Raw genomic sequence first — 57,671 nt, 5'->3', positions numbered from 1 at the left:
CGTCGATCCGGCCAATCTCCTCGCCGTCGGGCGCGTAGACGAAAACCTGTCCATTGGCGACATAGACGCGCCCCTGCGCATCGGTCGCCACCCCTTCCCCGCCACGGTTCGCAAAGAGCTTGAGATCGGTCAGCGTGCCCCCGGCCCCCACTAGCCCGCTATAGGAGCGGTTCTCTGATCCATTGGTGACGAACACCCTCTCCCCCGGGCGCGCCTGAACGAAGCCATAGGTGTCGAGCGCATCGGAAAAGCGCCGACCGCGATGGTCCGTTGGTCCTTGTGAGAAAACCCGCCATGCGGGAAGCGCGACGGACCCATCGGGCGAGACATATTGCTGCGTCTTGGGCTTGGCCATGTCGCGCGCGAACATCTCTTCCAGGGTGGTGAAACGATAAGTGGCGGGATCAATCTGATCGCGAAATTCGCCGTTGTTCCACCAATTGACGGGCATGGTGACAATCGCGTCCTTGCCCCGCGAGACAGGCGTCGGCGCGATGACGGTCATCTGCGTGTCTGGCGTGCCGGGCTTGAAGCTGTAGACTGTGCCATTTCGCCCTTGCGACGAGAGCACGAGCAGATTGCCGGATTTGTCGATCGTCAGATTGACTGGATCGAGCGCGGCGTCGCGGATGATCTCTAACCGCCCCGCGTCGGACCAGCGCCAGATGCGCTGGAACTGACGATCGATGAAGTAGAGCCTACCATCGGCATCGACCGCGCCGCCGCCGATGGAATGAAAGTCATCGGCCAGTTTCTCGACCGCAGCGCCAAAGCGGGACGGCTCGGCGGCAGCAGACGCACCCGTCACATCCAGCACGGCAAATTCGCGCTCCCGCACGTCGATGCCGTGGGTCACGTCCTGAATCGCGTTGGAATAGGGAAATTTGGTAACGCGCAGGAATGTGGCACAGCCATTTTCGTCACAGGTGCCAAGGCCGCTTTCGCCGTTCACATGCACATTGCGGAATCGGATGTCGCGCGCATTGTACAAGGTAACGGCCGCAGGCGCGGCCTTGCGCGTTCGGGTGACGCGATAGCCGTGAAAATTGGCGACAAGGATATTGTCGGAATCGCGAATTTCCAACGCGGTGGCGTCACCGCTTTCACCCCCCTCGCCTTCGGTCTGCGGGGCCAGCAATTCCCAGTTGGACACCCGATTCAGCGTGATTTCGCTGCGAACATGATGTTCGACAGACGCCTGGATGATGCGTCCGGGTGTTTTTGTATCGGAAATCAGGATGCCGGGATGCGCGAAGGTGCTGGGGCTCCAAATATTGGCGAAGGTGCCACCGCCACCCTGCGTCACCCACAGGCTGGCATATTGCCCGTCCCAGCGCCGCGCCGCGTCCGGGTCGCCCGTGGCGTTATTGTTGTAGGGATTGACGCGCGTGCCATCGAACAGGTTGGTGCCATGCCCGCCCTGGAATTTGACATCATTGACCATCGACTTCTCGCCGGCCTTCCACAGCAGGGCGGTCGCCCGCTGATTGGCGCCATTGCTGTTGATGCCGATGCCCTGGACGATGGCATCGCCGCCCTGCGCGCTTTCGATGACAGCCTTGGGCGCGCCAACGCCCTGGAACCCCGGCGATCCGTCCGGCAGGACGATCTGCGTCAGACTGGGGTGCAGGCCGACCAGCACCGTATTAGGGCGCAGGCGCAATGTATCACTGACGCGATAGAAGCCGGCGGGCAGGTAAACAACACGGTGCGTGTCGATCGCCCTTTGCAATGCGGCGGTGTCATCCGTCCGGTCGTCCCCCTTGGCGCCCAGTGCACTCACGCTGACCCAGTCCCTGACCGGGGGCAGCGTGCGGATCGCGGCGTCGGCCGCTTCTGGCAGGGCGGCGAGCGCTACCGCCTTCATGGCCGTTTCATAGCTGCCCATGCGCCCGGCGGCCGGCAGCGTCAGTCCGTAGGTGAAACTGTCGACCTTGTAGGTCGCACCGGACCCCTGTTGCGTTCGGCCGCTTTCGCGGAAACGGGCAAACACCGGCATGTTGGCAGCCACGACATTCTGGAAGCCGACCTGAGTGTAGACATTATTTTCGTTGGAAATGATGACCCCGGCCCTGGAGACATTTTCAAAGCGCATGTCCTGGCCCCACAGCCAATCGCCGTAGCCTTCGTCGATTTCAATGCCGACCGGCGTGTCGCGGATCGACACGTTCACCATGGTCAGTCCAGCCTCGTGCTCGCGAATGGCGGCATCGCGTTGGCCCTCAAAGCTTGAATCGACCAGGGCAAAAGGCCAGGCTGGAGAGGTCTTTTCCGCCAATATGCCATAGCGGCCGCCATAAAAATGCAGGTCTTCCGCTTCATTGGCGACATCATAGAGGCCGGCGAGGCCCGATCCGATGTGGAAATCGACATGGGAGACGAAACTATGCTGTGCCGAATGAAAACGGATCGCGGTGGCGGCTGGATTGCCGTCCAATATGCGAAAATCGATATTGGCGAGCGCTGAATAGAAAGTGCCGGGATTGGCGTCGGCGATATCCTTGTTGAACGGAACGCTGCCTGCCGGCGGAAACGCCGCTGGTGGCGTGCCCTTGTCGGTCTGGCGCTGGCTGCCGGTAAACATCAGCATATGGGCGACCCCACGCTGGAATCCTGGCGTATTCGCGCCAAGGAGGATGATCGGCCGTTGCGCGCCAATGCCGAAAATTCGCACGCCGGGATACAGGAATAATGTTTGGCTGATGCGATAGGTGCCGGCGGGCAGGAAAACGATACCGCCCCCGGCAGTCGCGGCTTGGTCGATCGCTTGCTGGATTGCGGCGCTGTCGTCGGTACGACCGTCGCCTACGCCCTTCACTGTGACGGCGCGGGGTTCATCCGGGGCCGTCATGTAAACGGATGGCGACGCCAGCGCCGGCTGCGCGCCCGCCAGGCACAACAGCATGGATGCGCAAGCTCCACTCAATCCGTATTTCATGCAACGCTCTCCACTGGGAAAAATATGTCCCGGCCGTGCAGGGCCGGGACAGGTGGGTGGGGACTGGGAATATCAGATCAGAAGTTGAAGCGCACACCCGCACGATAGATGCGGCCCAATGTGTCATAGATCGCCGGGTTGATGTCCAGACCGGTGTTGGTCTGCGGCGATGCGACGGGATCTTTATCGAACAGATTGTCGACCTTGCCGTAGATCGATACCTGATCGGTGATCTTGTAGGTCGCGCCCACGTCCATGTAGAAGGCGCCCTTCATCTTGTTATAGTTGATCGTCGGGTGGTTGCCGGTCGACACGGGGCAACTGGACTGACAGACGACATATTGGTTGCCAAAAGTGCCGTCGCTGAACCAGCGTTCCTGCACCGTCAGCGTCAGCTTGCCGGTGTCGTAGGTCTGGACGGCCAGCCATTTCCAATCCGGGGTGGCGCCATTATTGGCCCCGGCCTGATCGACTGGATCGACCCCGGCGATGCCCGCATCGACGATGAACTTGCGGATGTGGGTGCCCAGCGCGCGAACGGTGAAAGTGCCGGGCAGGCCGAACGGCTGTTGCCACTGGTAGCTTGCCTCTATGTCAAAGCCACTGGTCTTCCAGGAAGCCAGGTTGAACGGCTGGACGTTAACGAAATTCTGCTGCTGGTTCGCATTGTCGAGGCTGAATCCCCCGCAGAAGGCTTGATTGCCTTCAAAGCAGAATTGCACGATCTGCTGCGCGGAAAGGCTGGACACGACGCCGTTCAGCTTGATGTTGTAATAGTCGAAGGACAGGCTCAGGCCAGGCGCCCAGGACGGCCGGGCAAGGACGATGCCGACTTCGGTGTTGCGCGCAATCTCCGGCTTGAGGTTCGGATTGCCGATCGTGTTCTGGAAGGTCGATACGGCGACGTTGCGGAACGGGTCGTTGAAGTTGGGCAGCGTCGTCACGGTCGGCGCGGCAAACAGTTCCGACAGGTTCGGCGCCCGCACGTCGCGCGATGTGACGGCGCGCAGGCGAATGCCGTCCAGCGGCGTGTCCCATGTGCCGCCGACCTTCCACGCCCAGACCGTGCCGGACGTGCTGTAGTGGGTGCCGCGGCCCGCCGCATTCAGGTTCGCGCGGCCCGCCCCCTGGCTGTCGAACAGCGGGAGATTGATTTCCAGGAAGCCTTCATAAACTTCATATTTGCCGCGGCCATTTTTGTAATTGCCCGCCGCCCAGTTGCTGCCGAGTTCCGAATTGAGCAGCGGATCGGCCGGATAATTTTCATCATTAGGGCTGAGCGGCGACACGCCCGCCCCATAGGGATCGGCGTTGACGCGATAGAATTCGCGCCGATATTCAGCACCGAACGCGACTGCGAGCGGGCCTGCCCATAGCTCGACCGGTTCGCCCGAAAAGTTGGCGCTGACCACGTCCTGCGTCAATTTGGTGTGCTGGAACGGGCCATTTTCATGCGGCGCGACATAAGCCAGCGCTGACGCGGAAGGTGTGAAGTTGCCGAAGATGTTCATCGGCACACAGCCATTGGCGCGGGCGACCGGATCACGGCACACGACTGCGCCGTTCAGGTTAATGGCATCGGCCGCTGCGACATAGCGATTTTGCAGGACGATATCGCGGACGCGAATGTCGGAAATGGTGATACCATGTTCATAATAGGCGTCGTAATTCCAGTCAGTCCCGCCCAAACCGAACTGTCCCTTGAGGCCGCCGACGAAGCGATATTGTTTGCGGTCAGTATAGACCTGCGGATCGGGCAGTTGCGCGTTTGAAGAGCCGAAACCGAAGCTGGTGATGCCTGCTGCCGCGCACTGGTCGCGGACCGTCTGCGGCAGGAAGGCATTGTCGCACTGGACGGTCAGGTTGGCGCGGCCATAGCCGGGGCTTGGCTGGTTGTTGGTCTTCACCTGCGCGATATTGACCGTCAGATAGGCTTCATTGTTGTCGGCAAAGTCATAGCCGAGGCGCGTATAGCCGTTGATCCGCTCCAGCGATGACTTGAGCGATGCGCCAGAACCTGGCGCGCCCGAAAGGTCGCCGCCCTGACAGAAGCTGTTGCCCTGAAAACAATTGCTAACCCGACCGTTGCCGAGTGGCTGGCCATTCGATCCATATTGGAAATTATAGGGCGTGCCGTTGGCATCGAAGGCAATGCCCTGGAGCGGGCCATTGTTGATCAGGCCATAGCGAGCATATTGGTATGGCTGCGCATAGTCGCCATAGACATATTGTGGCAGGCCATTGTTGGTCTGCCCCGTATTGAACAGCGTCGTTGCGCGATACCAGTCGCGGCTGCCGGCAAGGTCGGTGCCGAAATCTCCTGCGTCCACGCCGCCTTCATGGTCATATTCGCCACTGACGACGAAATGCAGCCGTCCATCCATCGCCGATGTACCATAGGCCGCCTGGACCAGCGCGGTTTCATCGTCGCCATATTTGGTGATGCTGCCCAGGATGTTGCCCTTGAACCCTTCAAATCGGGTGTCGGTGATGAAGTTGACAACACCGCCAACCGCGTCCGACCCATAGGAAGCCGATGCGCCGCCCGTCACCACGTCCACGCGCTTGACAAGCAATTGCGGGAACATCGAAATGTCGGGAACGCCGGTCACGTTCGCGCCGACGACACGCTGCCCATCCAGCAGGGTGAGGGTGCGGATGGTCCCCAGTCCGCGAAGGGAGAAGGAGCTGAGGCCTTGCTGGCCGCTCGACGTGCTGAACGTACCGGTGGCGGCGCCCGTCGATCCCTGAAGCGACGGCAACTGTGCGATCGTGTTGAACACATTGGGCTGCGCGTTATTGGCGATCTGCTCCTCGCCGATCACGGTTGTAGGCGTGGGCGCGGTGAAGCCGCTCGTCGTGATACGCGATCCGGTGACTACGATATCCGCCGCTCTCTGCTCGGACGTGGTTTCAGCTTCGTCCTGGGGAGCGACGTCGGCGACGGCCTGTGCGTGCGCCAGGCTCGACAAAGCCATGAACGTTACCGCTACCAGACTTGCGCCCATGCGATGGCGACTGATGGACTTCCTCACCTTCCTTGATCCTTCCCTCTGTCAGCCGCCCTCCCAGGGTCGGCCTCGCCTTGTGCGGCGATTATCGGTGTTCCTATCGCAGCTGCGGTTCCAGGGCACTTACGACATAGGTCGTAGACGCCCCGAAAGCGCCTGATTTCATGGCTTTGCCGCGTACAGCGCGTGATGCGTCAGGATGAAAAGCGTTCGCTTGTCCGGGCCGCCGAACAGGATCTGAAGTGGACGATCGGGCACATCGATCCGACCCATCTGCGCGCCGTCGGGACCGTAGACAAAAATCTGTCCATTGGCGACAAAGATGCGCCCCTGTCCGTCCACCGCAACGCTTTCCCCGCCGCGATTGGCGAAGGGCTTGAGGTCCACAAGCGCCCCACCCTTTCCGATCGCCCCGCTATAGGTGACATTTTCGGATGCGTTCGTCACGAATATCCGCTCACCCATTTTCCCACTGACAAAGCCGTTCGCATTGAGCCCGTCGGACCAGCGCCAACCGGTGTGATCGATCGGCCCTTGCTGCCACACGCGAAAAGCCGGCAGCGCCAGGCTGCCGTCTGGGGACACATATTCCTGTGCCTTGGGCGTGCTGACGTCGCGCGCGAACATTTCGGCCAAAGTCGTGAACTCGTAGCTTTTGTGATCGAGCTGATCGCGAAATTCGCCATTATTCCACCAGTTGACTGGCAGCAGCGTGCGCTTCCGGGCGGCAGCCCGAACCGGGGTCGGCTGGATGAGCGTCAGCTGGTCGAGCGGCCCTTCGGGATCTATCGAATAGACTCCGGTCTTAGGACCGAGCGAAGAGAGCACGAGCAGGTGGTCCGATGCGTCCACCGCCAGATTGACCGGATCGAGCGCCTGGTCACGGACGATCTCCAGTCCCTTCGCCTCGCTCCAGCGGTGGATGCGCTGGAACCGCCGGTCGATGAAATAGAGCGCGCCCTTGGTGTCCACCGAGGCCCCGGAAATGGACCAGAAGCCATCTTCCAGCTTCTCGACCGGCGCCATGCTCGCAGTAGGTGTCGGAATCGTCCGGCCGGCCGCGCCGATGTCGAGCTTGGCGAACTCCCGCTCCCGCACGAACAATTTACGAGACACATCCTCGATTGCGTTGTCGAACGGATATTTGCTCGCACGCAGGAACGTTCCGCACCCTTCATCGTCGCAGGTCGCATAGCCGCTTTCGGCATTCACATGGACATTGCGGAAACGAATGTCGCTGGAGTTATACAGCTTCACCGCGCTCTGTTCAGGCGCATAGGTGCGGGTGACGCGATAGCCGTGATAATTGGCGAACAGCAGATTTTTCGAATTGCGGATGTCGAGCGAAACGGCATCCGGCCCATCGCCCACTTCCTGCTCGGTCTGGGGCGCCAGAAATTCCCAGTTCTGCACATTGTCGAGCACGAACTCATTGCGGGCATGATGTTCGACCGACATTTCATAGACATGACCGGGCGTGCTGGTATCGCTGATGTAGAAGCCGGCCTGGGCAAAGCTGTTGGGGCTCCAGACGTCTGCAAATGTTCCCCCGCCCCCATCCGTTACCCAGATGCTGGGATATTGCGCATCCAGCCGATGGTCTGTCACGGGGTCGCCGGTATGCACCGTCAATGATCCCAGCATCCTGCCATCGGCGGTGGGAGTGCCGCCCCCGCCCATGATCTTGACGTCCTCTACCAGGCTTTTTTCGCCCGACCGCCACAAAAGGGCCGACGCACGCGGATTGACCCGGCCCGTGAACAACCCCAGGCCCGACAGGATATTGTCCCCGCCCTTGCGGCTCTCCAGAATCGGCAGCACCGACCCCAGCCCGGCATGACGCGGATTTTCGTCGGGAATATAGAGTTGAGTGATGGCAGGGTGCAGGCCAATCAAAATACTGTCCGGCCGCAGCGTCAGCCTGTCCGTGACCTTGTAGAAGCCGGTCGGAAAATAAAGGATCGGATGGGCATTGATCGCCTTTTGTATAGCGGCGGTATCGTCCGCCTTGCCGTCGCCTACGATCCCCAACGTGCGGACATTGACCCAGTCCTGCATCGGCGGCAGGTCGCGAATGGCAGGCGCGCGCCGCGCCGGCAGGGCGGGCAACGCCTCGATCTCGGCATCGGTGCGATATTCGCCGACATGACCCAGATCCGGCACCATCAAGCCATAGGAAAAGGATGCGACCTTATAGGCATCGCCCTTGCCATCGACCGTGGGCCCGCTCTGGCGGAAGCGCGCGAAGACCGGGCTGTTCTTGGCCAGCGCATTTTCGAAACCGATCTGGGTGAAAACATTGTTTTCATTTGAGATGACCACGCCTGCTTGGCTGACATTTTCGAACCGGACATCCTTGCCCCACAGGCTATCACCATAGCCCCGGTCGATCTCGATCCCCACTGGCGTGTTGCGGATGGCGACATTGACCATGGTCAGGTCGACCTCATGCTCGCGGATCGCAGCGTCGCGCTGGCCATCAAAGGTCGAATCGATCAGGGTAAATTGCCAGGCAGGGGAGGTCTTTTCCGTCACGATGCCGTAGCGGCCGCCCTGGAAATGGACATTCTCTATGATGTTGCCGGCCTGATAGACGCCGGCAAATCCATCGCCCAGGCGAAATTCCATATGGCTGAGGAAGGCGTGCTGCGCCATGTGGAAGCGCACCCCGGCCGCCGCAGGATTACCCGCGCCAATCTCTATATCGACATTGCTCATCGCCGAATAGAAAGTGCCGGAATTGGCATCGCGCACGACCTTGTCGCGCGGAACGATGGTGGGCACCGGCACGGGCACGTCGCCGACGCGATATTGATCGCCGCCGCCAAACACGATCATCGTCGACACACCCTGTTGGAAACCGGGAGTTCTGGCCCCCAGCAGGATGACGGGCCGCGTCGGCCCCACGCCATAGATGCGCACGCCTGGCGGCACGATGAGCGTGCGGGTGATGCGATAGGTGCCCGAAGGCAGGAAGACCATGCCGTGGCCGGTCTTGTCACGCGCGCTGTCGAGCGCTTGCTGGATCGCGTCGCTGTCATCCGCCCGACCGTCGCCCTTGCCCGCGACGGTGACGGCGGTTGGCTCCTGGGGCGCGGTGGGAAAAACCGAAGGTTCGGCGGCATGTGTCGCGTTCACGCCTGCCATCGCGGTTGCGGTCAGCAGCGCCGCCATGATGTTGCGTCGGATCATCATCGCCTCTCCCAAATATCGTTGCATCCAGGGATAAGGGCTAAAGGAGCATGGCGGCTGGGGCACTTGCGACAAAGGTCGTAGTTTTCAGGGGTTGGCCCCCAATCCTATAGCATGGTCGACCATGGCGATGCCTGTGCAGGGGTTGTCGCACCGATTGCGAGGACCTGCTTTGCCGCCCCTATCCGCCTCTGACACCGCCCCGCATTTTGCCGTCATCGTCATGGGGGTCAGCGGTTGTGGTAAATCCACGCTTGGATCGCTGCTGGGAACGGCTCTCGACGCCCCCTTTCTGGAAGGGGATGATTTTCACGCGCCCGAAGCGGTAGCCAAGATGCGGGCGGGCCAGGCGCTGACCGACGATGATCGCTGGCCCTGGCTGGATCGCATTGGTGTGGCCGCCAATGCCGCTATTACCGATCGGGGCCGAACGGTAATAGCCTGTTCCGCGTTGCGCGCGGCTTACAGGGCTCGGCTGCGCGCCGCCATTGCAGCGCCAGTGCGGTTCATCCTGCTGGAAAATAGCCGCGAACGCCTGCTTGCGCGACTGGCGGCCAGGGCGGACCATTATATGCCGACTAGCCTGCTCGACAGCCAGCTGGCTACGCTGGAGCGCCCCGACGAGGACGAGGGCGCCATGATCCTGACGACGGATGCCGACCCGTGCGCCCTGCGCGATGCTGCGCTGCGCTGGCTGCGCTGAGTCGTCGCGGCGTCAGGGCATCAGCCTCCGGCGCCCCTCCCATAAATGCCAGCGCATCGCCAGCGCCGCACCCTCGGGGTCTTGCGCCCGGATGGCGGCGACGATCACTTCATGTTCGCGCAGCATTGTTTCGACGACTTCCGGGGGGCGGGACCGCGAAATGTCGACGCCCGCGCGCATGATCTTTTCCACATCGGGCCACAGCGCGTCGAACGCCTGAATGAAGGCGAGATTACCGGTCGCCGCCGCGATCCGCCGGTGCAGGTCCATGTCTTCGGCATGAGCCGGCTCACTGGACAGCAAAGCCTCGCGCAGCAACGCCATGCCTTCCTCCACATGCGCCATTTCCTGCGCGGTTCGGCGTGTTGCCGCCAGCCGGGCGGCCTCCGCCTCCAGCACAAAACGCACTTCATAACTGCCCAGCGTCGTGGACAATTCACTCATCGGCATGAAGGCCGCCAGCCGCTCGGAAGGCCGGCTCTTGACGAAGGACCCGGCGCCTCGCCGCGCCTCCGTGATGCCGTCTGACGCCAGCCGCACCAGCGCTTCGCGCACGATCGCGCGCGACACGCCAAAGGTTTCCGCGAGCTTCGCCTCCGATGGCAGCCGCGCGCCAACCTCCAGATTTTCCGACTTGATGATCTCGACGATGCCGGCATAGGCCTGATCGGATAACCGGATCTGGCTCATGACGTCGCTCGTCTCGCTGCGATGGCCATGGCGGCTTCGCTCCCTAAAATATGCTGCTCGCCAGCATTACCAGCAGCAGGCCGACCACCGCCACCACCGTTTCCATGATGGACCAGGTCTTGAACGTCCCTGCCATGTCGGTGCCGAGATAGCTTTTCACCAGCCAGAAGCCGGGATCGTTGACATGGCTGAAGAACAGCGATCCTGCGCCAATCGCCAGCACCATCCATTCGGGCTCCACGCCCGATGCGGCGACCAGCCCCTGCATCACGCCCGCCGTGGTGATCGTTGCCACCGTCGCCGATCCGGTCGCAAGGCGGATGCAGACCGATACGCCCCAGGCCAGCACCAGCGGCGAAATCGCGCCGCCGTCGGCCAATCTCACGAGAAGGTCGGACAGGCCGGCGGTAACCAGCACCTGCTTGAGCGCACCGCCCGCACCGATCGCCAAGATGATGCCGCCGGCCGGCGTCATGGCCTCGGTCCAGATCGCGCCCTGGATACGGCTTTCGGTGATGCGCCGGCCAAACAGCAAGGGCAAAGCGACGAGCGTGGCCACCAGCAACGCGACCACCGGGTCGCTGACCCAGGCAAGCCAGGCAAAATGAACCGCAACGGACGCTGGCATCAGCGCGACCGCCTGGCCCGCGGCGATCAGAACCACGGGCAGCAGCACGGCCGTCAGCGCCCGTCCCACCGATGGCGTGGGTACATCGGCGCGGACCGGGTCCAACAGCGGGGGGCTAAGTTTCACCCCCGGCGCGGTGAAGCGCGCCAATAATGGTCCCGCGATGATCGCGGTCGGAATGCCAACCATTAGGCCGTACAGAAGCGTCAGGCCCAGATTGGCGCCCAGGGCATTGACCGCCAGCAATGGCCCCGGATGCGGAGGCACCAGTGCGTGGACAACGGACAGGCCCGACAGGGCGGGGAGCATCAGGCGCAGCTTAGCCGTATCGCCATTCTGTCCCGCTGGCAGTGCCGCCGCAGCCGACGCGACGATCGGCAGCAACAACACCAGGCCCGTCTCGAAAAACAGCGGCAGGCCGATGACGATGGCCGTGAGAAGGCTCGCCCAGGGCGCCCCGCGCGCGCCTGACAGCCGCAATGCCGCACGGGCAAGGCCGCCCGCCCCGTCGGACAATTGCAACATTGCTCCCAGCCCCAGGCCAAGCGCGACCACCAGTCCGGTGCCGCCAAGGATGGCGCCCGCGCCCTTTTCGACCGCCTTGGCCGTTTCCTCCATCGGAAGTCCTGCCAGAAGGCCCACGGTAAATGCGCCGCAGAGCAATCCCACGAAGGGATGCAACCGCCCGCGTATAATCAGGATGATGGACAGTGCAATGCCGACGATGGCGGCAGCGATCAGGCGATAATCGGCGGGGGTCATGGGCGGCACTCCCTCAGGTCGTGAAAGCCGCGATCAAGCCGACGCAACGCTATCGTCATCCTCTCCCCCCATGTTGTCGCTATCCTGAGACTCGCTGCAAATCTGGAACTTGCCTCTGAATCTGTTAGACAGGTTTAGTCCATTTCAAGCCGATATCCAGACAAAATATGGTAATATGCAATATTTATGCTTGAACCTGTATGACTAGTCCTCATAAGATACCGCTAACGAGTCCTATTCAGAAGCTCATTGAAAATTTCCGGATCGGAACAGGGAGAGGGAAGATGCACGTCGCCTCGAATCCGCACGGCTATCGCGTTCAGGACAAGGGGCCGCCTGCGCCCGCGGCCCTGGCTCCGCCACGGCTCACCCCAACCCAGATGAAGGTCATGCGCTGTGTCTATTCCGGCCTGCTCAACAAGCAGATCGCCTATGAATTGGGCATGGCCGAAGCGACGGTAAAGGTGCATATGACCGCCCTCATGCGCAAGCTCAACGTGCGTAACCGCACCCAGGTAGCGATTGTCGCCAGTTCGCTCGCCTGGCTGCCGGACGCATCAGAACGGCCCGCTGACCACGTCTCGGACTGAACGCGAAGGCCACTATTCGCTGCTCGAAAGGGGCACGCGCGACGCCAGGGGAGGATGGGTTATGGACGGATCGCGACGGTCGATACTGAAAACTGTCGGCGCAGGGCTCGCGCTCTCCGGCCTTGGCGCCACGCGCGTCCGCGCAGCGCAGCGACCGATCGGCTATGCCATTGTCGGGCTTGGTTCTTATGCGACACGGCAGATCATGCCCAATTTTGCCGGCTGCGACCATGCCCGACTTGTGGCGCTGGTCAGCGGCACGCCCGAAAAATTGCAACGCTATGGCGAGCAATATAATATCCCTGCGACGCACCGTTACAGCTACGCCGACTATGATCGCATCCGGAACAATCCAGACATCGACGTGGTCTATGTCGTGCTGCCCAACAGTATGCACGCCGAATATAGCATCCGTGCGGCGCAGGCCGGAAAGCATGTCATGTGCGAAAAGCCCATGGCCATGTCGGTCGCCGAATGTCAGGCGATGATCGGCGCCAGCCGCAAGGCGGGCAAGCTGTTGATGATCGGATATCGGTCACGGTTCGAGCCCTATAACCGTTTGGCTATTGATCTGGCGCGGCGCGGTCATGTGGGGCCGACGCGCATCATCACTTCCGAACATGGGTTCCCGATAAAGCCTAATCAGTGGCGGCTCGATCGGCCCTTGTCGGGTGGCGGATCGCTCATGGACATCGGCATATATAGTCTCAACGCGACGCGATATCTGAGCGGCGAAGAGCCGGTTTCGGTCAGCGCGATCGAGGCGACTGATCGATCCGATCCGCGTTTTCGCACCGTGGAAGACAGGATCAGTTTTCTGCTGCGCTTCCCTTCGGGGATCGAGGCGACCTGCGTGTCCAGCTACAGTTCGGCGCATAATGCCTATCGCGTGATTGGTACCCAGGGCTGGATCGATATGGAACCGGCGACCCCTTATGAAGGCCATGCCATGCGTATCAGGAAGGACGGCGTGGTCAGCCCGCGCGTGCTGCCAGCACCGTCTAAAAATCAGTTCGCCGGCCAGCTTGATCATCTTGCGGATTGCATCATGAACGGAACGACCCCGATCGTGCCGGGTGAGGAAGGCCTGGCCGACCTGCGCGTCATCGAAGCCATCTATCGCTCGGCCGCAGAGGGGCGCACCATCGCCATGACTGCATGATAGGCCGTCGGACATTCGTCACGGCTCTGGCGATGCTGCCACTGGCGCATACGCTGGCACGCGCGGCGGACGATGCCACAACGCCCGGAATCGACCGGTTGGATCCCGCACTGGATCGCATCCTCGCGCCGGACGCGCGGGTCGACATCATTGCACGGGGCTATCGCTGGGCTGAAGGCCCGGCCTGGGTCTCTCAGGGCAACTATCTGCTGTTCAACGATCCGCCCTCCAATATACTATATCGTTGGACCAGGGCGCAGGGCGTGACGCCCTTTCTATCCCCGTCAGGTTTGCAGACATCCGTACCGGAAGGAATAAGGGAACCGGGTCTCAACGGCATTGCGATCACGGCTAGCGGCATGCTGGTGGGCGCGGACAGCGGTACGCGCGCAATCGTTCAGATCGACCTGCGCACCCGGCAGCGCAGGATTTTGGCGGATCGTTATGAGGGGAAGCGGTTCAACAGCCCCAACGACCTGTGCGTCGCGCCGTCCGGGGCGATCTATTTCACGGATCCGCCCTATGGATTGGCGCAGGCGGATGATTCGCCGTTGCGCGAACTGGATTTATGCGGGCTTTACCGACTTGATCCGGACGGCAGTGTCACTTTGCTCGATCGCAGCCATCGGCGTCCCAATGGCGTCGGCCTTTCGCCTGACGGAACCACCCTTTATCTCGCATTGTCCGATGAAAAGCGCCCTGTGCTGCTGGCCTATCCGCTCGACGCAAAAGGACAGACAGGCACGCCTCGCCTGTTCCTGGATATGCATGCCGAGCTTGCCACCGGCGATCCGGGACTGCCCGACGGCATGGACGTTGGGCCCCACGGCCATGTCTTTGCCACCGGCCCGGGCGGCGTGCATGTTTGCGCGCCTGATGGCCAGCGGCTTGGCATCATCCGCACTGGCAAGGCAATCGCCAATTGCTGCATCGGGGAAATGGGCCGGACGCTATTCCTCACCTCCTCCGACATGCTGGCGATGGTGCCTTTGCGCACAAGCTGAACGGGTTCGACTGCATTCACGCCCAAGGCTCGACAGCTGGTACTGATAGCGCTATCAGTTCTACAATTCGGCGGCTTTCCATACGGGGGCACGGCAAGCAGGGGAGAGAATGTCAATGCGCCATCGCAGGAAAGCCATGTTCGGAGCGCTGTTGCTGGGGGTTTCGAGCGCACTCAATGCCGCCCCTGCCCGGTTCGATATGTTTCGCTACAGCGGACAGGCGGATGAACGCGTTGCACCGCAGGCCGGGGAATTCCGCAATCCCATCCTGGCCGGCTATTATCCTGATCCCTCGGTAACCCGCGTTGGCGATGACTATTATCTCGTCAACAGTTCTTTCGCGCATTTTCCCGGCCTTCCGGTTTTCAGGTCGAAAGACCTTGTGCACTGGACCCAGATCGCCAACGCGATCGCCCGCCCCGGTCAGCTCGATTTTACCGGCCGGCGCATTTCGCAGGCCGTCTTCGCGCCTGACATCAGCTGGCATGACGGCCGTTTCTACATCGTCAACACCTGCGTTGAATGCGGCGGCAACTTCGTCATCACCGCTGACGATCCTGCCGGGCCATGGTCAGATCCTGTCTGGCTCCCCTTCGAAGGCATTGACCCATCCATTTATTGGGAGGGGGATAAGGCCTATATCGTCAATAATCGCGCGCCCGACGAACCACCTCGCTATGACGGGCATCGCGCCATCTGGATTCAGGAATATGACTGGCGCGCGGGCAAAATGGTGGGCGAGAGCGCCCAGTTGATCAACGGTGGGGTCGATATCAGCAAGAAGCCGGTGTGGATCGAAGGCCCGCATATTTTCCGCAAGGATGGCTATTATTATCTGACCGCAGCGGAAGGCGGCACCAGCGTCAATCATTCGCAGGTCGTCTTGCGCGCCAAGTCGCTGCGCGGGCCTTATGTGCCATATGAGGGCAACCCCATCCTGACGCAACGCGATCTGAATCCCGCGCGGCCCGACCCCATCGGGTCGGCCGGGCATGCCACATTGGTGCAAACGCAAAAGGGCGACTGGTGGGCCACCTTTCTGGCGGTCCGGCCCTATGCGGATGATTTTTACAATATCGGGCGGGAAACATTCCTATTGCCGGTGACGTGGAAGGACGGTTGGCCGGTCATTCTCCCAAAGGGGCAGGTCATTCCACGGACGCTCAGAGCCCCTAACCTTGCCCGGCAACCCGCGCCGGCGCTGCCGACCAGCGGCGATATCACCTATACCGAAACATTCGACGGCCCCGCGCTGCCGATGCAGTGGATCGGCATTCGCACGCCCAAACAGCCATTCTATCGCCTGACCAATGGCATGCTGGAACTTGATAGCGGCGCGCCGCTCGGAAATCTCGATGGCGTGCCGGCGTTCATCGGGCGACGGCAACAACATGCAAATGCCACCTTTTCCACGACCCTGCGCTATGTCCCGGAACGGGATGGCGACCGCGCAGGTCTGGCGGCGGTGCAAAGTGACCGCAGCCACGTCTTTTTCGGCCTGACCCAGATTGCAGGGCGTCCGGTGGTGGCGCTTTATACGCGCGATGCGGCGGACGCCGATATGTTGGTAAAGTCCGCCCCTGTCGCCACCAATGGTCCAATCACCCTCACCATCCGCATGACCGGCGGAACGATGGGATTCGACTACAGCGTCGGTGGCCATGTCCAGACGCTGGCCGACAATATCGACGCGACGCTGCTCAGCACCCAAAAGGCCGGCGGCTTTGTCGGCACGGTGGTCGGGCCTTATCACTATACGCCCGCGTCATGAGCAGCCGAACATGGTTTCGCCTCGGCGCGCTGCTGCTTTTGGCCGGATTCGCTGTCCCGCTGGCTGCGCAGGTCTGGCGATCGGACCAGGGCGACGGCACCTATCGCAATCCGGTACTCTACGCTGACTATCCCGATCCCGACATCATCCGCGTTGGCGAGGATTTCTATTTCGTATCCACCACCTTCGCCAATGCACCCGGCGTGACCATTCTTCATTCGAAGGATTTGGTGAATTGGCGGATCGCAGGCCATGTCGTCGATCGGCTTGATGGCGACCCGCGCTATGATCTGACCCAGGGCGATGCGTACCGCCGTGGCTTTTATGCCGCCAGCTTGCGATACCATAACGGACTCTTTTACGTCGCCGTGACGCCCGTCGGTCACAAGACGCGCATCTATCGCGCAAGGACGATCGCAGGTCCCTGGACTTACAGTGAACTGGATCGCGAGGCTTTCGATCCTGCCTTGTTCATCGACGATGATGGCACCGCCTATCTCGGCACCTCAATCGGCAGCGACGGCACCGTCACGCTCCTGACATTGAACAAGGATCTGACCGCCGTCACCGCCGCACGGAAAGCCTATTACAACAAAGGCGCGGAAGGATCGAAGATCATCCGTCGCGATGGCTATTATTATCTGTTCAACGCCATCCCGGGCAAGCTGGCGATGACCGTGTCGCGCGCGCGCAGCCTATGGGGTCCATGGGAGACGAAGCCGTCCATCGACGACAAGAGCGGCGGCCATCAAGGCGCTATCGTCGATATGCCGGACGGCAGCTGGTATGGTTTCGTCATGGTCGATGCTGGTGCGATCGGCCGGATGACCAATATCAGCCCGATTTTCTGGAAGGATGGCTGGCCCTGGTGGGGGACGCCCGACCGACCCGATTTCGTTCCCGACCGATCGCCCAAGCCGATCAGGGGGCAAGGTTTTGCCGAGCCGCCCTCGTCCGACGATTTTTCGAACCCGGTATTGGGATCGCAATGGCAATGGAATCATAATCCAGATGACAGCAAATGGTCGTTGACGCAGCGGCCCGGCTTTCTGCGGCTTCACGCCACGCGGGCCGACGGCATCTGGACAGCGCGCAATACGCTGACGCAAAAGGCGCAGGGACCGCTCATGCGTGCGATTGCAAAGGTTGATGTGCAAGGCCTCCAGCCGGGCGATCTTTGCGGTTTTGGCAGTTTCGGCAAATATAGCGCGCAACTGTCGGTGGCGGCAGCCGCCGTCGGGCATCGCAGCGTGCGGATGCAGGTCACGGACAGCACGCAGGACGGGCCGCAGACCGAGGTGCGCGTGCCCTCGCTCGCGATCGATGCGCCCACCATGTGGCTGCGCGTCGACCTCGATTTCGAGACGGATCTGGGCCGCTTCGCCTACAGCATCGATAACCGGCAATGGCGTGATGTGGGCACCCCCTTCCCGCTCGCCTTCGATTGGCGCACGGGCACATTTCAGGGCCAGCAGATCGCTTTGTCCTGCTATAATTCCGGCCCGGATGGGGGCTATATGGACATCGACAGCGTCACCGTCTCGCCCCTTGCCGGAACTGTCCAGCCATGACTTCTCGCCCCGTCCCATACCAAGGACCCTGCATGACGCTGCTTCGCTCTGTCTTATCGCTCGCATTGCTGGCAGCAGGCACCGCGCTGTCTGCGCAAAGCCCCGACCCCCTTGCGCCAACCGCGCGATGGACCGCCTATCAAGGGGGCCGCGCGCAATTACCGCCGATGGGGTGGAACAGCTGGAATGCCTTTTTCACCGAAATCGATGAGGAAAAGCTCATGGGATCGGTCCAGCGCATCGTCGATACGGGCTTGGCGAAGAAAGGCTATCGCTACATCAATATCGATGACGGCTGGTGGCTGAAGCGCCGCGCAAGCGACGGGCGGCTCATCATCCGCGCCGACAAATTCCCGTCGGCCCGCGTCGGTAATGGCGATCCGACCTTTCGGCCCCTGACAGATCGGCTGCATGGCATGGGTTTCAAGGCCGGCATATATTCCGACCTTGGCCGCAACAGCTGCTCGCAGGCCTATTCGGAAGGCCCCGCGCAATTGCCCGAAGGCAACATGGCCGAACGGGAGGTCGGGCTGTATGACCATAGCGATCAGGATCTTCGCCTGTTCTTTGCGGAATGGGGTTTCGACGCGATCAAGGTCGATGGGTGCGGTATCCGCGCCTTCGCCGCCGACGCGCCGCGCGTGCGCAATGGTCAATATCGGGCCCTGCCGCCGCTCATTGACCAGCATAGCGTCACGCGATCGGATATCCCGGCGGTCAAGGCGCTATTCGCTGACATCAACCGGTCGCTCGCACGCTACAATCCCGATGGCGATTATATGCTCTCGCTCTGCATCTGGGGCAGCGCCAATGTGCGCGCCTGGGGCAAGGATGTCGGCAATATTTCCCGGACCAGCGACGATATTTCGCCGGACTGGAGCCGGATGCTGACCAATTATGACAGCGCCGTGCGCCGGGCCTTCTATGCGCATCCAGGTAGCTGGAATGATCCCGACATGCTGTTCATTGGCAAGGGCGATTTCGATGCCGCGCACCTTACCGAGGCGCGATCGCATTTTGCGCTATGGGCGATGATGAATGCCCCGCTCCTGATCGGCGCCGACCTGCGCACCGTGCCGCAATCGTTGCTCGACATTTTTGGCAATGGCGACCTTATCGCCATCAACCAGGATGCAGCCGGCAATCAGGCCACAATCGCCTTCGATAGCGATGATGTGCAGATTTTGGTGAAGGCTTTGGCCAATGGCGACAAGGCCGTCGCGCTGTTCAACCGCACCGCCACGGCGGCACAGGCCGTGCTGACGGCCGATCATCTGAAATTCGGTGCGGACAAGACGATCGCGCTCAAGGATATGTGGACCGGCGCCGTCAGCCGGTTCACGGGCGAGCAGGCGTTCAATCTTGCGCCGCGCCAGACGCTCGTCTTCAGGGCCACCGGCCAGAGACAACTTGCGGACGGCCTTTATTTGTCGGAACAACCCGGCCGCGTGAACCCGGCGGTCGACGGCGTCAGCCATCCCGAACCGAATCCGACCATTCATCGATCAATCCCCGGCTGGCGCGGCACGCGCGGCATGGGCGAGCGCCCCCTTTATGCCGGTTGGGGCGGTGCCATGCCGGACGCCACACCCTATAACCAACCCCTGGCGATCGCGGGGCAGAATTTCGGATCGGGCATCGGCGTCCTCGCAAATTCACGCCTGGAGGTCCGCAATCAGGGCTTTAGCCGCTTCACGGCGAAAGTCGGCGTTGACGACAGCGCCCGCGATGCCACCCATCCCGTTCGGTTCGCCGTCTATGGCGACGGTCGCCTGCTGGCGAGCGAAACCGCCCGTCGGGGCGAGGCTGCCAAGCCGATCGACGTGGACGTGCGCGGCGTTGCGATTGTCGAACTGGTCGCGCTGGCGCCGAACGCGCCCGGTGAAATGCTGCCAATCAGCTGGGGGGACGCGGCGCTGCGGCGCTGAGCGGCGGGCGAACCGGCGGATCACCCGGCTCCTCCGGAGCGGTCAGCCTGCGCAATCCGCGCCGCGCCATCGGCGTGGTCAGCATGGTGCTCGCCAGCGCCATCAGCAACAGCGCGGTGAAGCTGCCACTGCTGACAACCTGCCGGTCAAGCAGGATGTTGACGAAGATGATCATTATCAGCGCCTTGGTCTGCAACAGCCAGCCGATGACGCTGGCCTCCCCCTGCCGCCATCGAAGCAGATGTCCGGCGATGCGCAGACCGATCAGCTTGCCGCCAACCGAAGCGGCAAGCAGAAGGGCGGCCACGGCGATCAGGTCCACGCCACCTATGGACCAGCTTGTGCGCAAACCGGTGCTCAGGAAGAATATGGGCATTACGGTCAACAGCAGCATGTCGCGCAGCCGATCCAGCGCCGCTCCATCGAACCAGGACTGGTCGAGGATCACCCCCGCCAAAAATGCACCCACCATGAAATGCAGACCAGCCCAGTCCGCTGCCAGCCCCGCCGCCGCCAGCCAGACCATCGATGCGCGCAGCCGTTCCGGCTGCGCCAGCCGGCGCATAGCCATGCGCACGGTCCACGCCACCACGGGAAAGACGCAGATGAAGCCAAGCTGCCGCTCCATCCGCGACCAGTCCAGCAGGATGATCGCCAGCACTGCCCAAATGGCGATATCGTCCAAACTGGCATAACGCAGCACCCGCTGCCCCAGCGGCGTGCGCAAAATCGCGAGCCGGTCCATCAGCAGCATCAATATCGGAAGGGCCGTCACCGCGCAGGCCATGCCGATTCCGAGGATCGCCTGCCACGGCTCACCCTTCGGCCCGATCCAGCCCGGATTGATCAGAATCAACCAACCTGCGGCGCTGCCGAGAGCCAGCGGCGTCAGCAGCGCCAGCCCGGAGGCCGTCCAGCTGTCCCGCCGCGCCGCCCAGGCCGCGCCCAGATCAAGTTCGATCCCGGCCAGCCATACGAATAGCATCACGGCCCATAACGCGATGCCGTTCAGCATGGTGATCGCGACCGACGGGAATATCTGGGCATGGAGCGCGGGAGCGGCTGCCCCCAGCACGCCCGGTCCCAGCAGCACACCGACGAAAATCTGCACGACCACCAAGGGCGCGTGATCGGCATCGCCCAGCAGCCGCCATATAAGCCAGGGCAGACCCATGACGAGCATGAGGATCAGCAGAAATAGCTCATTGTCCGTCATGCCCGTCTTGGTCCGCTATTCCCACGGCCTCAACGCGCGATCGGCACCTCAAATGGTCCGATCGGCAGAGGCGTTCCATCGTAAAGGTTCATGACAGGATAATCGGCCCAGGCATAGCGGACGCGCTCCACCGGCTTGCCATCGCCGGTCAGGATGACATGATCCCCTTGCACCTGCGCCTGAACGTAACGGCACGTGTCGTCGCCTGAACCGCACATTTCAAACCCCAGCGCTTGCACACCGCTCCTAAGGTGCAGCCCACCCTCGACGCCGGTGAAGCGCACGATGACAGCGCCATCGCCGCTTCTGATCGCGCCGGCGGCTTGTGGCCCTGATTTCGCGATGGGCGCATCATAGGCAACCGCCCCCATCACCCTGGCCAGCCGACGGCCCAGCTCCTGCTTTTCGCCCGGATGGATATCGAAGGGATCGCCCAGATCAACGGCGGTCGCGAGCCCCGCATGGGCGTCGGCCGCCACGGCTGTTCGCTGCGCGTCCCGCAACTGCGCCCAACCGCTCTCGCCCGGCCGGGTCGCCGGCTTGCCATAGCCGGCCAACTGGACGATCGCAAAGCCAAGGTCGGGCTGCCCGAACTGCTGTCGCCAATCCGCTATCATCGCTGCCAGTCGGTCGGCGTAGCCGGGAATGTCGGTGTCGGATTCGCCCTGATACCAGGCGACCCCCTTCAGCTTGATGCCGCCAAGCGGCGCGATCATCCCGTTGTAGAGCGTGCTGGTGCCCGTGACGTCGCTCCACGGCACGCGCGGCGCGCCGGGCGGGGAGGTGCGCGCGACCGCATAGCGCCAACCATCGCCCAGCGGCACGGCATCGCCTTGGGCTGGCCGCAGCGCCATATCGTCGGCCGGCCCCAGAAGACCGCCCTTGTCATAATTGTCGACGACATTGACGATCAGCATGTTGCGCCCGGCCTTGAGGATGCCTGGAGGCACACTCAGCGTCGTGGGCTGCCAGGCGCGCGCACCCATCCCGACCGGCTGACCGTTGATCCAGGCGCGGCCCACATCGTCCAGTGTCCCCAGCGACAGCGCCGCGTCGCCCTTGGCCTGTGCCGCGCTTAGGGTGAAGTCGCGGCGAAACCAGACCATGCCATTATAGCTCGCCAATCGGGGGATGGCCCAATCTTCCCACGCGCTTATCGCCGGCGCATCGGCCCAATCCATCTTCGCGCCGGGCTGCCACGGCTCTGCGCCGGCGCGGTCGCCGGTTGCCTTGCGCCACCAACTTTCCCATTGCGCACTAGCCGCCCGCTCGCCTTCTGTCGCGTTGCGAGCGTGGAGCGCCAGCAAGTCAGATTGCGCGCTGTTGCCGACCGCCGCTTGCGCGCGTTCGCCCATCCATGGACTGATCTGCGATCCGCCCCAGCTGCTCGCAATCGCGCCGATTGGCACGCCTGCGCTCTTGCGCAACTCCCGAGCCATATAATAGCAGGCTGCTGAAAAGTCGGGGACGCTGTCTGGCCCGGCGGTCTTCCAAATCGGCGCTTGCGCGAACGCCTGTCGGGGCTGGTCTGCAACCGCGCGAGGGATCGTCATCAACCGGAGCGCCGGATCGGCCGAGTTCCGAATTTGCCCCATCGCATCCTGCGCATGCCGCACTTCCAGCTCCATGTTGGATTGGCCGGAACAGAGATACACGTCGCCCGCGAGCACATCATGCGACACGACGCGACCGGATGGGCTGCGCGCCTCGATATCAAACGGCTGACCTGCAGTGACGGGAGGGAAAGTCGCTGCAAAGCGGCCATCCTTCTCCGCTTTCGCCGAACGCTCCACGCCACCTATAGATACCGTTACCAGATTCCCGGCTGACGCAGAACCGGTGATGGTGATGGGCTCGTCCCGCTGAATCACTGCATTGCTCCCAAACATCGGGTCAATGTTGAGCAATATGCCCCCCTGCGCCAAGGCGACCGATGGCATCGCCGCGGCCAAGAGAAATGATATCGTCCGCGCCTTGCGCATCGCCTTCTCCCTATTCCAAGTTTGTAAACATGGTATCGCTATCACATAACCCGCTATCCGCCCCGTAACATCCGCATGACAAGCGCGCGGATACGCCGATAATTGCCTTCTTTCAGCGGCCCCAATATGCCGTGCCGCTCGGCAGGCAGGTGCGCCAGCGGATGGCCGTCCGGCCTGAACACATAATGATCGAAAAAGGCGCGCCACGCCGCCCGTTCCGGCTCCGGCCGCTCGGCAATGGCTATCATCGCCAGCAACATCGCAGCATAGGGCGCATCAGGCCCTGCTGCGGACGCATCCCACCAATAATTGGTCAGGATATTGATGCCATCGCGCGCCTTCACGCCGTGCCACCATAATTTAGGCAGGTACAATGCGTCGCCCGGGTTTAGATCGACGTGAAGCCTGCGCTGCGCTGCCGCCTCGAAACGCGGAAAGCGCTCTTGCCCGCCGGGGTCTATCGCTGCGAGCGATACCGGCTGGCCCGCCATGGTATGGTCGATCGGTCCCACATACAGGTCGCCAATCGCATCGGGCGGATACAGCGTGAAATGCCGTCGCCCCGCAACCGCGATCGCCAGATTATCGAAGCTGTCATAATGGCAGGCAATGTCGGACGCATTGCCGATCCAGAGGCGGGGCCGGACGGTAGGCGGCAGCAGCGCGCAGCCATGATCCTCGGCGAAACCGGGGAAATAGGTATCGACGGGCAAAGAGCCAATATAGCATGTCTGCGCGCCATCATCCGCGTTCGCCGCAATGCGATCAAGCGCTGCGCCCATCTCGCTGCGCTGACGTGCGAAGTTAAACCCGTCCGGCCCCTCGCCATAGGCGTAACGCCCGCCCAGCTTCGCATCGGCAACGAAATAATCGACACTGCCACCCCTGTGATAGCGCCGCAGATGATCGAGCGCCGCGCCATTTCCGCTGCCTTGCGCCAGACTCACGATCGGCCAGTCCCTGCAGATGCCGCGAATCACGATCGGCCGGCATTGCTCAATCAGAGGCAGCAAATGCTCAGGCTGCCGGATCTGCGCGCCCTCTATTTCCTCGATCTGCATCGCGCGCTCCAGCCCCGTCAGCCGATTTGCGTCAGTCGGGCATTGCGCCGACGGGCCATCAAGGCGACATGATGCAGCGACCCAGCCAGGGCGAACGCCGGTTGCAAGTGACCGGCGCGAAACAAACCCATCACCGCCGCGTCCGGCAATTCGCTCAGCGCATCCAGGCTTACAGTATAAAGGCCATCCAGACGCAGTGTCTCGCCATCGTCGAACGCCAGGCTGATATCGATCGGCTCGATCAGACGATGGGCCAGCATGGCCGCGATGAATGCTTCGGTGGCGGCGGCGCTCGCCATCAGTCCGCCAATCGCCTTTTGAACAGCGCGCAGCGCTGCGGTTGGCGTCTGATCGGGATAGAAGAGCGCTTCGCTGCCGCCGACAGCAAAACGCGGGTGATCCGGGTCGAGCGCAATGCTGTCTCCAGACGCGAAGAAGCCTAGCCGGTCGATTTCGGACGGCCGGAATGCCCAGCGGCCATCGGGCGAATCGATCAGGGGTTCGCCCCGTCGAAAACCGGTCAGCGCACCGACATAGAAAGCGCCGCTTTCGGCATGTTTGGAAAAAAACAAAGGGCACGCCGCTGCCGCGGCCGCAATTTCACTGGTCACAATGCGCACCAGCGGGTCAGCCATCGCCTCACCCAAGTGCATGCGCACTGTTGCATGCGTGTCACTATTAAGCAGTTCCAAGCTCATCCTCCCACATGCTTCCTGCTGCACCGACCCGCATATTCCCGCGATTTTCGGCCAGTCCAACCGGCATGATCATGGCCTATATAATTTCGCTTGAACAGCCATTTCGATAGCGCTACCATTTGCAACATAAAGAGAAGTATTGGGTGAGGGTGACAGCCGCCGAATCGGCGGAATAAAATCACCCCTGATAAAGAATACATGATCGTCGCGACGCTGTTGTCGCGGCGTTCGGGCGAGATATTGTCTGGACTAGGGGAGGATCATGACGTCAATTCAACTTGGTGCTGCACATATGCGCACCCGTATCGGTTTGGCTATGACGGCCAGCTGCTTGGCGCTGGCGGTGGCAATGCCCGCCTCCGCCCAACAGGCGGGCCAGAATGACATCGCAGATGATGTCACGACAGCCGACATCGTCGTCACCGGCATTCGCGGATCGCTGCAACGCAATCTCGACATCAAACGGGAATCCTCCGGCGTCGTTGACGTCATTTCAGCGGAAGATATCGGCAAATTCCCGGATTCGAACGTCGCCGCGTCGCTTCAGCGTCTGCCCGGCGTGTCGATCCAGCGGTCGGGGTCACGCGGCGAACCGCAAGGCATTTCGGTGCGCGGCTTTGGCGGCGACTTCAACGAAACACTGATCGACGGGCGGCGCCTGTCGACCGCGTCGGGCGGTCGTTCGGTCGATTTCACCACCGTAGGCGCGGACTTTGTCGGACAGTTGGCTGTCTACAAGACGCCCGAAGTGTCGCTGTCCAGCAGTTCGATCGGCGCGACGCTCAATATCTCCTACCCCAAGCCCTTCGACAAGCCGGGCACCCGCATGGCTTTCACGGCGGCCGGATCGGTGCAGGATGAAGCGGGCAAGGTCGTGCCGACCATCGGCGGCCTGTTCAGCACCACCTTCGCCGACGACACGATGGGGATCCTCGTCGACGCGGTCTATACCCGCCGCGACACGCAGGCCAACCGTGTGTATGTTTCGGGCTGGCAGGGGCGGGCTTTTTGCGCCATGCCAACTGGCCGGAGGCGCGGCAGCGAGTTGCGCCCCTACGGATGACGCTTTGGCACCGGCCTCGGACCGCAAGAGCGTTGTCGGCTGGTATCCGCAGCAATATGGCGCTGACCAGCGCTATACCAAGGATGAGCGCATCGACGGCCGCATCGCCTTCCAGTGGCAGCCGTCCGACGATGTGGTGCTCACGATTGACGACAATTATTCGCGGCAGAAGGTCGTCACGGATATTGCCGGCTTCGGTATCTGGTTCAACCAAGGCGACCTGCGCAATGTGGAGCAGGACAGCAATGGCACCACCATCAATTTCCTGCAGGCCGGATCGCCGACCGACTTCACCGCAGGTACGGAAACCTCCGTTCTGGAAACCAACCAGGTCGGCCTGAACGTCAAATGGGACGCGACGGAAAATCTCCAGATCGACGCCGACGCCAGCTATTCCAAAAGCCGGCTCAATCCCGATGGCCAGATCAGCAACGAAAATGGCGACATTGGCTATGGCGGCCTGATCGGCACGACCCTGGGCGTTCGGGTCAATGGCAACAGCAGCAGTAGCTTCCCTGAGCTCACCACCTATGGCCCTGCCGGCAATGAAGCGGCCTGGACCGATCAGGCGATCATCGGATCGCACGTCACTGTCCGCCAGCAGCAGCTCAACAGTGACGAGATCAAGCAGTTCCGCCTCGGCGCGACCTGGAAGCAGGATGATCTGACGATCAAGCTGGGCGGCCGCTATATGGAGGATGAATTCGCCCTCGAAAACCGCAACACCTTCGCCAATAATTTCTGGCAGGCCTATGCGGGCTATGGCGCACCGTCGGGCCGCGACACCGGCGTGCCCATCCCGGCCAGCCTGATCGACGGCACGATCAGCACCAAGAACTGGTTGCCCGGCTTCTCCGGTAATCTCCCGCCGGTGCTGCTCAAATATGACGCGCGCGCCTATCAGCGTTATCTGGAAGGACTCTGGCAGGGGCCCGACACGCCGGGCTATAATGCGGGCTGCTGCACGGGCTTCAATGGCACGTTCGACCTCGCGCTTGACCCCGGCACTGTCCAGCGGATCACCGAAAAGAACTGGTCGGCCTATGTCAGCGTTAATTTCAAGGCTGACGTTGCCGGCATGCCCTTCCACTTCAATGCCGGCGCGCGCGAGGAAATCGTCAAGGTGATTTCGCGCGGGATCGGCCGCGTTCCACTTTCGATCACGCCCAGCACCGCTGACCCCACGCTCCTGACGGTCAATTTCTCGGACTCGCAGGCCGTGACCGAAAGCAGCAGCTATTCCTACTTCCTGCCCGCGCTGGACATGAAGCTGGAACTGACCGACAGCCTGCACCTGCGGTTCGACGCGTCGCGCACCATGACCCGCCCGCGCCTCGACTATCTGGGGCCGGTGTTGAATGTCGGCGCAGGGCAGCGTGTCGGCGCGCTGACGGCGACAGGTAACAACCCGTTCCTCAAACCCTATCTGGCGGACAATTTCGACCTGGGCCTGGAATGGTATTATCAGCCCAACTCCTATGCTGCGGTGAACCTCTTCCTCAAGGACGTGTCCAACTTCATCGTTGCGGGCACGGATCGGCAGACGATCAACGGCGTCATCGACCCGTCGACCGGGCAGGAAGCCGTCTTCACCGTATCGCGGCGCATCAACGGGCCGGAAGCAACCGTCAAGGGGATTGAGCTCGCATGGCAGCATGTGTTTGGAGACAGCGGCTTTGGCTTCAACGCCAACGCCACCTTCGTCGAAACCAACAAGCCCTATGACGAAAGCGACCTGTCGCAGAGCGGCTTTGCGGTAACGGGCCTCGCCAATTCGGCCAACCTCGTCGCCTTCTACGACAAGGACGGCATCGAATTCCGCACCGCAGTCAACTGGCGCGACAAATATCTGCTCCAATTCGGCCAGGCCCAGAATAATTCGGCCTTCGGCGCGGAGCCGACCTTCGTCAATTCCGCCTTGCAGATCGACCTCAGCGGTAGCCTGCGCCTCACCGAACAGTTCAGTCTCTTTGGCGAAGCGCTCAACATCACGAACGAAACCTACAGCACCCACGGCCGCTTCTCCAACCAGCTGCTGGATGTCTATGGCTATGGCCGGCGCTTCACCGCTGGCGTGCGCTACCGCTTCTGACGGTTCTCGCCCTGGGAGGGATGTCGGTTGACATCCCTTCCCTTTTAATGGTCCCACAAACATATGGTCAGACCCGTCCGGAACATCGTGATCGTCGGCGGTGGCACCGCCGGATGGCTTACCGCCGGCGTCATCGCGGCGCGCCATCGCACGCGCATCGGTCAGGATTTGAGCGTGACGCTGGTCGAATCGCCCAATACCCCGATCATCGGTGTGGGCGAAGGCACCTGGCCCACCCTGCGCACTACCCTGTCGCGCATGGGCATTTCGGAAACCGACCTGTTCCGCCAATGTGACGCCGCCTTCAAACAAGGTGCCTGGTTCGCGCGCTGGACGGACGGCACAGCCTCCGACGGCTATTATCACCCGCTCATGCTTCCGCAGAATTTTGGTCAGGTGAACCTCGTCCCGCACTGGCTGGCGCGGGATGGAGACGAGAGTTTTTGCGACGCCGTCTGCGCGCAGGGGCGCATCTGCGACGATGGCCTCGCGCCCAAGACGATGGCGACGGCGGAATATGACGCGCTCGCCAACTATGCCTATCATCTCGACGCGGGCAAGTTCGCGCCCTTTCTCCAGCGCCATTGCTGCGAAAAACTGGGCGTTCGCCATGTTCTGGCCGATGTCGAGCAGGTGGTCCTGCACGATGATGGCGACATTGCCGCTGTCCGCACGACGCAGGCCGGGCTGGTGGAGGGCGACCTGTTCGTCGACTGCACCGGCTTCAAGGCATTGCTGATCGAGGGCGCGATGGGCGTGCCCTTCCGCGATTGCAACGACGTGCTCTTCTGCGACACGGCGCTTGCAATGCAGGTGCCCTATGCCGCGCCCGACAGCCCGATCGCATCGCACACCATTTCCACTGCGCAGAGCGCCGGCTGGATCTGGGACATCGGCATCCAGACGCGGCGTGGCGTTGGCCATGTCTTTTCCAGCAGCCATATTTCAGACGAGCAGGCCGAACGCGAGCTGCGCGCCTATGTCGGCCCGGCCAGCGACGGGCTAAACGTTCGCAAGATCAAGATCCGCTCAGGCCACCGCGAAACCTTCTGGAAGGGCAATTGCGTTGCGGTCGGCCTCGCCGCCGGCTTCCTGGAACCGCTCGAAGCATCCGCGATCGTCCTTATCGAATTGTCTGCGAAGATCATTGCCGAACAAATGCCCGCCTGTCGCGAGGTGATGGACATCATCGCGTCGCGCATCAACGCGACGACCCACTATCGCTGGGGCCGGATCATCGATTTTCTCAAGCTCCATTATGTGCTGACGCAGCGCACCGACAGCGACTTCTGGCGCGACAATGTGCGTGCCGAAACCATGCCCGACCGCTTGCGCGAACTTCTGCATCTGTGGCGTTATCAGTCGCCTTGGTTTCACGATGAATTCGACCGCGCGGAGGAGGTATTTCCCGCCGCCAGCTATCAATATGTCCTCTATGGCATGGGCTTCCGCACGCAGGTCCCGACGGCCGCACTGGCGCGCGACGCCCATCTCGCCGGCCGGGCGATGCGGGAAAATGCCGCCGCAACCGCGCGGTTGCGCGCTGGCCTCCCCCGCCATCGCGACCTTATCGACCGGATTGTGGCGCAGGGCCTGCAACCGGTCTGACGGGCCGCAGGTGCCCCTTCACTCCGCTTGCCGGCTGGCGCTGCTCGCAGCGTTGGCCAGTTCGATCCAGGCCGCCCCTTCGGGGATCACATATTCATTTTCGCCCCAGAAGAAGGGCCAATCCTCGTGATTTTCGGGAAAATCGGGTTTGACGATCAACACGCCGGGCACCACGCCGCCCGCGATGAAGGAAAAATCCGCCCGATTATTGCCATAGGCGACTTCCTTTGACCGCGCGCCCACGCCCGACACGAAACTGATGTCGGAACCGGGATGGTGCCCGGTCAGAAACGCAATCCCGCGAAACATGGCGTCGCGGTCGACAATCTCCGGAAAGGCGCGGTGCAGGGCATCGGCTGTCAACGCATGACCCAGCACCGTGCCAGACCCCGCCCAGCCCCCGGTGGTGATGGGCACGCCGAAGGGATTGGCTTTCGCCACTACCTCACTCCGCGCCTGCCATTGGCGCACGGCCGGGACCATCGCCGCGCGATAGGCGGCCGGCATAAGGGGGATCGCCGCTACCGCCGTCTGCGCATTGGCGGCAAGATGCGGTTCGATCCTGGGCCACAATGTCATGACCGCGCGCGCATAGATCGGCTTTTTCGTGGTCCTCAGCAATTCGACCGCCGCGGCGAACATTTCGGCGTCGAGCGGCCCGCCGGTGGTATTGCCGTGGCTGAACAGATCGGGCGCATGGCCCTGTTCCTGCGTCCAGACCCGCTCGGCCATGGCGAGCGCGCGCTGCGCCAGCGCATCGTCCTGCCTTGCAAGCACGCGGGCCGCCGCCGCCAGCCCGGCGACCGATCCATAGTTCAGCGCTGATGACTTGCTGGTAAAGGCCCAGCGATCGTCGGGCGTGCCGCTCCTGCCATCACGGACCTGCCCCGACTCCAGCGTGGGATCGTAAGGAAGGCCATCGGTTTTCGTCACCGCGTCGCCCAGATGCGTATATTGCGCCACATCCGGTTCGACGATGCCATGGATCGCATGACCTACCGCATCGAACTGCGCCAGCAACTGCAAGGCTCCATGGCCGACCTGCTGGACAATGTCGGGCTTGCCGTCGGGCACATGCATTTCGACATGCCGCCGCGCCTGATCGACGCTCACCGTATCGCGCGTCAGGCCATAGCGTTCGGCCGCATCGGCCAGCGACCGGATGACCTGATATTGGGATTGGGTGCGAATGTCGAAATCACCCGCATCATACCATCCCCCGACATTGAGGCCCGGAATATGCTCGCCAGGCGCAAAGCGCGTGTCTGTGGTCGGCCCCTGCCGATAAAGGTCGATATGCTCATGATCGACCGGGGCCTGGCGCGCGTCGTCGCGATGGGAATCCCCATGCCATGTGCGATAGGCTTCGTTGACCGACATATGGTCCATCGCAACCGGGAAATAGACGTCGTTGGTCGGGTGCCACGCATCATCATAGACAGCCGCGTCGATCCGGAAGGGCGCGGTGCGCACATCGCCATATTCCAACATATAGAGGCCCGGTTCACGCATCGCGCTGAAATCCAGTTGCAGATAATGGTACCGCAGATAATCGCCCCATTCCCGCGCGCTTTTAGTCAACACAGCTTGCGTCGCCCCATCGGCGCCAATGCGCAGCAGCTTGATCGGCGGCCGGCGCTTGTCCTTCCGGTCCAGTTCGACCGTTGCGATCTTTGGGGCGTCGGGCGCATAGCCCAGTTGCGAATGCGCGATCACAGGCGTGCGCAGCCAGCCGGAGTCAGCCTGCGGCGTGATCGTCCATTGCAGCACCGTCCCGGTCCGTCCTTCGGGCAGCAGCGATCGCAGGACGAACCACCCATTTTGCGCCTGATTGCGCCCATCGAACAAGGCGATCGGCTGATCGCTCTGAACTGTGATCCGTTTCGCCGCATCTTCAGGCGAGAGGACGAACTGTCGGCCGCGCGCGATCGGCAGCGGCTCCGCCCCCGACCCTTCGCTGCGTCCGCTCGCCGCATTGCGCTCGGTGGTGCGCGTCATGTCGCTGGCGGGATACAGCGGAAACAGCCCGCTCTGACCATCGGCCATATAGGCGTGACGGAAATAGGCCGACGGCAGGAACTCCAGATTGAAACCGGCCTTCCCCACCAGCGATCGGGGCAGCGGCTTGTCCAGGATCACCTGCACCTGCATGGCATGGCCTTGCCGCTCGGCGCGCACCTTATAGGTGAAATCCTGCGCCGCGTAGCGCAAGCGCGTTTCGATGACTCCCGACTTGGCGTTGATTTTGCGCTCGACCAGCGCGGCCGCCGGATCCCATTGTCCGGGTGTGGCGGATAGCCTGACGTCGCCGTTGGTCGCGCTGCGAACACCCCGCTGGATAATCTCCACCCCGCCAATCTTGGCATCGGCGAACAGGCCGTCATACCAGTTGGAAAAGGCCAGGATGTTGACCGCCGGCGCTTCGAAATAACCCTTGTCATTGATTTCGAAACCGTCCGGCGCACCCGCCTGCGCGGCTGCCGATCCACTCATCATGACCGCAACGAAAGCAGCCAGCGAACCCATGGTCTGTCTCATGCCATCCCCCCTGATTGCGCTATCACTATGTTGCAGCGCACTTTCTGACGACATTCTGTCACTTGGATTGTTGCTTAGCAATGGCGAATGCAGTCTTGCCAGGTCATGTTGTTAGCGCTATCGCTTTTCAGGAAAACAGAACTACTCTTCGGCGCGCACCAGTCGCGCATGGGGCAGAAATTTCGGGTGCGCACAGGCGCATCGGAACGATTGGGGAGGACGGATGAAGCGCAGGCTTGCCATCACGATCGCCATTGCGGCTGCGCCATGCTCCGGGGCATGGGGTGCCCCAGAACCGGATGCGTGGGCGCAAGCCGACGACAAGGCGCGCGCTATCGTCCGCCAATTGACTCTTCAGGAAAAAACCGAGCAGCTGCTCAACACCGCGCCCGCCATTCCGCGTCTTGGCATACCAGCCTATAATTGGTGGACGGAATCGCTCCATGGCGCGATCGGCCCGGTGCCGACCACCAACTTCCCCGAACCGATCGGGCTGGCCGCCACCTTCGACGCGCCATTGATCCACACGGTTGCGTCCGTCATCAGCACCGAAGTCCAGGCCCTTCATACGCTCGGCCGCCAGACCGGCCATCTGGGCCGCATCGGCACCGGGCTCGACACTTGGTCGCCCAATATCAACATTTTTCGCGATCCGCGCTGGGGCCGGGGCCAGGAAACATATGGCGAAGACCCCTATCTGACCGCGCGCATGGGTGTCGCCTTCATCCAAGGGATGCAGGGCGACAATCCCGATCTTCCCGATGTCGTAGCGACGCCCAAGCATTTTGCGGTCCATTCAGGGCCAGAGCCCAGCCGCCACACCGATAATATCTTCGCGACCAAGCGCGATCTGGAGGACACCTATCTTCCTGCCTTCCGCGCCGCCATTGTCGAAGGCAAAGCCGGTTCCATCATGTGCGCCTATAACCGCGTCGATGGCGAACCGGCCTGCGGCAGTGCGATGCTCCTCACTGACTATCTGCGTAATGCCTGGGGTTTCAGAGGCTATGTCGTGTCAGACTGCGACGCCGTCGTGGACATCTACGCCCATCATAAATATGCGCCCAGCCCCGCAACCGGCGTGTCCGTCGCCCTGCGGCGCGGTGTCGACAGCGAATGCAACAACGCCACCCTTTCGGGTCAGGCGGGCCTTGGCGATCGCTACAAGGATGCGCTGGCGGCCAACCATATCAGCATCGGGGACATAGACAGCGCGTTGGTTCGCCTGTTTTCCGCGCGACTGCGCAATGGCGACCTGCCGGGCCTTTCCGCCCGCAAACCCAACAGCACGCCCGTCTCGGCAATCGGGACGCCGGCCCACGGGGCGCTAGCGCTCGATGCCGCCGTCAAAAGCCTCGTGCTGCTCAAAAATGAGGGCGCGCTGCCGCTCAAACCCGGCGTTCGGATCGTGCTTGCCGGCCCCCTGGCTGATGCGACACGCGTGCTGCGCGGCAACTACAGCTCGACGCGAAGCGCGCCACCCATCTCGGTGGCCGATGGGTTGCGACAGGCTATGCCGGATGCCACGGTCACGCTCCTCCCCTTCTCACCCTCCATCACGGATGGCGATCCCGTTCCCGGCTCGGCGCTTCGCACACCCGATGGCCGACCGGGCATCCGCGCGGAATATTATAATCGCGCTACCGACGACCAATATGGGACCAAGCCTGCACTGGTGCGGACGGAAGACAGCATCGTCTCGCGCGCATCGGAATATCGGCAGGTCGCCGATGACCATAAAATCGTCTGGACCGGCTATCTCGTCGCGCCGGAAACCGGCCTTTATCGCCTGGCGCTGACGGGCGTAAAGGGGCAGGTTTCCCGCAATGGGCAGCCGATCGTGTCCGCCACCGACTTTTCGCGCTGGGCGGAACCGCTTAAACTGGTCGACGTGCGTCTCACCAAGGGCGAACGCTACCCCATCCGTCTGGAGGGGCAAAGCGGCGTAGCGGCCGCGCCCGCCATCTTCTGGAAGCGTGTCACCGATGATCTGGACCGTGATCTTGCCGCCGGCGTGCGGGACGCAGATGTCATCGTTGCGGTCATGGGCCTCACCTCCGACCTGGAAGGGGAGGAAATGCCGGTCAAGGTCGAGGGGTTTGAGGGCGGCGACCGCACGACGCTGGCCCTTCCCGCGGATCAGATCGCTTTCCTTGAAAAGGCGAAGGCGACCGGCAAACCGCTGATCCTCGTGATGATGAATGGCAGCGCCATTGACCTTGGCTGGGCAAAGGACAATGCAGCCGCCATATTGGAGGCCTGGTATCCCGGCCAGTCGGGCGGCCTTGCCATCGCCAATGTCCTGTCGGGAAAGGCCGATCCGGGCGGCCGACTGCCGCTGACCTTCTATCACAGCGTCGATGATCTGCCGCCTTTCACCGACTATAGCATGGAAGGGCGAACCTATCGCTATTTCAGGGGCGCGCCGGTCTATCCGTTCGGCCATGGCCTCAGCTACACGCGCTTTCGCTATGCGCCGCTCGTGGTCGAACCCATCGATGGCGCAGTGGAAAAAGGGCTGCGCGTGACGACCCGGATCACCAATGTCGGGCAGCGGCCGGGCGACGAAGTCGCGCAGCTCTACATAACCCCGCCTGCCTTTGAAGGCGCACCGCGCACCGCCTTGCGCGGTTTTCAGCGCCTGTCGCTGAAAGCTGGCGAAAGCCGCGCCATATCCTTCACCCTGTCGCCCCGCGATCTGAGCTTCGTCACCATGGCAGGCGATCGCATGCTGATCCCGGGCAACTATGATCTCAGTGTCGGCGGCGGCCAGCCGGGCACGCAGGCGCCTGTGGAACGCGCGCGCTACACGATCGGCAAGGCCATGCCATTGCCGAAATAGCCATTGACATAATCGGCCGCCAATTGGCCGGATTGAGTGGGAGAGTGACTTATGCCGTCCATGTCTTGGGTTCCCAGCCTGTCCCTGCATTCGCTTCGGCGCGCCGCCTTGCCGGCCATCGCGCTGGGGATCGTGGCGCTTCAACCCGTCATCGCCGTTCCGCTCGCTCGCGCGCAGGACGACAAGATGACGCCGATCGCGATTCCCGCTCAGCCCGATGCCATTCCCCTCAAGACCGGCCCACTGCCCGGCGCCAAGAACAAGGAAAGCTGGCACAGCCAATATGGCAGCGTGTTTGCCCGCAATGTGACCGAAGCAACCCTCACGCCCTTCCTGCCGGATCCCGCCAAGGCCAACGGCACGGCGGTCGTGGTGACGCCAGGCGGCGGATTCCGCACGCTGTCGATGGAAAATGAGGGCTGGGACGTCGCGCGCGCGCTGGCGGCCAAGGGGGTTGCGGCCTTCGTCCTCAAATATCGTCTGAACCAGACGCCCGCCGACATGCCCGCCTTCGAACGCTCCATGGCGGAGATGTTCTCGGGCGTCGCGCGCCGCCCCCGGATGGACCCGGAACGCGCGATGGAGGATATCGCGCCGCAAATTGCTGACGCCCGCGCCGCCTTCGTCCTCATCCGCAGCCGCGCGCCGGAGTGGCATATTGACCCGCAACGCATCGGCATGGTCGGCTTCTCGGCCGGCGCCATGCTGACCCTCGCGACCGCGCTCAAGGGGCAAGACGCAAAGCCCGCCTTCATCGGCGACATTTACGGTCCGCTTTCTCCCGTCACCGTGCCCGCCAATGCCCCGCCAATGTTCGTCGCGTTGGCCGCCGATGATCCCTTCTTCGCCAATGGCGGCTTTGGCCTCATCGACAGCTGGAAAAAAGCGGGAAAGCCCGTCGAATTCCATCTCTATGAACAGGGTGGCCACGGTTTTGGCATGTATCAGAAGAGCACGACCAGCACCGGCTGGTTCGACGCCTTCACCCGCTGGATGGACATGCATGGCTGGCTCAAGCCACGCGGCTGACATCCTGGCAGGTTGAATTGCGCCTCTGGCGCTGCGACAAAGGCGAGTGGCCGACATTTGCCGGCCACCCCGCCAGATATGAGACCCGGCCATGATCCGCAGCGCGCATGAGTGACATTCTTCTCCACGGCTATTATCGATCGACCGCGAGCTATCGCGTGCGGATCGCCCTCAATCTGAAGGCGCTTCCCTATCGCCAGCAATCGCATCATCTGCGCAAGGGCGAGCAGAAGAATCCCGCTTATCGCGCGCTGAATCCGCAGGGAATGGTCCCGGCGCTGGAAATCGACGGCGCGGTGCTGACGCAGAGCCTCGCTATCTGCGACTATCTGGACGAGCGCCAGCCCGACCCTCCGCTTCTGCCGTCCGGGCCGATCCTGCGCGCCAGGGTCCGCGCCTTTGCCCAGATCATCGCGTGCGACATTCATCCCATCCAGAATCTGCGGATCCTCGACCGGCTGCGCGACGCTGGCCTGGATCAGGCCGCCGTCACGCGATGGGCGGCCACCGTGATCGAGGACGGACTCGACGCCTGCGCTGCCATGATCGCGGACCAACCCGGTCCCTATTGCTTCGGGGCACAGGTCACGCTGGCCGACCTGTTCCTTGTGCCGCAACTGGTCAATGCCCGCCGCTTTGGCGCCCAGTTGCGCTGGCCCCGGCTGCTGGAGATCGAACGCGCCTGCCTTGCCCTGCCGGCCTTCGCCGATGCCGCTCCGGAACGACAGCCGGACGCGGAATAGCGCGCGAAAGCGTCAGCCTTTGCTGGCCTGATACCCTGCCAGGAACAGCGCGCCGTCCAGCGCATCACCTGCTGCCGGACTGAGGCTGGCGACCGTTCGCGCCCGCAACCATGGCTGCATGCGCGGCGCCAGCCCGCCCAACAAAGCGCACCGCTCCGCGCCGCGTTCAAAGATCGTCTCGATGAACTGCTCGATATGCTGGACAGCATCCTCGACGATGGATCGGGCGATGGCGTCGTCGGCTTCGGCGTGGTCCATGACCAGCGGCGCGAAACTGCCATAGTCCTTCGGACTGGCCTGATCCATCCATGCAATGGCGCGCGCGGTGTCATGGTCGAACCGCTGCGTCACCGCGCGGCTGAGCGGCGTCGCCTGCGTTCGCCCGTCGAGCGCGCGCAGCGCATGGCGCATCGCGCTCAATCCCAGGGCCGCGCCGCTGCCCTCGTCCGAAATCGGAAAACCATATCCCCCGATGGTGAAATCCCGCCCCTTTGCACGCACCTGCGCGATGCTGCCGGTCCCCAGGATCAAAATCGCCCCGTCTCGGCCGCCATGCGCACCCAGATTGGCGATGAACGCATCGGTTTCATAGGCCACCGACGCAAAGGGAAAGGCAAAGCCGTCCAGCGCATCGCGCACGCCGGGCCGCGATATGCCCGCAATTCCCATGCCCGCACGGATCGTCGCAATCTCATCGGCGCCAAGCCCGCCTTGCGTCACCGCCTGGTCGCACACAGCGCGCAGTGTATCGTACAGCGCGTCAAGGCCGATCCGCGCATTGGCGGTCCCGCCCTGCCCGGTGCCGATGACCGCGCCATCGCTGCGCACCAGGCGCGCGCGGCAATGGCTACCGCCAGCGTCGATCCCCAGATAATAGGTCATGGACGCGCCGCCCCCTTCTGCTGCCCGCCCCAGTAGCGCTGTCGCGTGGTCTGGCCAAGGCCCGGATTGCACTGATTGCGCGGATCGAGACTGCGGTAGAAGCGCTCCAGCGTCGGCTTTGCGCGATACAGATGCCCGACATTATGTTCGGCCGGATATTCCGCGCCTCGTTCATCCAGCAACGCCCAGATACGATGCTCGAACGCCAGCGGATCGACGCCGCGCCGCACGATATAGTCCTGGTGAAAGACATGGCAGAAAAAGTGGCCATAATAGAGGCTGTGGATGGATTGCGCGGCCAGGTCCGCCGGCAATATTTCCTGCCACGCGGTCGCATTGCGCGGCAACGCAATGTCCAGCGCCACGATATCCGCCACCGCCTGTCGATGCACCGCGCGATAACGAACGGCCGCCCCCGCCGCGACGAAGCGGTGCAGAAAGGCCTTGGCCGCCAGCGCGGGCGTACATTCGAAATGATCGGCCTCACCTCCGTCGAAATCGGCCGCCAGCAGCTCGCGCGCTTCGGCCGCGGCGCGCGCGGGCATTTTCAGCAGCAGATGGTGGGCGAACCGATCGCGAAAGCGCCGCATCTCCGGCGGCAAATGGTCAGGGAGCAAGCGGCCGAACCGCTGCATCATCCGATCGCTCCAGCCCGGCCTGATGCAAGGCAAATTGTCGACCCACGATTTGGCAGCAAATAATCTGGGCAGGCGGGCGGTGCCCATGCGTTCGATCGCGACGAACATATCCTTGCCATAGCGGTCGGCAATATCGAACGCATCGCGATGCATATATTCGCCAGCGATGGGCAGGGCGGAAAAATCGCGCAATATCGTGCGGCGCAGCCGCGTCAGGCGGGCCGGATCATTGGTGCCGACATAGAAAGTGACCGCGCCTTCCTCCTTGGGAAAGCTGTCGACCCGCACGGCGAAGACGATCGCCTTGCCTGCACTGCCCGACGCCTCGAACAGCCGTCGCGAATCGGCGTTGAAACGAGCAGGCTCCGCACTGTCGATATCGCGCACATGGGCGGCATAGGCATGATCATGCGCCCAGCGATCCTTGGCATCCTCGACATCGGAGGCGTCGAAGTCACCCGCATCCAGACGCCGCAGCACCGTTTCGGGGTCATCGCCCAGCGCCACGCCCAGATGATTGACGAGATCGAGCGCGCCATCGGGCCGTACGATCGCATAGAGGCTGAGCTGCGTGAAGGCGGGGCCACGCTGCACCAGCGAACCGCCGCTGTTATTGCAGATACCGCCGACCACCGACGCACCGAAACAGGATGATCCGATCACCGAATGCGGCTCGCGGCCCAGGGGTGCCAGCGCCTGTTCCAGCGCATGCAGCGTCGTGCCGGGCAGGCAGATGGCCTGCCGGCCGCCGTCGATCAGGTGCAGCGTCGAAATCCGCGTCGTGCTGATGATGACGCAGCCGCCCGGATAATCGTCTCCATCCGGGGTCGATCCGCCGGTGAGCCCGGTATTGGCCGCTTGCATGACGATCGATATGTCCGCCGCGACGCAGGCCTGTACGACGCGCCATTGTTCCAACAGATTGCCCGGTCGCACCACCGCCAGCGCCGCGCCCGATCCGGTTCGGTATCCCGCCCGATAGCGCGCCGTCTTGCGCGCGCCGGTCAACACATGCCGATACCCGACGATGGCGCGCAACCGGGACAGCAGGTCGCTCACTCGCCTTGCTCGCTGATATCGCCGGCAATCCAGCTTCGCCGCACCCGTCGCTGCACGTCCAGATGGACCAGATCAGCGCGCAAGCCGGGCAGGATCGCGCCGGTTTCCTGCTCCAGCCGCAGGAATTTTGCGGGGTTGCCGCTTGCCATGCGTGACGCGTCCATCATGGAGCAGCCGAGCATGTCCATCGCATTGCGAAAGGCCTGCGCCATGTTGAGCGCAGACCCGGCCAGCGTGCCATCTAGGCCGCGGCATGTGCCGTCGACCACGTGAATATCCTGGCCCATCAGGGAAAAGCGCGCATTGCTGCCACCAACGGGCGGCATCGCGTCGGTGACCAGCATCGCGCCGTCGATCCCCCGCGCCGCCAGCGCCACGCGCAGCGCGGCCGGATGCACATGCAGACCATCGACGATCAGCCCGAAATGACTGGTCCGATCCAGCAAAGCGGCGGCAACCATACCCGGCTCCCGGCTGCCCATCTGCGTCATTGCGTTGAACAAATGGGTGAAGCCCGCCAGCCCCTCGTTCAAAGCCATAACCGTCTGGTCATAATCGGCTAGACTGTGGCCGGCAGCCACGATCACATCCGCCTGCGCGAGCGCCCGGATCGCGCCGGGCGGCGCCAGTTCGGGCGCCAGCGTCACAATGCGCCGTCCGCGCGTCGGTTGTGTCAATCGCGCCAGCGCGGCGGAATCAATCGGCGCGAACTTGGCCGCGTCATGAATGCCCTTCTTGCCGGGGTTCAAATGCGGCCCTTCGACATGCACGCCCAAAATGCCCGGCACCGACTGCGCCATCGCCGCCTCGCCAGCCGCAATCGCCGCGTCGACCTTATCCGCCACATCACTGATCAGCGTCGGCGTCATCCCGGTGGTGCCGAAGCGGCGATGCGCCTGCGCGATCGCGCGCATGCCCTCGACATCGGGACGATCGTTGAGCAGCACGTCGCCACCGCCATTGACCTGCGTGTCAATAAAACCGGGCAGCAACCAGCCGCCTTCCAGCATGATGTGCGCGCAACCGGACGGCAGCCTATTCTTGGGCACCACATCGACAATATGCGCGCCCTCCATCAGCAAGGCATGATCCTGCGCGATGACATGCGGCTGCACGATCGCCGCGCCGACCAGGGCCGTCAGGTTCATAGCGTCCGCGTGACCTTGGCCAGATGCGGCGGCTGGTCGGGATCGAGCCCCCGCGCCAGCGCCAGCGCATTGGCGAGACCATAGAAGCTTTGCACCTGCGCTATGGCCGCGAGCACGGGATCAACCGCCGCCACGCCTGGCAGCGCCAGCGTTGCATCGACAATATCCTCATCCAGCCCAGCCGCGATGACATGCGCCCCGCGCGCGCGGAAATCCGCCAGCCGCTCGCGCATTCCTTCGCGCGCCACATCCATCGGTCCGAACGCCAGCACCGGGTCGCCCTCGCCAATCAAGGTCATCGGGCCATGCGCCACTTCCGCGATGCTGAAGGCTTCGGCATGCACGCGCGACGTTTCCTTGAGTTTCAGTGCCGCTTCCCCCGCGATCGGCAAAGTCAGCCCGCGCCCCAGCACCAGCATGGCGCGCGCATCCTTCAGCAACGGCACAGCACCCCTCCAGTCCGCCGCCAGGGCGCCCTGCAAGGTCGGGCCGATGGCCGGCAGCGCATCGCACAACCCGTTGTCTCCGCTCCATTCCGCCACCAGATGCGTGAGCGCCACCAGCGTCGCGATGAAGCTTTTGGTCGCAGCCACGCTGGTTTCCGGCCCGGTATGGATCGGAATGCAGATATCGGCCAGGTGGGCGAGCGGTGATTCAGCGTCATTGACGATCGCGATCAGCAACGTGCCCTGGCGTTTGGCATCCTGCGCGGCCGCGATCAGGTCCGGGCTGCGGCCCGACTGCGAAATCGCGATCAGCGGTACGTTCCGGAAATGCGCGGACGTCACGCCATAGAGCGACCCGATCGACGGCGCATGGCTGAGCGTCGGCACGCCCGCGCGCGTTTCCAGCAGCACCTTGGCGAAGGCGGCGGCATGGTCCGAGCTGCCGCGTGCCAGCGTTGCAGCAAAGGGCGGGGCCAGCGCGCGCAATCTTGCGCCCGCCTCCCGCATCAGGTCGGCATTGCGCGCCAGTTGCTGCGTGCAGCGTTCGGGCGCCTGGGCCGTCTCGCGCGCCATGATCGTTGCGAATAAGTCCGAAGGATCAGTCATGGGGCAACCATACCAAATCACCGCCCAAGGGCAATTGGATTTAATTTGGTTGCATCGTCCTGCCCAAATGATGATACCAGTGAACGAACGGATACAAGGTGGTAGTCCCGCCGCTCCGCATCGATGCCCTTTTTCAGGAGCATGTATGAGTACCGAAGCCATCGATCCCCGCTATGTCGACATCGACCAATGGCCGACCGCGCTCGCTGTAGAGGCAATGCTGGAAGGGCAGATGGCCGCCATCGCCGCCATAGGATCGCAAACCATGGCCATCGCGCAGGCGGCCGAAGCAGCCGCCGCACGCCTGGGCAGCCAGGGGCGGCTGGTTTATGTCGGCGCGGGCACATCCGGCCGCGTCGCGGTGCAGGATGGCGTGGAACTCTACCCTACCTATAACTGGCCGGAAGATCGCCTGCTCTTCCTCATGGCGGGCGGGCTCGACGCGCTGACGCAAGCGGCCGAAGGCGCGGAGGATGACGCCGACGCTGCCCGCGCCGCCGTCGCAGCCTCGCATATCGGCCCGCATGATGTCGTGATCGGCGTCGCCGCCAGCGGCCGAACCCCCTTCACCTGCGCCGCCATCGCCGCCGCGCGCGAAGCCGGCGCGCTCACCGTCGGCGTCGCCAACAATGGCGCCACCCTGCTTCTGGAGGCCGCCGACCATGGCATCCTCGCCGAAACCGGGACCGAAATCATCGCCGGATCGACCCGCATGAAAGCGGGCACGGCGCAAAAGGCGGTGCTCAACATCCTATCGACTGCCATCATGCTGCGCATGGGCCTCGTGTATCGGGGCCGCATGGTCAATATGCGCATATCCAACGCGAAGCTGCGCAAGCGTGGCGAAGCGATGATATGCGACATCGCGCAGGTCGACCAGGCCACCGCCGCGCAGGCGCTCGACATGGCCGGACAGGACATCAAGCTGGCGGTGCTGATTGCCAGGGGGCTAGACCGCCAGGCCGCCGAAAGCCTGCTGGCGGCGTATGGCGACAATCTGGCCGACGCGATCGGAGCGGCGCAAGGGGGGGCATAAGCGATGCGAGACAAGTTGGTGGCGCGCAGCGACGATGGAACGCCCCTCTATCTGCAACTGGCGCGCAACCTGCGCGACCATATCGACAGCGGCGGCATCAGCCCGGGCAATGCCCTGCCCTCCGAACGCGACCTCAGCGAAATGGCAGGCATCTCGCGGGTCACCGTGCGCAAGGCGATCGAGCAGCTGATCGAGGAAGGCGTGCTGTTCCGCAAACAGGGTTCGGGCACCTTCGTCGCCCGCCGGATCGAGGCGCCCGCCTCCGTCCTCTCCAGCTTCACCCATGACGCCCGGTCGCGCGGCGAGGATCCCGGAGTCATCTGGATGATGAAAAATTACGCCCAGCCGACCGAGGAGGAAGCCGCCGCGCTCGCCCTTTCCCTGTCGGCCCGCGTCGCCCGCCTAGGCCGCGTGCGCCTGTCTGGTGGCGAACCGCTCGCAATCGAACATGCCGTCGTGCCCGCCGATTGCCTGCCCGACCTGTCGACCATCGGCGACTCTCTCTACGAAGCCATGGGCCGCAGCGGCTTTCGCCCGACATCGGGCACGCAGCGGGTGCGCGCCTCGCTCGCTACCCCGACCGAAGCGGGCTTGCTCAGCGTCCGCCAGAATAGCGAAGTCCTGCGGATCGAGCGGCTGACCCGCATTCCCGGCGGCCGCGTGGTGGAATTCACCCGCTCCGTCTATCGCGGCGACCGCTATGACTTCGTGACTGAACTCAAGGAGATCGACGGATGAGCGCGCCCGCCACGGCCCAGTCCGCACCCGCGCCAGCATCATCGCACGATGGCCCACGGCCCCCGATGCGCACGCTCGCCCTGTATCTGCTGCTCGGTTTTTCCGCGGGCCTCCCCTTCTATATGTTTAACGCGGTGCTGACGCTGCGGCTTGCCCGCCATGGCATCGACATCGTCATCATCGGCTTCTTCGCGTGGATCGCGCTGCTGCCGACCTTCAAATTCGTCTGGGCGCCGCTGCTTGATCGCTACAGCGTCCCAGGCTTCTCCCGCTTCTGGGGCCGGCGGCGCGGCTGGATCATGCTGTCGCAGCTCGGCATTTTTCTTTCGATGGTCGCCATGGCCTTCACCTCCAGCGACCAGAGCCTGCCACTCACCGCTCTCTTCGCCATCCTGCTCGCTTTCTGGACCACCACGCTGGAGGTCGCCGCCGATGGCTGGCGCATCGAGCTTGCGCCGACGCAGGCGCAGCAGGGACCGATCGTCGCGGCGAACCTGTGGGGCTATCGCAGCGCCATGGTCGCGGCGGGCAGCGGTGCGGTGCTGGTCGCCGCCTGGGCGGACTGGACCTGGGCCTATCTCGTCATCGCTGCCGCTGCCTTTCTTCCCTTCCCCATTCTCGCGGCGATGCGCCCGGAAGAGGATGGCGCGCGCGGCCGCGCCGGCGCACTCATCGGCGGTACGCTGTTCGCGCTCCTGATACTCACCGGCACCGGCATCGCCACGGCGGTCATAGGATGGGGCGTGCTGTCTGCGGTCCAGGGCGCGGGCTTTTCGGCAGAAACCAATGTCACGCCCATCGTTCTGGCGGTGGCGCTGCTTCCCTTTGTCGCGCTCGCCATCGCCCTGCCGCGCATCCGCCGCCTGCCCGCCGACGCGCCGGCGAAAATGCCTGGCTTCATTGCGCCTTATGTCGAAATTTTCTGGCGTTATGGCTATGCGGTGCTGCCGGTTCTCGCCTTCGTTTCCTTCTATCGCATGGGCGACGTGCTGACCCTCACCCTGTCGCACCCGCTCTGGAATGCTGCGGGCTACAGTCTGGAACAGATCAGCATGGCCGATGGGCTCGTCGCGCTGACCTGTTCGATGGCGGGCGTGGCGGTGGGCGGCTTGTGCGCCGCGCGCCTGCCGATGACCGTCGCGCTCATCATCGGGGCCTGTGCATCGGCGATTGGTAACTGGGTGTTCGTCTGGCTCTGGTATGCCGAACCCTCGGCCTTCGTCCTCTATGTCGCGGCTGGCGTCGATCAGTTCGGCCATGGCCTGGAGGGGGCGGTGTTCGTCGTCTATCTGTCCATGCTGGTCAGCCCGCGCTATCCGGGCACGCAATATGCCTTCCTGTCAGGCTTCGCCTTCCTGCTGCCCCGCCTCATTGGCGGCGCGGCGGGCGCGATCCAGAAACAGATCGGCTATGACGGCTTCTTCATCCTGTCGGGCGCGCTCAGCTTTGCCGCCATCTTCTTCCTGCCCTTCGTAATGCGGGCGCGCGCGCGCACTGCCTGAGGCCCATGACAATGATCGAACAATATTGTGACGCCGCCTTCGCGCCCGCCGCTCAGGCCGTGGCGGACGGCCGCATCCCCGGCGCGGCGCTTGGCCTCGTCACCGCCGACGGGCGCAGCGCCGTGCGGATCACCGGATCGGCCGCGATCGTGCCGGATCACGAAGCCCTGACCCGCGACCATTGGTTCGACCTCGCCTCGGTGTCGAAGGTGATCGCGACCACGACGATGATCCTCACATTGGCCGAGCAGGGCCGGCTTGATCTGGACCGCCCCCTCACCGACGCCATTCCCGACCTGCGCCAATATGATGTCGCCCATGCGGCGGAGCGCCGCCTGACCTTTCGCGACTGCCTCGCCCATCGCACTTTCCTGCCGGCTGTCGAGCCGATCTATACTTATGGCGACGATCCCGCCCGCCTGCGCGCTTTCGTGCTCCAACGCGAATGGCGCCATGGACCGGCCGTGTACTCCGACATCAACTTCATCCTGCTCGGCATCGCGATCGAACGCATCACCGGCGCGCCGCTGTCGGACTCGCCGCTGGGCGAAGGCCTCTCCTTCGGCCCGCCGCCCGGCCCCGCCGTTGCCACCGAAGCGTGCAGCTGGCGCGGCCGGGTGCTGAAGGGCGAAGTCCATGACGAAAACGCTTACGCGCTGGGCGGGGCGCCCGGTCATGCCGGATTGTTCGGCACGGTCGATGGCGTGCTGGCCTTCGCGCGCGCCATGCTCGACGGGTCGATCCTGTCGCCCAAGATGATGGCGCAGGTTCGCACCGCACAGGAAGGACACCGCACCTGCGGCTGGGAACGCGCTTTTCCCGGCTGGTCGGGCGGCGACGCCTGCTCTGCGGAGACGATCGGCCATACCGGCTTCACGGGCACCGGCTTGTGGATCGACTTCGATCGCGGCCTCGCCTGGACCCTCCTGACCAACCGCGTCCACCCCTCTCGCCACGCCGATAGCGGTATCTTCACCCTGCGCCCCGCCGTGGGAGATGCGCTGATCAGGGCGTGGGATCAGGAATGATGGCGCAGGCCTGCCTGACTGACCGCTCTTACCGGCTAGGACGTCTGGCCGTAACCGGCTTTCTTCTGATGGCGAACAGCCAATATCGCGACCGTCTCCCCATCGACGCGATATAGGGCGACATAACTGCTATTGCCAAAATCGATCAGCCGTGGCACGCTGGCGGCCCGACATCCTTGCCGGCTTCCAGCTTCGCCAACCAAGCATCGGCTTCCTCATGAGACAGATGCAGGCCGGTCCGACGATACTCTTCCCAGGCGCGGATGGCATCCTGTCACAAGGCCTCGCGCTCGACATATTGCGCGATGGCTTCCCGCATGATCCAGTGCGAACTGCGTCGACGGACTTCCGCCAACTGCCGGGCACGCCCTTTCAGGGCATCATCGAATTTGATGGATGCCACCGCTGCCATGGCCTTGCTTTCTGGGAAGGCAATACCTTACGCTAAATTGTCCTACCTCCACGATCCTATACCTCCTGCGAAAAATTACAGTGTCGGCCGTTCACGCAATGCCGACCCGCCTATTCCCCTGTCAAAGTTGGATTTTGTCTGATTTACCCTGTGAAATGGACCCCACTGCCGCTCTCTTCGCACCCATAAGCTCTTCCCACGGTCTCCCCTGCCCCGTGTCGCTTCGTGGTCGCTTCGTGGTCGCGTTCCTGTCGCCAACTGGTCGCTTCGTACCGGAAAAGGCCAGCGACGCTGTGAACTTCGGTGCCGGAAGAGGCGACTCACTCGGGAATGGATTTCTGGTGCCAAGGGCATTGCCGAAGGTTATGGATTGGACCGCGCCTGCGTCTGTTCAACCGGTCTGGTTGCGGTCTAGGATCGGGTTCATGCGCATCCTTCTTCCCCTCGTCGCCCTCGTCCTGCCACTCGCCGGCGCCGCCGCGCAGAACGCGCCACCACCCCTGCTGGCCGGGATCGAACAGCAGCTGGAGCAGGGACCCGAGGGAACGCGATACGGCCTGCTGGTCGCAACCCTCGATGGCGCGCCCGTGCTCGCCATTGCGCCTGATGAACGCTTCATTCCCGCCTCCAACACCAAGATCTTCACCACCGCCACCGCTTATGCCGACCTGCCGGCACTCGACCGGGCGGCGCAGGGCACGGGCGTGCGTATCGACCAGGGGAACGTCATATTGGAAGGACGCGGCGACGCGCGCCTTTCCAGCGCACCCGATTGCACGGTCGATTGCCTTGCAACGCTGGCCGACGCCATTGCCGCCCGCACCCGGCGCGTGCGCGATGTGGTTGGTGATGACAGCTGGTATCCGGATGAACGGTGGGGGCCGGGCATGAGCTGGAACAATATCCAGTCCCGCTACGGCACCGGCATTTCCGCGCTGACACTGGACGATAATCACCTGACGGCAACGATCGCCCCCGGCACGATAGGCGCGCCGCCGGCGGTGCAGGCCTCGGGCTATTACACCATCGACAACCGCATCGTCACGGTGCCGGGTAAGGGCGAGGCGATCGTCGCGGACCGCGCGCCCAATGGCCGGCTGGTCCGGCTGACAGGCACCATCGGCGCCGATGCATCACCCGAAACACTGCATTTCAGCGTCGACGACCCCGCGCATTATGCGGCATGGCGGCTGCGTGACTTGCTGGTCGCACGGGGCGTAATCGTCACCGGCGACATACGCACCCGCCATCGGTCGCTCAGCCCCGCCGACGATCCCGCAATCCGGGGCGGCGCGCCTGCCGCCCGCCCGCCCGCAGCATCGTTGCTCGCGCAATTGCCAGCACTCCCGCTGGCCGATGACATGCGCATCATTAACAAACAGAGCCAGAATCTCCATGCCGACCTGATGCTGCGCCGCGTCGCGCGGGCGCAGGGCAGCGGCTCCATCGCCGATGGGCAGGCGGCGCTCGACCGGCTTATGGGCCAGGCGGGCGTGAACAAGGCCAGCTACAGCTTCGCTGATGGATCGGGCATGTCTTCCTATAATCGCGTCAGCCCGCGGGCGGCCGTCACCCTGCTGGCCTGGATCGCGCGACAGCCCTGGGGCGCCGCATGGCGGGACACGCTACCAATTGCAGGGCAGGACGGCACTTTGCGGAACCGTTTCAAGGGCACCGTGCTCGAGGGCAAGCTTTTCGCCAAGACCGGCTCGCTCAACGCATCGCGCGCCCTGTCGGGCTATCTCATCACCAGGAGCGGCCGTACCCTGGTCTTCTCCGCCCTCGCCAACGACATGCCCGACGGCACCGATGCGCAGGCGAGCGCCGCGGTGGACCGGGCGCTCGTCGCTCTTGCCGACGCGATGTAACGATCAGCCGGGCGTCACCAGCGTGCGCGCCACGGCATGGCGCTCCACCGCCTCCCGGCTGAACCAGAGCGGTTGCATCTGTCCCGCCAACCAGCGCGGATAGAAATCGCGGTAGCGCGGCGAGCGGGGATCGGCAGACTGGCCGGGGAGAAGGAGGAAGCGGCTATTGTCCCAGGCTCCTACGTCTGCGACCAGCAGGTAGCTGGCGCCGTGCGACACATGATAACCCCGTTTGGCATTGAATCCGCGCGCCATGGGCGTGTAGCTGTCGCCGCCCGAACGCCCGCCCTCGATTGGGGGAAACGCCGCCGCGATCGCCGGCAGCGACGACGCCAGCGGATGCGTGATCTTGACCCGGTGCAGGTCGCCCCAGCGCCACGCTGCCGGGTCGCCCCCCGCCTGTGCCTGTGCCTTCTTCCACCCGGCCGCCAACGCCCCGTCGATCAGGGCATCGCGCGCCGCAGCAGGGTCGGTGCCCAGCCTTTTGTCCGGCTTGGCCAACAGGGTCAGCATTTCGAACAGGTTGACCGAGGGAATGAAGGCTTTGGCGGCCGCTGGCACCACCGCGTCACGGAAATCGCTCAACAATTGCGGCATCACCATTTCATACAGCAGCGCCGCTGCGCTATCCGCCTCGATCCCGCAATCCCACCGGCGCAACAGCCCGGCGGCCTTTGCGGCATCGGGGGACAGCTTGGTCGGGATCAGCGCGATCAGTGACCGGGCCGGCAGCGACTGAACATCATGTTGCAGCGCGACGCTGTCGGCGACGCTGTGGCGCGGCTGCGCGTTCAGCACTTCGGAAATGCGGTCATACCGAAACGGATCGCTCCAGTTGAAGCTGATGATCTTCTTGTCATAGGGATAATCGGTCGGGATGTTCATCTGGTTGGCCGAAGCGAACCATCCTTCCTTCGGATTGTGAACATGGGGCATCTCCTCCACCGGCAGGATGCCTGTCCAGTCATAATCGCCGTCGCCGGGCGCTGGGAACAGGCCATCATGCTTGGGCCGGATCGGCGTATAGCCGATGGTCTGCCACCCGGTATTCCCATCAATATCGGCATAATGGAAATTGGTGGGCGAGGTATGGATGCGAAACGCCCGGCGCAGGCTGGTCCAGTCCTTCGCCAGATTGATAGCGATGATGGCAAAGCGCATATTGCCGCCGGGCAGCATCGACACGGTCGCAAAGGCACTGGCGCGCTGGCGTTCGGGATCCTGCGCGACAATCGGCCGGCCCTGGGCATAACGCTGCGTGACTCGCTGCGGCGGAGCATCCTTGACGCTGATCTCGTCCTCAAAGGTCTCGAACCGCTTCCATTCGCCCTTGTGCCAATAGAGATTGGGGTCTTCCTTGGCGGTGCGCAGGATGAACAGGTCGGTTTGGTCGATATGGAAATTGGTGCGGCCGAAGGCAAAACGGTCCGTATGCCCCTGCATGATGCCGGGTAGGCCAGGCGCGCCGCCGCCGATAACGTCAAGGCCCGGCGCGGTCAGATGCACCATATGCCGCGGGCTGAACCCGCCAATGCCCAGATGCGGGTCATTGGCCAGGATCGGCCTGCCGGTGGCGCTGCGCGACGGCGCGATGGTCCAGGCATTGCTGCCCTGCGCGAAGCGATCGGCCCGGCGTTCGGCCGGATCGAGAGCGGCTTCCTGAATGGCGTCGAACGGCACCGGCCGCGCCGACGGCAGCAATATGCCTAGGTCCGCTTCGCTCACCGCCGCGCAGTCGAGCCCCTCGGGCACCGTGTAGGACCAGGCGGGCCGCAGCGGCGCCATCAACTGATCCGCGTCCAGCACGCCCTGCGCCTGCATCTGGGCGCGGCGCACCTCATCATCGGCATCGCCCATGCCGATGCCACGGGCGCGGACCAGGTCGCGCACATCCCACCGCATCGGGCTGATGCCCAATATGCCATATTCCAACGGCATCTGCGCCGGGTCGGCCTCCAGTTCCGCGATGCGCGCGTTGACGCCGGCGACATAGCCTTCAGCGCATTCCAGCACGCCCGGCGACAAATCGGCGAGTTCGGCGTCGATGTCACCGCGATAGTGAAACAGGCGCGCCGCCTTGTCCGCAGCGACGAAGGCTTTGCCAAAGGCTTCGGCCATGCGTCCCATGTCACGCCGATGATCGATATCGATCTGGAAAAGCCGATCGCGCGCGACGAGATAACCCTGACCGAAATAAGCATCGTGCAGCGAGCCGGCGCGTACATGGGGAACGCCCAGTTCATCCTCGACAATGTCGATGGGCGCGCGCGCTCCGGTCAATCGCACACGGGTAGACCGGCCCTTTACCAGCGGTTCTCCCCAAGCAGAAACAACTGGCACAGTGAGAGCGGCTGCGGTGGCCAACAAAAATGCACGACGCTGAATCAATACAGCCTCCCTTTCCCTTATTCGTCTGAAATACCGAGCGCGAAGCTCATGAAACCTATCGCAGGAATGCCGCCCCGGGCTATAGCAACGCACCTGCTACCCATAACTTGGGGCTATCCAGCTTAACGCTTCAGTCGCTCGGCAACCCGCCATTCCGCCTGGCTATACCTTTATGCGATCAAAGTAATACCAAAACTATTGACCAGCCGCGACCGGCCTGTAACCTTCATGTCATGGAACCGGTCATGGCCGCCAGTCGGCGGCGGGGCGCGGCGCCTCGGCGGCGGCAAGCGGACAGCGCCTTGCTGCGCCGTCGTCATCGTAAGAATGGGTCGGGCAAGACGGCGCTCTGACGCTGCGCACGCCGCAACCGCGTGCAGCCCCTCCCTGATAGAGGGGGTTTATATGGGTGATTTCGGAACAGTTCGCCGGCCGATCGGCCACCGGCACGGTCTGGGGTTGGCAATGACCGCCATCGCCCTGGTCCATGCGGCTCCGTCGCTCGCTCAGGATGCGGGTGCGCCGCAGGAAAGCGCGGCGGCCGGAACGGCGGATCAGATCATTGTGACAGGGACGCGCATCGCACGCGACGGTTTCCAGTCGCCGACACCGCTGACGGTCGTCACGCAGCAGGAAATACTCAACCAGTCGCCAACCAACAACCTGGCCGACTTCATCAACCAGATTCCCGCGCTTGCCGGCAGCACCCGCCCCGCCAACTCGCGCCTTGCGATCAGCTCGGGCTTGGCAGGCATCAACACGATGAACCTGCGCAACCTGGGTGAAGTCCGCACGCTGGTGCTGCTCGATGGTCGCCGTTCGGTCGGCTCCACGATCACTGGCCTGGTCGACATCAACACTTTCCCGCAGGCGTTGGTGAAGAATGTCGAGATCGTGACCGGCGGCGCATCGGCCGCTTATGGTTCGGACGCTGTTGCCGGCGTGGTCAACTATGTGCTCGACAAGAAATATACCGGGTTCAAGGTCAATGCCGATGTCGGCATCACCGACCGGGGCGACGGGTTCAACTACAGCTTCTCCGGCGCGGCGGGCATGGATTTCGCCGATGGTCGCGGACATATCCTGGTCGCGGGCGAATATGCGCACAAGGACGGCATTTTCGAGGTTGATCGCGGGTGGAACCAGATTGGCTACCGGACCCTGTCCAACCCCGATTATACAGCCGACAACGGGCAGCCCGCGAACATCGTCGTGCGCGGCGCGGGCACCTGGAATTCCACCCCCGGCAGCATCATCCGGTCGCAGGTCGGCGGGACCACCGCCCTGCGCGGCACCTATTTCGCGCAAGGCGGCGTAGCCCAGCAATATCAGTTCGGCAGCATCACCGACAGCAGCCAGACGGTGGGCGGCGACTGGCAGATCAACGACACGTCGCGCCGCATCGGGCTCGACGCGACCGACGATCGTCGCGGCGTCTATGGTCGGCTGAGCTACGAGCTGGCCGACTGGATCGAAGTGTTTGCCGAAGCGTCCTACAACTGGAACAAGACGCTGTTCAATGCGGGGCCGCAGGCCGCGACCTTCACCTTGCAGTCGGACAACGCCTATCTAATCCAGGCGCTTGGGCCAGCAGCCCTGGCCGGCGTGACTTCGGTTTCGCTGGGCACGTCGGCGGCCGACCTGCCCTATCGCAAGAATAACAGCACCCGCGAAGTGCAGCGTTATGCGCTGGGCGCGGGCGGTGAGTTTGCGGCATTCGGCAACAAGGCCGTGTGGGATGTCTATGCCCAATATGGGCAGACCGACACGCATGAGCAGCTGCGCGACATCATGAATACGGCGCGGCTGGGCCTGGCCACCGACGCGGTGTTCGCGCCCGACGGGTCGATCGTCTGCCGCTCGACGCTCACGGATCCGGGCAATGGCTGCATCCCGCTCAATCGCCTGGGCATCGGTGTCGCCAATCCGGCGGCGGTCGACTGGATCATGGGCGATCCCTATCGCAACCAGCGGTTCAAGCAGACGGTCGCGGGCGCCAACCTGTCGGTCACGCCGTTCGCCACCTGGGCCGGCGATGTGAGCGTCGCGGTGGGCGGCGAATATCGCAAGGAAGAAGTGTCAGGATTCGTCCCGCCCGAGTTCAGCTCCGGCTGGTCGGTTGGCAATTTCCGTCCGACCTTCGGCAGCTACAATGTCAAGGAAGCCTATCTGGAAACGCTGATCCCGCTTGGCCTGGGCGCGGAATTCAATGGCGCGGTGCGCGCGACCGACTATTCGACGTCGGGTTATGTGACCACGTGGAAGGCGGGCCTGACCTGGCAGCCGATCGAGGATATCCGCCTGCGCGGCACAAGGTCGCGCGACATTCGCGCACCCAACCTCAACGAACTGTTCCAGTCGGGCACGTCGCGCACCAACACCTTCGCCACCAATACGGCGGTGGGACAATATGCCGGCGCGACATTCCGCGAACTGACCACGGGCAATCTGAACCTCGACCCGGAAAAGGCCGACACGCTGACGCTGGGCGCGGTGCTCCAGCCGCGCTTCCTGCCCGGCTTCTCCTTCTCGGTCGACTGGTTCCGTACCAAGGTGTCGGATGCGATCAGCCAGTTCTACGCCGACGACATCGCCCAGCGCTGCACCGAAGGCTTCCAGAGCTTCTGCGCGGCGATCGTGCCCGACCCCGAAGGGGTACGCGACTATTTCGTGTCGGCAAGCCCCTTCAACTTCGCCCGGGTGAAGGTGCGCGGGATCGACTATGAAGCGAGCTATCGCGTGCCGCTCGACAAGATCTTCAACGGCAGTTCGAGCAACCTGACGCTGCGCGGAACAGCAACCAACTATCTGGAAAATACCGTCGACAACGGCATTTCCGTGCCGGTCGACACCGTTGGCCAGAATAGCGGGCAGTCGAGCACGCCGGACTGGATCTTCCGCATGTCGGCGACATTCGACACGCCAACCTATTCGGTCACGGCGGTCGGGCGCGGGGTGAGTTCGGGCACCTACAACAACACCTATATCGTGTGCACCACCAACTGCCCGACCAGCACGGCGACCAACCCGACAATCAACAGCAATCATATCGACGGGACATTCTATACCGACCTCAACTTCACGGCGAAGATCAATGTCGGCGGCGCGGACGGGCAGTTCTTCCTGAACGTCACCAACCTGTTCGATACCAACCCGATCCTGCTGCCGGAAACGGGGCTGTCGGCCAATTCGACCTATAGCGACCTGCTGGGCCGGGCCTTCCGCATCGGGGTGCGGTTCAAGACCAATTAAGAGCATCAGAGTTCAAAGAGAAAGGGCGGGGAACCACCGGTTCCTCGCCCTTTCTCTTTGCCCGGCATCGGTGAACGCGACAGGGATAGCGACAACTGCGCGTTATGCCAAATGGTTAGTTGGCTACCTAACTATAGGATAGTCTCACGCCGGCGGACAGTGGGCCGGCGTGGGGCGGAGCAACGCGCGGCCGGGTGTGGCGCCCGTCGTCTGGCTGTCACTCACGGCGAGCGTGCCGTTAACGAACAATTTGGCGACGCCGACGCTGAGTTCGCGCGGGTGCATATAGTCGGCGCGGGGCGCATAGCGCGCAGGATCGATCACCACGACATCGGCATAATAGCCAGGACGCAGATAGCCGCGATGGTCGATGTTATAAATGTCGGCCGTGCGCCCGGTCGATTGCCGCACGAAGGTGCCTAGGTCGATCACCTTGCGCTCCCGCACATAGCGAACATATTTTTCCGGGAAGGTTGCGAACATGCGGGGATGGCCGTTCGAACCGTCGGACGATGTCACTATCCAGGGCTGGCGCATCAACAGGTCGACATCGGCCTGCGCCATGTTGAATGACGCAACCGCAGTGCCCCGACCCTTATCCTTTTCTATGCTCTGGCGGATGATGCGCAGCGCCGCGTCCCTGGGATCGAGCTGCCACTGCGTCGCGACCTCCTCCAGCGTCTTGCCGGTCCAGGGAAAGCCCTGCGCGATCAGCAGCAGGGATTTGGCGCCCCCGCGCCGGCGCATATTTTCGGACATTTCCTGCCGGATGCGGGCCAGCGTCGTCGGATCGTCCAGCCGCTTCAACAGCGCGTCCCCGCCGCCATCGACCGCCCAGCGCGGCAAGAGCGACGCATCAAGGCTGGAGCCGGAGGCGAGCCAGGGATATTGATCTGCGGTCACGTTCTGCCCTGATTTTCGGGCAGCGTCGATTTCGGCGATCACGGCAGGGGCCTCCCCCTGCACGTCCACGCCCAGCGCCTTCAAATGCGCGAAATGCACTGGCATGCCCGCTTGCTTGCCGATCTGGATCGCTTCGCGGACCGAACCGAGCAGCCCGATGGAATAGCTGGATTCATCGCGCTGATGCGTGTCGTAGAGGCCGCCGCGGATCGCAGCTTCGCGCGCGACGGCGATCACCTCGTCGGTCTTGGCGAAACTTTGCGGCGCGTAGAAGAGGCCGGCGGAAAAACCGGTCGCGCCTTCGCACATGCCCTTGGCCACCAGACTCTTCATGGCGCTGAGGTCCTGCGCATTGGGTGCGCGGGCGTCCTGACCCAGCACGCGCTGCCGCACCGCGCCAAAGCCGACGAAGGGGATGAAGTTGGTCCCGACACCCGACGCCTGGATCTTGGCCGCGTCGTCGCCGACGTCCGGCGTGCCATAGCCATCGACGCCGATCACCACCGTGCTGACCCCCTGGTCGAGCCAGGCGGGATTGACCCGCTCCGCCGCATCGGATGACCGCAAAAAGCCGTCAGCATGGGTGTGGGCGTCGATGAAGCCAGGCGCGACGATCATACCCTTGGCGTCGATCCGCCGCGCCGCCTTCATCGGGGCAGAGCGGCCGACATAGACGATCCGGTCGCCTTTCAGCGCCACATCGCCGACATAGGGCTTGCCCGTCCCGCCATCATAGATGGTGCCACCGGTGATGAGAACATCGGCGCTGTCCGCGCCCGATGCGCTGGCGGGTTTGGCGGCGGTGGCTGCGGGAAGAAGCAGAATGCTGCCGGACAGCAGCAGGGCGCGGGCCGCCTGGCGGACGCGGCGGCGAGCGGGAAGAAGCGGCATGGGCAAGGGTCCTCGACTGAACGACGCAAATCGGCACCATGGGCCGTCTGTATCCCACCCGTCCAGAGCGGGTCTGTTGCACACGCCATAACCAAATGGCATAGCGGGGCGGTGTACCCGGATCGTCGCGCCGGACGGACAGGCGGCAGCCGAAGAAAGTGAAGCCATGAACCTGCGCCAGATCGAGATTTTCCACGCCGTCTATCTGCACGGCACGGTCAGTGCGGCGGCGCGCGCGCTTAACGTGTCGCAGCCCGCCGTGACCAAGGTGCTGCGCCATGCCGAACGCTCCATCGGCCTGCCCCTGTTCGAGCGGGCCAAGGGGCGGCTGATCCCCACGCAGGACGCGCGGACCTTGTTCGACGAAGTGGCCGACATACAGGAGCGCGTGCGATCGCTGCGGCAGGCGACGCAGAATATGCGGCATGGCCGCGGCGGGCTGCTGCGGATATCGGCCCTGCCCTCCCTTGGCCTGGGTGCCATTCCCGATGCGGTCGCGCGGTTCCTGCGCGGGCATGAAGACATCATGTTCGACCTGCAGACGCTGCATCATGATGAAATGGTGCGCAAATTATACGAGCGCGAAACCGATATCGCGATCAGTTTCGAAGTCCCGCTGTCAGCCCCGGTTGCGCATCAGGTCGTGGGTGAAGGCGAATTGGTGGTGCTCTATCGCGAGGAGGATATGCCCGACGCGCCCAGCCGGTTGCATCTGGAGGAATTGCGCGAGCATAAATTCATCAGTCCGGTGCAAAGCGGGCCAATCGGCCGAGTCCTGTCGAGCGAACTGAAGCGGCAGGATGTCGAGTTGAACGAGGTCGTGTCGGCGCGGACCTATTATATCGCCGCCGCGCTGGTGCGGGCGGGCGTGGGCATGGCCATCGTCGACAATTTTACTGCCCATGCCAGCGTATCACCGGGCCTGTCCAACCGGCCGCTGCAACCGGCGATCACCTTCGACATCAATGCGGTCTATTTGCAGAACCGGCCACCATCCAGGACGGCGTCGGAATTCCTGACGCTATTGTCGGAGGTTATCGAGAGCCTATAGCAAAAGGCTATAGGCTATGCGGCCATGGATATTGGGGAACGGCACGGGCCGGCGATAAGGTCGCGATCCCATATTCAAGCAGGTTCCTCCATCCATGATTGCGACGCCCTATCTCCTCTACCTCGGCCACAGCAATGACGAGATCGGCATCAAGACATCGCGGGGGCTGGCGGTGTTCCGGCCCGACATCTGCGTTGGCGAATATCGCCATGACGATTGCGGACTGACGCTGAACCTGCCGCGCATGGATTTTGCGCAGGCCCATGCGGCGGGCGCGCGGACGCTGGTGCTGGGCATTGCCAATGCGGGCGGCCGGCTGGGCAGCGATCTGGTCGATGACGCGCTCGCGGCCATGGAGGCCGGGCTGGATATCGCGTCAGGCCTGCACCAGCGGTTGAAGGACGAGCCACGGTTGGTCGAAGCGGCGGCGCGGCTGGGCCGGACGCTGCACGATGTGCGCGATCCCCGGCCCGATATTCCGGTGGGCACCGGCAAGCGGCGCGCGGGCAAGCGGCTGCTGACCGTCGGCACCGATTGTTCGGTCGGCAAAATGTATACGACCTTGTGCCTGACCCGGGCTTTGCAGGCGCACGGGGTCGAGGCCGATTTCCGCGCGACGGGCCAGACCGGCATACTGATCGCGGGCGACGGCGTGCCGCTGGACGCAGTGGTGGCCGATTTCATTTCCGGCGCGGTCGAGCAGATTTCGCCCGATCGCCATGATGGCGGCTGGGACCTGATCGAAGGGCAAGGATCGCTGTTCCACCCGTCCTTCGCGGGCGTGTCGACCGGCCTGATCCATGGCGCGCAGCCCGACGCACTGGTGCTGTGCCATGATCCGATGCGCCGCACGATGCGCGGATTGCCCCATTATCAGCCGCCATCGCTGGACGACTGTCTGGAAGCGAACCTGCGCGCGGCGCGGTTGACCAACCCGGATGTGCGCGCGGTGGGCATCGCGCTCAACACGTCGGCGATGGACGAACACGCGGCGGCGGAAC

General features: G+C 63.4%; 38 protein-coding genes (2 of these 38 only partly in view). 22 read left to right on the top strand and 16 right to left on the bottom strand.

The window, feature by feature from the left end; all coding sequences use genetic code 11:
• The 3 genes from SKA58_RS16405 to SKA58_RS16395 all read right to left on the bottom strand — a co-directional run.
• Positions 1-2,938 carry the 5' portion of a glycosyl hydrolase family 28-related protein gene (locus SKA58_RS16405; protein ID WP_037543825.1) on the bottom strand. Its footprint begins 104 nt before the window's first position, so the window shows 2,938 of its 3,042 coding nt (coding positions 1-2,938); its start codon is at positions 2,936-2,938; the stop codon falls past the left edge of the window.
• A gap of 77 nt (positions 2,939-3,015) precedes the next feature.
• Positions 3,016-5,916, bottom strand: a complete 2,901-nt coding sequence (locus SKA58_RS16400; protein ID WP_009823593.1) for a TonB-dependent receptor plug domain-containing protein — start codon at positions 5,914-5,916, stop codon at positions 3,016-3,018.
• Between the two features lie 195 nt (positions 5,917-6,111).
• Positions 6,112-9,141 carry a glycosyl hydrolase family 28-related protein gene (locus SKA58_RS16395; protein ID WP_037543955.1) on the bottom strand — a complete coding sequence of 1,010 codons (3,030 nt, stop codon included), beginning with the start codon at positions 9,139-9,141 and terminating at the stop codon, positions 6,112-6,114.
• A gap of 124 nt (positions 9,142-9,265) precedes the next feature.
• On the opposite strand from SKA58_RS16395, the gene SKA58_RS16390 reads away from it, so the two are divergent.
• Positions 9,266-9,844 carry a gluconokinase gene (locus tag SKA58_RS16390; protein ID WP_009823591.1) on the top strand — a complete coding sequence of 193 codons (579 nt, stop codon included), beginning with the start codon at positions 9,266-9,268 and terminating at the stop codon, positions 9,842-9,844.
• 12 nt (positions 9,845-9,856) lie between these two features.
• Here SKA58_RS16390 and SKA58_RS16385 read toward each other — a convergent pair whose 3' ends face one another.
• A complete protein-coding gene (locus SKA58_RS16385; RefSeq protein WP_009823590.1) occupies positions 9,857-10,534 on the bottom strand; it encodes a FadR/GntR family transcriptional regulator in 678 nt (225 codons plus the stop codon).
• Positions 10,535-10,577: 43 nt separating this feature from the next.
• Positions 10,578-11,924 (bottom strand): GntP family permease, encoded by a 1,347-nt coding sequence (locus SKA58_RS16380; protein WP_009823589.1) that lies wholly within the window; start codon positions 11,922-11,924, stop codon positions 10,578-10,580.
• A gap of 284 nt (positions 11,925-12,208) precedes the next feature.
• Between SKA58_RS16380 and SKA58_RS16375 the strand changes: the two genes are divergently transcribed.
• The 6 genes from SKA58_RS16375 to SKA58_RS16350 all read left to right on the top strand — a co-directional run bounded on the left by SKA58_RS16375 (position 12,209) and on the right by SKA58_RS16350 (position 19,950).
• Complete coding sequence (locus SKA58_RS16375; RefSeq protein WP_009823588.1) at positions 12,209-12,514, top strand: helix-turn-helix domain-containing protein; 306 nt, start codon at positions 12,209-12,211, stop codon at positions 12,512-12,514.
• Between the two features lie 61 nt (positions 12,515-12,575).
• Complete coding sequence (locus SKA58_RS16370; RefSeq protein ID WP_009823587.1) at positions 12,576-13,676, top strand: Gfo/Idh/MocA family protein; 1,101 nt, start codon at positions 12,576-12,578, stop codon at positions 13,674-13,676.
• Positions 13,673-14,680 (top strand): SMP-30/gluconolactonase/LRE family protein, encoded by a 1,008-nt coding sequence (locus SKA58_RS16365; protein WP_009823586.1) that lies wholly within the window; start codon positions 13,673-13,675, stop codon positions 14,678-14,680. The genes SKA58_RS16370 and SKA58_RS16365 overlap by 4 nt, the downstream gene beginning before the upstream one ends.
• Before the next feature lie 115 nt (positions 14,681-14,795).
• Positions 14,796-16,451 carry a glycoside hydrolase family 43 protein gene (locus SKA58_RS16360; RefSeq protein WP_009823585.1) on the top strand — a complete coding sequence of 552 codons (1,656 nt, stop codon included), beginning with the start codon at positions 14,796-14,798 and terminating at the stop codon, positions 16,449-16,451.
• Entirely contained in the window at positions 16,448-18,022 is a 1,575-nt protein-coding gene (locus SKA58_RS16355; RefSeq protein WP_009823584.1) for a glycoside hydrolase family 43 protein, read from the top strand. Before SKA58_RS16360 ends, SKA58_RS16355 begins: the two co-directional genes overlap by 4 nt.
• A gap of 32 nt (positions 18,023-18,054) precedes the next feature.
• Positions 18,055-19,950: an NPCBM/NEW2 domain-containing protein gene (locus tag SKA58_RS16350; RefSeq protein WP_009823583.1), complete on the top strand. Its 1,896-nt coding sequence runs from the start codon at positions 18,055-18,057 to the stop codon at positions 19,948-19,950.
• On the opposite strand, the gene SKA58_RS16345 is transcribed toward SKA58_RS16350, so the two are convergent.
• From SKA58_RS16345 to SKA58_RS16330, 4 genes are all read right to left on the bottom strand, one after another.
• Complete coding sequence (locus SKA58_RS16345; protein WP_009823582.1) at positions 19,919-21,166, bottom strand: cation:proton antiporter; 1,248 nt, start codon at positions 21,164-21,166, stop codon at positions 19,919-19,921. The two genes, SKA58_RS16350 and SKA58_RS16345, sit on opposite strands and share 32 nt — an antisense overlap.
• 29 nt (positions 21,167-21,195) lie before the next feature.
• Positions 21,196-23,037, bottom strand: a complete 1,842-nt coding sequence (locus SKA58_RS16340; protein WP_232209460.1) for a sialate O-acetylesterase — start codon at positions 23,035-23,037, stop codon at positions 21,196-21,198.
• 164 nt (positions 23,038-23,201) lie between these two features.
• Complete coding sequence (locus tag SKA58_RS16335; RefSeq protein ID WP_009823580.1) at positions 23,202-24,209, bottom strand: cupin-like domain-containing protein; 1,008 nt, start codon at positions 24,207-24,209, stop codon at positions 23,202-23,204.
• Positions 24,210-24,226: 17 nt separating this feature from the next.
• Positions 24,227-24,907 carry a SapC family protein gene (locus SKA58_RS16330; RefSeq protein WP_009823579.1) on the bottom strand — a complete coding sequence of 227 codons (681 nt, stop codon included), beginning with the start codon at positions 24,905-24,907 and terminating at the stop codon, positions 24,227-24,229.
• Between the two features lie 262 nt (positions 24,908-25,169).
• Here SKA58_RS16330 and SKA58_RS20555 point away from each other — a divergent pair, with 262 nt between their 5' ends.
• The 3 genes from SKA58_RS20555 to SKA58_RS16320 all read left to right on the top strand — a co-directional run bounded on the left by SKA58_RS20555 (position 25,170) and on the right by SKA58_RS16320 (position 29,670).
• Positions 25,170-25,970: a TonB-dependent receptor plug domain-containing protein gene (locus SKA58_RS20555; protein WP_332249880.1), complete on the top strand. Its 801-nt coding sequence runs from the start codon at positions 25,170-25,172 to the stop codon at positions 25,968-25,970.
• A gap of 4 nt (positions 25,971-25,974) precedes the next feature.
• Positions 25,975-28,062 carry a TonB-dependent receptor gene (locus SKA58_RS16325; RefSeq protein ID WP_009823577.1) on the top strand — a complete coding sequence of 696 codons (2,088 nt, stop codon included), beginning with the start codon at positions 25,975-25,977 and terminating at the stop codon, positions 28,060-28,062.
• A 63-nt stretch (positions 28,063-28,125) separates the two neighbouring features.
• A complete protein-coding gene (locus SKA58_RS16320) occupies positions 28,126-29,670 on the top strand; it encodes a tryptophan halogenase family protein (RefSeq protein ID WP_009823576.1) in 1,545 nt (514 codons plus the stop codon).
• Positions 29,671-29,688: 18 nt separating this feature from the next.
• On the opposite strand, the gene SKA58_RS16315 is transcribed toward SKA58_RS16320, so the two are convergent.
• Positions 29,689-32,208: a glycoside hydrolase family 9 protein gene (locus tag SKA58_RS16315; RefSeq protein WP_037543820.1), complete on the bottom strand. Its 2,520-nt coding sequence runs from the start codon at positions 32,206-32,208 to the stop codon at positions 29,689-29,691.
• A gap of 223 nt (positions 32,209-32,431) precedes the next feature.
• Here SKA58_RS16315 and SKA58_RS16310 point away from each other — a divergent pair, with 223 nt between their 5' ends.
• From SKA58_RS16310 to maiA, 3 genes are all read left to right on the top strand, one after another.
• Positions 32,432-35,050, top strand: a complete 2,619-nt coding sequence (locus SKA58_RS16310; RefSeq protein ID WP_009823574.1) for a glycoside hydrolase family 3 C-terminal domain-containing protein — start codon at positions 32,432-32,434, stop codon at positions 35,048-35,050.
• Between the two features lie 60 nt (positions 35,051-35,110).
• Positions 35,111-36,079 carry an alpha/beta hydrolase gene (locus SKA58_RS16305; RefSeq protein ID WP_009823573.1) on the top strand — a complete coding sequence of 323 codons (969 nt, stop codon included), beginning with the start codon at positions 35,111-35,113 and terminating at the stop codon, positions 36,077-36,079.
• 107 nt (positions 36,080-36,186) lie between these two features.
• The gene (maiA, locus tag SKA58_RS16300) at positions 36,187-36,822 is read left to right on the top strand and encodes a maleylacetoacetate isomerase (protein WP_009823572.1); all 636 of its coding nucleotides are present in this window, start codon (positions 36,187-36,189) and stop codon (positions 36,820-36,822) included.
• Between the two features lie 12 nt (positions 36,823-36,834).
• Here maiA and SKA58_RS16295 read toward each other — a convergent pair whose 3' ends face one another.
• From SKA58_RS16295 to SKA58_RS16280, 4 genes are read right to left on the bottom strand one after another with little or no spacing between them, the layout of a single operon-like run.
• Positions 36,835-37,704: a BadF/BadG/BcrA/BcrD ATPase family protein gene (locus tag SKA58_RS16295; protein WP_009823571.1), complete on the bottom strand. Its 870-nt coding sequence runs from the start codon at positions 37,702-37,704 to the stop codon at positions 36,835-36,837.
• Positions 37,701-39,401 carry a D-lactate dehydrogenase gene (gene dld, locus SKA58_RS16290; RefSeq protein WP_009823570.1) on the bottom strand — a complete coding sequence of 567 codons (1,701 nt, stop codon included), beginning with the start codon at positions 39,399-39,401 and terminating at the stop codon, positions 37,701-37,703. Before dld ends, SKA58_RS16295 begins: the two co-directional genes overlap by 4 nt.
• Positions 39,398-40,549, bottom strand: coding sequence for an N-acetylglucosamine-6-phosphate deacetylase (gene nagA, locus SKA58_RS16285; protein WP_009823569.1), 1,152 nt, complete (start codon positions 40,547-40,549; stop codon positions 39,398-39,400). Before nagA ends, dld begins: the two co-directional genes overlap by 4 nt.
• A complete protein-coding gene (locus tag SKA58_RS16280; RefSeq protein ID WP_009823568.1) occupies positions 40,546-41,601 on the bottom strand; it encodes an SIS domain-containing protein in 1,056 nt (351 codons plus the stop codon). Before SKA58_RS16280 ends, nagA begins: the two co-directional genes overlap by 4 nt.
• Before the next feature lie 145 nt (positions 41,602-41,746).
• Between SKA58_RS16280 and SKA58_RS16275 the strand changes: the two genes are divergently transcribed.
• From SKA58_RS16275 to dacB, 6 genes are all read left to right on the top strand, one after another.
• Entirely contained in the window at positions 41,747-42,637 is an 891-nt protein-coding gene (locus SKA58_RS16275; RefSeq protein WP_009823567.1) for an N-acetylmuramic acid 6-phosphate etherase, read from the top strand.
• Positions 42,638-42,640: 3 nt separating this feature from the next.
• Positions 42,641-43,375, top strand: a complete 735-nt coding sequence (locus tag SKA58_RS16270; protein WP_009823566.1) for a GntR family transcriptional regulator — start codon at positions 42,641-42,643, stop codon at positions 43,373-43,375.
• Complete coding sequence (locus tag SKA58_RS16265; RefSeq protein WP_156784249.1) at positions 43,372-44,877, top strand: permease; 1,506 nt, start codon at positions 43,372-43,374, stop codon at positions 44,875-44,877. The genes SKA58_RS16270 and SKA58_RS16265 overlap by 4 nt, the downstream gene beginning before the upstream one ends.
• Before the next feature lie 5 nt (positions 44,878-44,882).
• Complete coding sequence (locus tag SKA58_RS16260) at positions 44,883-45,905, top strand: serine hydrolase domain-containing protein (protein ID WP_009823564.1); 1,023 nt, start codon at positions 44,883-44,885, stop codon at positions 45,903-45,905.
• A 151-nt stretch (positions 45,906-46,056) separates the two neighbouring features.
• On the top strand, positions 46,057-46,353 hold the full coding sequence (locus tag SKA58_RS20580) for a hypothetical protein (protein ID WP_009823563.1): 297 nt from the start codon (positions 46,057-46,059) through the stop codon (positions 46,351-46,353).
• Between the two features lie 389 nt (positions 46,354-46,742).
• A complete protein-coding gene (gene dacB, locus SKA58_RS16250) occupies positions 46,743-48,185 on the top strand; it encodes a D-alanyl-D-alanine carboxypeptidase/D-alanyl-D-alanine endopeptidase (RefSeq protein WP_009823562.1) in 1,443 nt (480 codons plus the stop codon).
• A 3-nt stretch (positions 48,186-48,188) separates the two neighbouring features.
• Here dacB and SKA58_RS16245 read toward each other — a convergent pair whose 3' ends face one another.
• On the bottom strand, positions 48,189-50,471 hold the full coding sequence (locus SKA58_RS16245) for a penicillin acylase family protein (protein WP_232209456.1): 2,283 nt from the start codon (positions 50,469-50,471) through the stop codon (positions 48,189-48,191).
• 567 nt (positions 50,472-51,038) lie between these two features.
• On the opposite strand from SKA58_RS16245, the gene SKA58_RS16240 reads away from it, so the two are divergent.
• Positions 51,039-53,825, top strand: coding sequence for a TonB-dependent receptor plug domain-containing protein (locus SKA58_RS16240; protein WP_232209455.1), 2,787 nt, complete (start codon positions 51,039-51,041; stop codon positions 53,823-53,825).
• A 144-nt stretch (positions 53,826-53,969) separates the two neighbouring features.
• On the opposite strand, the gene SKA58_RS16235 is transcribed toward SKA58_RS16240, so the two are convergent.
• Entirely contained in the window at positions 53,970-55,619 is a 1,650-nt protein-coding gene (locus tag SKA58_RS16235; RefSeq protein WP_009823558.1) for an N-acyl-D-amino-acid deacylase family protein, read from the bottom strand.
• A 166-nt stretch (positions 55,620-55,785) separates the two neighbouring features.
• Between SKA58_RS16235 and SKA58_RS16230 the strand changes: the two genes are divergently transcribed.
• Complete coding sequence (locus SKA58_RS16230) at positions 55,786-56,670, top strand: LysR family transcriptional regulator (RefSeq protein ID WP_009823557.1); 885 nt, start codon at positions 55,786-55,788, stop codon at positions 56,668-56,670.
• A 94-nt stretch (positions 56,671-56,764) separates the two neighbouring features.
• Positions 56,765-57,671 carry the 5' portion of an N-acetyltransferase DgcN gene (gene dgcN / locus SKA58_RS16225; RefSeq protein ID WP_009823556.1) on the top strand. 125 nt of this gene lie beyond the right edge of the window, so only the first 907 of its 1,032 coding nucleotides appear in the window; it begins with the start codon at positions 56,765-56,767; its stop codon lies off the right edge, out of view.

Origin of the sequence: Sphingomonas sp. SKA58 (assembly GCF_000153545.1) — a bacterium.
In the GTDB taxonomy this organism is placed as follows: domain Bacteria; phylum Pseudomonadota; class Alphaproteobacteria; order Sphingomonadales; family Sphingomonadaceae; genus Sphingobium; species Sphingobium soli.
The sequence above is the reverse complement of the archived record's forward strand: the minus strand, read 5'-3'. Positions and strand labels throughout refer to the sequence as shown.

Coding starts and splice junctions, on each gene's coding strand:
- SKA58_RS16360 (WP_009823585.1), top strand. CDS start 14,796: ATGCGCCATCGCAGGAAAGCCATGTTCGGAGCGCTGTTGCTGGGGGTT.
- SKA58_RS16305 (WP_009823573.1), top strand. CDS start 35,111: ATGTCTTGGGTTCCCAGCCTGTCCCTGCATTCGCTTCGGCGCGCCGCC.
- SKA58_RS16315 (WP_037543820.1), bottom strand. CDS start 32,208: ATGAGACAGACCATGGGTTCGCTGGCTGCTTTCGTTGCGGTCATGATG.
- SKA58_RS16355 (WP_009823584.1), top strand. CDS start 16,448: ATGAGCAGCCGAACATGGTTTCGCCTCGGCGCGCTGCTGCTTTTGGCC.
- SKA58_RS16240 (WP_232209455.1), top strand. CDS start 51,039: ATGACCGCCATCGCCCTGGTCCATGCGGCTCCGTCGCTCGCTCAGGAT.
- SKA58_RS16265 (WP_156784249.1), top strand. CDS start 43,372: ATGAGCGCGCCCGCCACGGCCCAGTCCGCACCCGCGCCAGCATCATCG.
- SKA58_RS16400 (WP_009823593.1), bottom strand. CDS start 5,916: ATGGCTTTGTCGAGCCTGGCGCACGCACAGGCCGTCGCCGACGTCGCT.
- SKA58_RS16320 (WP_009823576.1), top strand. CDS start 28,126: ATGGTCAGACCCGTCCGGAACATCGTGATCGTCGGCGGTGGCACCGCC.
- SKA58_RS16370 (WP_009823587.1), top strand. CDS start 12,576: ATGGACGGATCGCGACGGTCGATACTGAAAACTGTCGGCGCAGGGCTC.
- SKA58_RS16380 (WP_009823589.1), bottom strand. CDS start 11,924: ATGACCCCCGCCGATTATCGCCTGATCGCTGCCGCCATCGTCGGCATT.
- SKA58_RS16385 (WP_009823590.1), bottom strand. CDS start 10,534: ATGAGCCAGATCCGGTTATCCGATCAGGCCTATGCCGGCATCGTCGAG.
- SKA58_RS20555 (WP_332249880.1), top strand. CDS start 25,170: ATGACGTCAATTCAACTTGGTGCTGCACATATGCGCACCCGTATCGGT.
- SKA58_RS16375 (WP_009823588.1), top strand. CDS start 12,209: ATGCACGTCGCCTCGAATCCGCACGGCTATCGCGTTCAGGACAAGGGG.
- SKA58_RS16295 (WP_009823571.1), bottom strand. CDS start 37,704: ATGACCTATTATCTGGGGATCGACGCTGGCGGTAGCCATTGCCGCGCG.
- SKA58_RS16350 (WP_009823583.1), top strand. CDS start 18,055: ATGACGCTGCTTCGCTCTGTCTTATCGCTCGCATTGCTGGCAGCAGGC.
- SKA58_RS16390 (WP_009823591.1), top strand. CDS start 9,266: ATGGCGATGCCTGTGCAGGGGTTGTCGCACCGATTGCGAGGACCTGCT.
- SKA58_RS16270 (WP_009823566.1), top strand. CDS start 42,641: ATGCGAGACAAGTTGGTGGCGCGCAGCGACGATGGAACGCCCCTCTAT.
- maiA (WP_009823572.1), top strand. CDS start 36,187: ATGAGTGACATTCTTCTCCACGGCTATTATCGATCGACCGCGAGCTAT.
- SKA58_RS16330 (WP_009823579.1), bottom strand. CDS start 24,907: ATGAGCTTGGAACTGCTTAATAGTGACACGCATGCAACAGTGCGCATG.
- nagA (WP_009823569.1), bottom strand. CDS start 40,549: ATGAACCTGACGGCCCTGGTCGGCGCGGCGATCGTGCAGCCGCATGTC.
- SKA58_RS16310 (WP_009823574.1), top strand. CDS start 32,432: ATGAAGCGCAGGCTTGCCATCACGATCGCCATTGCGGCTGCGCCATGC.
- SKA58_RS16235 (WP_009823558.1), bottom strand. CDS start 55,619: ATGCCGCTTCTTCCCGCTCGCCGCCGCGTCCGCCAGGCGGCCCGCGCC.
- SKA58_RS16275 (WP_009823567.1), top strand. CDS start 41,747: ATGAGTACCGAAGCCATCGATCCCCGCTATGTCGACATCGACCAATGG.
- dacB (WP_009823562.1), top strand. CDS start 46,743: ATGCGCATCCTTCTTCCCCTCGTCGCCCTCGTCCTGCCACTCGCCGGC.
- SKA58_RS16345 (WP_009823582.1), bottom strand. CDS start 21,166: ATGACGGACAATGAGCTATTTCTGCTGATCCTCATGCTCGTCATGGGT.
- SKA58_RS16280 (WP_009823568.1), bottom strand. CDS start 41,601: ATGACTGATCCTTCGGACTTATTCGCAACGATCATGGCGCGCGAGACG.
- SKA58_RS16230 (WP_009823557.1), top strand. CDS start 55,786: ATGAACCTGCGCCAGATCGAGATTTTCCACGCCGTCTATCTGCACGGC.
- SKA58_RS16365 (WP_009823586.1), top strand. CDS start 13,673: ATGATAGGCCGTCGGACATTCGTCACGGCTCTGGCGATGCTGCCACTG.
- SKA58_RS16260 (WP_009823564.1), top strand. CDS start 44,883: ATGACAATGATCGAACAATATTGTGACGCCGCCTTCGCGCCCGCCGCT.
- SKA58_RS16335 (WP_009823580.1), bottom strand. CDS start 24,209: ATGCAGATCGAGGAAATAGAGGGCGCGCAGATCCGGCAGCCTGAGCAT.
- SKA58_RS16395 (WP_037543955.1), bottom strand. CDS start 9,141: ATGATCCGACGCAACATCATGGCGGCGCTGCTGACCGCAACCGCGATG.